General features: G+C 70.6%; 62 protein-coding genes and 1 pseudogene. 32 read left to right on the forward strand and 31 right to left on the reverse strand.

Annotated features, from left to right (window positions below):
• The 4 genes from ABZX61_RS45005 to ABZX61_RS45020 all read left to right on the forward strand — a co-directional run.
• The coding region (locus ABZX61_RS45005) for an aldehyde dehydrogenase family protein (RefSeq protein ID WP_355199946.1) at positions 1–147 on the forward strand (147 nt) is incomplete at its 5' end.
• Positions 137–334 (forward strand): hypothetical protein, encoded by a 198-nt coding sequence (locus ABZX61_RS45010; protein ID WP_185070165.1) that lies wholly within the window; start codon positions 137–139, stop codon positions 332–334. The genes ABZX61_RS45005 and ABZX61_RS45010, both read left to right, overlap by 11 nt.
• Positions 327–1172, forward strand: a complete 846-nt coding sequence (locus ABZX61_RS45015; protein WP_350741827.1) for an aldehyde dehydrogenase family protein — start codon at positions 327–329, stop codon at positions 1170–1172. Before ABZX61_RS45010 ends, ABZX61_RS45015 begins: the two co-directional genes overlap by 8 nt.
• A 13-nt stretch (positions 1173–1185) precedes the next feature.
• Complete coding sequence (locus tag ABZX61_RS45020; protein ID WP_355203998.1) at positions 1186–2004, forward strand: helix-turn-helix transcriptional regulator; 819 nt, start codon at positions 1186–1188, stop codon at positions 2002–2004.
• On the opposite strand, the gene ABZX61_RS45025 is transcribed toward ABZX61_RS45020, so the two are convergent.
• A complete protein-coding gene (locus ABZX61_RS45025) occupies positions 1979–3316 on the reverse strand; it encodes an MFS transporter (protein WP_355204001.1) in 1338 nt (445 codons plus the stop codon). The genes ABZX61_RS45020 and ABZX61_RS45025 overlap by 26 nt on opposite strands.
• 144 nt (positions 3317–3460) lie before the next feature.
• The gene (locus tag ABZX61_RS45030; protein WP_355204004.1) at positions 3461–4903 is read right to left on the reverse strand and encodes an amidase; all 1443 of its coding nucleotides are present in this window, start codon (positions 4901–4903) and stop codon (positions 3461–3463) included.
• A gap of 47 nt (positions 4904–4950) precedes the next feature.
• On the opposite strand from ABZX61_RS45030, the gene ABZX61_RS45035 reads away from it, so the two are divergent.
• Complete coding sequence (locus ABZX61_RS45035) at positions 4951–6144, forward strand: pyridoxal-phosphate dependent enzyme (RefSeq protein ID WP_355204007.1); 1194 nt, start codon at positions 4951–4953, stop codon at positions 6142–6144.
• Here the strand turns inward: ABZX61_RS45035 and ABZX61_RS45040 are convergent.
• From ABZX61_RS45040 to ABZX61_RS45050, 3 genes are read right to left on the reverse strand one after another with little or no spacing between them, the layout of a single operon-like run.
• Positions 6118–6771 carry a hypothetical protein gene (locus ABZX61_RS45040; RefSeq protein ID WP_355204010.1) on the reverse strand — a complete coding sequence of 218 codons (654 nt, stop codon included), beginning with the start codon at positions 6769–6771 and terminating at the stop codon, positions 6118–6120. The genes ABZX61_RS45035 and ABZX61_RS45040 overlap by 27 nt on opposite strands.
• Positions 6768–9152: an ATP-dependent helicase HrpB gene (hrpB, locus tag ABZX61_RS45045; RefSeq protein ID WP_355204013.1), complete on the reverse strand. Its 2385-nt coding sequence runs from the start codon at positions 9150–9152 to the stop codon at positions 6768–6770. Before hrpB ends, ABZX61_RS45040 begins: the two co-directional genes overlap by 4 nt.
• Entirely contained in the window at positions 9152–9508 is a 357-nt protein-coding gene (locus tag ABZX61_RS45050; protein WP_350741841.1) for a helix-turn-helix transcriptional regulator, read from the reverse strand. Before ABZX61_RS45050 ends, hrpB begins: the two co-directional genes overlap by 1 nt.
• A gap of 87 nt (positions 9509–9595) precedes the next feature.
• Here ABZX61_RS45050 and ABZX61_RS45055 point away from each other — a divergent pair, with 87 nt between their 5' ends.
• From ABZX61_RS45055 to ABZX61_RS45065, 3 genes are all read left to right on the forward strand, one after another.
• Positions 9596–10744 (forward strand): MFS transporter, encoded by a 1149-nt coding sequence (locus tag ABZX61_RS45055; protein WP_355204017.1) that lies wholly within the window; start codon positions 9596–9598, stop codon positions 10742–10744.
• Between the two features lie 25 nt (positions 10745–10769).
• Entirely contained in the window at positions 10770–11147 is a 378-nt protein-coding gene (locus ABZX61_RS45060; protein WP_355204020.1) for a hypothetical protein, read from the forward strand.
• Between the two features lie 80 nt (positions 11148–11227).
• Positions 11228–11902 carry a hypothetical protein gene (locus ABZX61_RS45065; protein ID WP_350741847.1) on the forward strand — a complete coding sequence of 225 codons (675 nt, stop codon included), beginning with the start codon at positions 11228–11230 and terminating at the stop codon, positions 11900–11902.
• On the opposite strand, the gene ABZX61_RS45070 is transcribed toward ABZX61_RS45065, so the two are convergent.
• On the reverse strand, positions 11894–12724 hold the full coding sequence (locus ABZX61_RS45070; protein ID WP_350741849.1) for an undecaprenyl-diphosphate phosphatase: 831 nt from the start codon (positions 12722–12724) through the stop codon (positions 11894–11896). The genes ABZX61_RS45065 and ABZX61_RS45070 overlap by 9 nt on opposite strands.
• Positions 12725–12848: 124 nt before the next feature.
• Positions 12849–13652, reverse strand: coding sequence for an NmrA family transcriptional regulator (locus ABZX61_RS45075; protein ID WP_355204023.1), 804 nt, complete (start codon positions 13650–13652; stop codon positions 12849–12851).
• A 75-nt stretch (positions 13653–13727) separates the two neighbouring features.
• On the opposite strand from ABZX61_RS45075, the gene ABZX61_RS45080 reads away from it, so the two are divergent.
• The 3 genes from ABZX61_RS45080 (at position 13728) to ABZX61_RS45090 (ending at position 15405) form a co-directional block, all read left to right on the forward strand.
• Positions 13728–14645: an AraC family transcriptional regulator gene (locus ABZX61_RS45080; protein ID WP_355204026.1), complete on the forward strand. Its 918-nt coding sequence runs from the start codon at positions 13728–13730 to the stop codon at positions 14643–14645.
• Entirely contained in the window at positions 14642–15148 is a 507-nt protein-coding gene (locus ABZX61_RS45085; protein ID WP_355204029.1) for an HAD domain-containing protein, read from the forward strand. Before ABZX61_RS45080 ends, ABZX61_RS45085 begins: the two co-directional genes overlap by 4 nt.
• Positions 15149–15210: 62 nt before the next feature.
• Positions 15211–15405, forward strand: a complete 195-nt coding sequence (locus tag ABZX61_RS45090) for a PspC domain-containing protein (RefSeq protein ID WP_350741857.1) — start codon at positions 15211–15213, stop codon at positions 15403–15405.
• Between the two features lie 64 nt (positions 15406–15469).
• Here the strand turns inward: ABZX61_RS45090 and ABZX61_RS45095 are convergent, their stop codons facing one another.
• Both ABZX61_RS45095 and ABZX61_RS45100 read right to left on the reverse strand, forming a co-directional pair.
• Positions 15470–16045, reverse strand: coding sequence for a hypothetical protein (locus ABZX61_RS45095; RefSeq protein WP_355204032.1), 576 nt, complete (start codon positions 16043–16045; stop codon positions 15470–15472).
• Entirely contained in the window at positions 16042–16593 is a 552-nt protein-coding gene (locus tag ABZX61_RS45100) for a sigma-70 family RNA polymerase sigma factor (protein ID WP_355204035.1), read from the reverse strand. Before ABZX61_RS45100 ends, ABZX61_RS45095 begins: the two co-directional genes overlap by 4 nt.
• 127 nt (positions 16594–16720) lie before the next feature.
• Here ABZX61_RS45100 and lipB point away from each other — a divergent pair, with 127 nt between their 5' ends.
• A complete protein-coding gene (lipB, locus tag ABZX61_RS45105) occupies positions 16721–17356 on the forward strand; it encodes a lipoyl(octanoyl) transferase LipB (RefSeq protein ID WP_355204038.1) in 636 nt (211 codons plus the stop codon).
• An 8-nt stretch (positions 17357–17364) separates the two neighbouring features.
• On the opposite strand, the gene ABZX61_RS45110 is transcribed toward lipB, so the two are convergent.
• The 4 genes from ABZX61_RS45110 to ABZX61_RS45125 form a co-directional block, all read right to left on the reverse strand.
• On the reverse strand, positions 17365–17754 hold the full coding sequence (locus ABZX61_RS45110) for a type II toxin-antitoxin system VapC family toxin (protein ID WP_350741865.1): 390 nt from the start codon (positions 17752–17754) through the stop codon (positions 17365–17367).
• A complete protein-coding gene (locus ABZX61_RS45115) occupies positions 17751–17978 on the reverse strand; it encodes an antitoxin (protein WP_185070191.1) in 228 nt (75 codons plus the stop codon). Before ABZX61_RS45115 ends, ABZX61_RS45110 begins: the two co-directional genes overlap by 4 nt.
• A 64-nt stretch (positions 17979–18042) precedes the next feature.
• The gene (locus ABZX61_RS45120; protein WP_355204042.1) at positions 18043–19572 is read right to left on the reverse strand and encodes an amino acid permease; all 1530 of its coding nucleotides are present in this window, start codon (positions 19570–19572) and stop codon (positions 18043–18045) included.
• A 98-nt stretch (positions 19573–19670) separates the two neighbouring features.
• Positions 19671–20585, reverse strand: coding sequence for a zinc-binding dehydrogenase (locus ABZX61_RS45125; protein WP_355204045.1), 915 nt, complete (start codon positions 20583–20585; stop codon positions 19671–19673).
• A 99-nt stretch (positions 20586–20684) separates the two neighbouring features.
• On the opposite strand from ABZX61_RS45125, the gene ABZX61_RS45130 reads away from it, so the two are divergent.
• Positions 20685–21269 carry a helix-turn-helix domain-containing protein gene (locus tag ABZX61_RS45130; RefSeq protein ID WP_355204048.1) on the forward strand — a complete coding sequence of 195 codons (585 nt, stop codon included), beginning with the start codon at positions 20685–20687 and terminating at the stop codon, positions 21267–21269.
• Here ABZX61_RS45130 and ABZX61_RS45135 read toward each other — a convergent pair.
• Entirely contained in the window at positions 21247–21792 is a 546-nt protein-coding gene (locus tag ABZX61_RS45135) for a type 1 glutamine amidotransferase domain-containing protein (RefSeq protein WP_350741872.1), read from the reverse strand. The genes ABZX61_RS45130 and ABZX61_RS45135 overlap by 23 nt on opposite strands.
• Positions 21793–21911: 119 nt before the next feature.
• Here ABZX61_RS45135 and ABZX61_RS45140 point away from each other — a divergent pair.
• The 6 genes and pseudogenes from ABZX61_RS45140 to ABZX61_RS45165 all read left to right on the forward strand — a co-directional run.
• Positions 21912–22115 (forward strand): annotated as a pseudogene (locus tag ABZX61_RS45140) (copper ion binding protein); the annotation flags it as partial.
• A gap of 246 nt (positions 22116–22361) precedes the next feature.
• Positions 22362–24176, forward strand: a complete 1815-nt coding sequence (locus ABZX61_RS45145; protein WP_355204050.1) for an ABC transporter substrate-binding protein — start codon at positions 22362–22364, stop codon at positions 24174–24176.
• Positions 24173–25225 (forward strand): ABC transporter permease, encoded by a 1053-nt coding sequence (locus tag ABZX61_RS45150; RefSeq protein WP_350741876.1) that lies wholly within the window; start codon positions 24173–24175, stop codon positions 25223–25225. The genes ABZX61_RS45145 and ABZX61_RS45150 overlap by 4 nt, the downstream gene beginning before the upstream one ends.
• On the forward strand, positions 25222–26103 hold the full coding sequence (locus tag ABZX61_RS45155; protein WP_350741878.1) for an ABC transporter permease: 882 nt from the start codon (positions 25222–25224) through the stop codon (positions 26101–26103). Before ABZX61_RS45150 ends, ABZX61_RS45155 begins: the two co-directional genes overlap by 4 nt.
• Positions 26100–27074: an ABC transporter ATP-binding protein gene (locus ABZX61_RS45160; protein WP_350741880.1), complete on the forward strand. Its 975-nt coding sequence runs from the start codon at positions 26100–26102 to the stop codon at positions 27072–27074. The genes ABZX61_RS45155 and ABZX61_RS45160 overlap by 4 nt, the downstream gene beginning before the upstream one ends.
• On the forward strand, positions 27071–28078 hold the full coding sequence (locus tag ABZX61_RS45165; RefSeq protein ID WP_355204054.1) for an ABC transporter ATP-binding protein: 1008 nt from the start codon (positions 27071–27073) through the stop codon (positions 28076–28078). Before ABZX61_RS45160 ends, ABZX61_RS45165 begins: the two co-directional genes overlap by 4 nt.
• Here the strand turns inward: ABZX61_RS45165 and ABZX61_RS45170 are convergent.
• A complete protein-coding gene (locus tag ABZX61_RS45170) occupies positions 28075–28722 on the reverse strand; it encodes a response regulator transcription factor (protein ID WP_355204057.1) in 648 nt (215 codons plus the stop codon). The two genes, ABZX61_RS45165 and ABZX61_RS45170, sit on opposite strands and share 4 nt — an antisense overlap.
• On the reverse strand, positions 28719–29816 hold the full coding sequence (locus ABZX61_RS45175) for a histidine kinase (protein WP_350741886.1): 1098 nt from the start codon (positions 29814–29816) through the stop codon (positions 28719–28721). Before ABZX61_RS45175 ends, ABZX61_RS45170 begins: the two co-directional genes overlap by 4 nt.
• A gap of 109 nt (positions 29817–29925) precedes the next feature.
• Here ABZX61_RS45175 and ABZX61_RS45180 point away from each other — a divergent pair, with 109 nt between their 5' ends.
• A complete protein-coding gene (locus ABZX61_RS45180; RefSeq protein WP_355204060.1) occupies positions 29926–31002 on the forward strand; it encodes an alpha/beta hydrolase in 1077 nt (358 codons plus the stop codon).
• On the opposite strand, the gene ABZX61_RS45185 is transcribed toward ABZX61_RS45180, so the two are convergent.
• Positions 30963–31787 (reverse strand): NAD(P)H-binding protein, encoded by an 825-nt coding sequence (locus ABZX61_RS45185; protein ID WP_355204063.1) that lies wholly within the window; start codon positions 31785–31787, stop codon positions 30963–30965. The genes ABZX61_RS45180 and ABZX61_RS45185 overlap by 40 nt on opposite strands.
• Before the next feature lie 61 nt (positions 31788–31848).
• Positions 31849–33027: an FAD-dependent monooxygenase gene (locus ABZX61_RS45190; RefSeq protein ID WP_355204066.1), complete on the reverse strand. Its 1179-nt coding sequence runs from the start codon at positions 33025–33027 to the stop codon at positions 31849–31851.
• A gap of 73 nt (positions 33028–33100) precedes the next feature.
• Between ABZX61_RS45190 and ABZX61_RS45195 the strand changes: the two genes are divergently transcribed.
• Positions 33101–33667, forward strand: coding sequence for a TetR/AcrR family transcriptional regulator (locus ABZX61_RS45195; RefSeq protein WP_355204069.1), 567 nt, complete (start codon positions 33101–33103; stop codon positions 33665–33667).
• 8 nt (positions 33668–33675) lie between these two features.
• Here ABZX61_RS45195 and ABZX61_RS45200 read toward each other — a convergent pair whose 3' ends face one another.
• Genes ABZX61_RS45200 through ABZX61_RS45210 form a run of 3 tightly spaced genes read right to left on the reverse strand, consistent with a single transcriptional unit; the run spans position 33676 to position 35274 of the window.
• Positions 33676–34314 carry a maleylpyruvate isomerase N-terminal domain-containing protein gene (locus ABZX61_RS45200; RefSeq protein WP_355204072.1) on the reverse strand — a complete coding sequence of 213 codons (639 nt, stop codon included), beginning with the start codon at positions 34312–34314 and terminating at the stop codon, positions 33676–33678.
• A 19-nt stretch (positions 34315–34333) separates the two neighbouring features.
• Complete coding sequence (locus ABZX61_RS45205) at positions 34334–34648, reverse strand: multidrug efflux SMR transporter (RefSeq protein WP_355204075.1); 315 nt, start codon at positions 34646–34648, stop codon at positions 34334–34336.
• Positions 34645–35274 (reverse strand): NAD(P)H-dependent oxidoreductase, encoded by a 630-nt coding sequence (locus tag ABZX61_RS45210; RefSeq protein WP_355204078.1) that lies wholly within the window; start codon positions 35272–35274, stop codon positions 34645–34647. Before ABZX61_RS45210 ends, ABZX61_RS45205 begins: the two co-directional genes overlap by 4 nt.
• A gap of 72 nt (positions 35275–35346) precedes the next feature.
• Between ABZX61_RS45210 and ABZX61_RS45215 the strand changes: the two genes are divergently transcribed.
• The gene (locus ABZX61_RS45215; protein WP_350741902.1) at positions 35347–35907 is read left to right on the forward strand and encodes a helix-turn-helix domain-containing protein; all 561 of its coding nucleotides are present in this window, start codon (positions 35347–35349) and stop codon (positions 35905–35907) included.
• On the opposite strand, the gene ABZX61_RS45220 is transcribed toward ABZX61_RS45215, so the two are convergent.
• The 3 genes from ABZX61_RS45220 to ABZX61_RS45230 form a co-directional block, all read right to left on the reverse strand.
• Positions 35888–36616: a nucleotidyltransferase domain-containing protein gene (locus ABZX61_RS45220; RefSeq protein WP_355204081.1), complete on the reverse strand. Its 729-nt coding sequence runs from the start codon at positions 36614–36616 to the stop codon at positions 35888–35890. The two genes, ABZX61_RS45215 and ABZX61_RS45220, sit on opposite strands and share 20 nt — an antisense overlap.
• Positions 36617–36696: 80 nt before the next feature.
• The gene (locus ABZX61_RS45225; protein WP_355204084.1) at positions 36697–37635 is read right to left on the reverse strand and encodes a ribose-phosphate pyrophosphokinase; all 939 of its coding nucleotides are present in this window, start codon (positions 37633–37635) and stop codon (positions 36697–36699) included.
• Between the two features lie 58 nt (positions 37636–37693).
• Positions 37694–38323, reverse strand: coding sequence for an HAD family phosphatase (locus ABZX61_RS45230; protein ID WP_350741907.1), 630 nt, complete (start codon positions 38321–38323; stop codon positions 37694–37696).
• Between the two features lie 146 nt (positions 38324–38469).
• Between ABZX61_RS45230 and ABZX61_RS45235 the strand changes: the two genes are divergently transcribed.
• Positions 38470–40269, forward strand: a complete 1800-nt coding sequence (locus ABZX61_RS45235) for an alkyl sulfatase dimerization domain-containing protein (RefSeq protein ID WP_355204087.1) — start codon at positions 38470–38472, stop codon at positions 40267–40269.
• 51 nt (positions 40270–40320) lie between these two features.
• Here ABZX61_RS45235 and ABZX61_RS45240 read toward each other — a convergent pair whose 3' ends face one another.
• Both ABZX61_RS45240 and ABZX61_RS45245 read right to left on the reverse strand, forming a co-directional pair.
• Positions 40321–40806 (reverse strand): hypothetical protein, encoded by a 486-nt coding sequence (locus ABZX61_RS45240; RefSeq protein ID WP_350741911.1) that lies wholly within the window; start codon positions 40804–40806, stop codon positions 40321–40323.
• A 34-nt stretch (positions 40807–40840) separates the two neighbouring features.
• Positions 40841–42250 (reverse strand): cytosine permease, encoded by a 1410-nt coding sequence (locus tag ABZX61_RS45245; protein ID WP_355204090.1) that lies wholly within the window; start codon positions 42248–42250, stop codon positions 40841–40843.
• Between the two features lie 67 nt (positions 42251–42317).
• Here ABZX61_RS45245 and ABZX61_RS45250 point away from each other — a divergent pair, with 67 nt between their 5' ends.
• The 5 genes from ABZX61_RS45250 to ABZX61_RS45270 all read left to right on the forward strand — a co-directional run bounded on the left by ABZX61_RS45250 (position 42318) and on the right by ABZX61_RS45270 (position 46270).
• Positions 42318–43712, forward strand: a complete 1395-nt coding sequence (locus ABZX61_RS45250) for an MFS transporter (RefSeq protein ID WP_355204093.1) — start codon at positions 42318–42320, stop codon at positions 43710–43712.
• A 113-nt stretch (positions 43713–43825) separates the two neighbouring features.
• Complete coding sequence (locus tag ABZX61_RS45255; RefSeq protein WP_355204096.1) at positions 43826–44200, forward strand: hypothetical protein; 375 nt, start codon at positions 43826–43828, stop codon at positions 44198–44200.
• 64 nt (positions 44201–44264) lie between these two features.
• Complete coding sequence (locus ABZX61_RS45260; protein WP_355204099.1) at positions 44265–44669, forward strand: hypothetical protein; 405 nt, start codon at positions 44265–44267, stop codon at positions 44667–44669.
• A gap of 108 nt (positions 44670–44777) precedes the next feature.
• Complete coding sequence (locus ABZX61_RS45265) at positions 44778–45323, forward strand: RNA polymerase sigma factor (RefSeq protein ID WP_355204102.1); 546 nt, start codon at positions 44778–44780, stop codon at positions 45321–45323.
• The gene (locus ABZX61_RS45270) at positions 45320–46270 is read left to right on the forward strand and encodes a hypothetical protein (RefSeq protein ID WP_355204105.1); all 951 of its coding nucleotides are present in this window, start codon (positions 45320–45322) and stop codon (positions 46268–46270) included. Before ABZX61_RS45265 ends, ABZX61_RS45270 begins: the two co-directional genes overlap by 4 nt.
• 87 nt (positions 46271–46357) lie before the next feature.
• Here ABZX61_RS45270 and ABZX61_RS45275 read toward each other — a convergent pair whose 3' ends face one another.
• Both ABZX61_RS45275 and ABZX61_RS45280 read right to left on the reverse strand, forming a co-directional pair.
• On the reverse strand, positions 46358–46894 hold the full coding sequence (locus ABZX61_RS45275; protein WP_355204107.1) for a GNAT family N-acetyltransferase: 537 nt from the start codon (positions 46892–46894) through the stop codon (positions 46358–46360).
• 290 nt (positions 46895–47184) lie between these two features.
• Positions 47185–47445, reverse strand: a complete 261-nt coding sequence (locus ABZX61_RS45280; protein WP_350741926.1) for a hypothetical protein — start codon at positions 47443–47445, stop codon at positions 47185–47187.
• Between the two features lie 110 nt (positions 47446–47555).
• Here ABZX61_RS45280 and ABZX61_RS45285 point away from each other — a divergent pair, with 110 nt between their 5' ends.
• Positions 47556–48062, forward strand: a complete 507-nt coding sequence (locus ABZX61_RS45285) for an NUDIX domain-containing protein (protein WP_355204111.1) — start codon at positions 47556–47558, stop codon at positions 48060–48062.
• Here the strand turns inward: ABZX61_RS45285 and ABZX61_RS45290 are convergent.
• Both ABZX61_RS45290 and ABZX61_RS45295 read right to left on the reverse strand, forming a co-directional pair.
• Complete coding sequence (locus tag ABZX61_RS45290) at positions 48041–48880, reverse strand: PHP domain-containing protein (RefSeq protein ID WP_355204114.1); 840 nt, start codon at positions 48878–48880, stop codon at positions 48041–48043. The two genes, ABZX61_RS45285 and ABZX61_RS45290, sit on opposite strands and share 22 nt — an antisense overlap.
• A 24-nt stretch (positions 48881–48904) precedes the next feature.
• Positions 48905–49867 carry an MBL fold metallo-hydrolase gene (locus ABZX61_RS45295; RefSeq protein WP_355204117.1) on the reverse strand — a complete coding sequence of 321 codons (963 nt, stop codon included), beginning with the start codon at positions 49865–49867 and terminating at the stop codon, positions 48905–48907.
• A gap of 140 nt (positions 49868–50007) precedes the next feature.
• On the opposite strand from ABZX61_RS45295, the gene ABZX61_RS45300 reads away from it, so the two are divergent.
• Positions 50008–51531 (forward strand): beta-N-acetylhexosaminidase, encoded by a 1524-nt coding sequence (locus tag ABZX61_RS45300; protein ID WP_355204119.1) that lies wholly within the window; start codon positions 50008–50010, stop codon positions 51529–51531.
• A 124-nt stretch (positions 51532–51655) separates the two neighbouring features.
• Here ABZX61_RS45300 and ABZX61_RS45305 read toward each other — a convergent pair whose 3' ends face one another.
• Positions 51656–52195: a DUF6461 domain-containing protein gene (locus tag ABZX61_RS45305; RefSeq protein WP_355204122.1), complete on the reverse strand. Its 540-nt coding sequence runs from the start codon at positions 52193–52195 to the stop codon at positions 51656–51658.
• A gap of 225 nt (positions 52196–52420) precedes the next feature.
• Here ABZX61_RS45305 and ABZX61_RS45310 point away from each other — a divergent pair, with 225 nt between their 5' ends.
• The gene (locus ABZX61_RS45310) at positions 52421–52822 is read left to right on the forward strand and encodes a hypothetical protein (RefSeq protein WP_355204125.1); all 402 of its coding nucleotides are present in this window, start codon (positions 52421–52423) and stop codon (positions 52820–52822) included.
• Between the two features lie 486 nt (positions 52823–53308).
• Entirely contained in the window at positions 53309–53836 is a 528-nt protein-coding gene (locus ABZX61_RS45315; RefSeq protein WP_355204128.1) for an EF-hand domain-containing protein, read from the forward strand.
• Positions 53837–54095 lie beyond the last annotated feature (259 nt).

The following is a 54095-nucleotide window of genomic DNA, read 5'->3' on the forward strand; positions in this document are numbered from 1 at the left end:
TGGATGGCTGACCGGTTGCGGGCGGGGGTGGTGTGGGCCAACACGTTCAACAAGTTCGATCCGGCCTCGCCGTTCGGCGGTTACAAGGAGTCCGGTTACGGCCGCGAAGGCGGTCTGCACGGATTGGAGGCCTACCTTGACGTGTGAGCATCGCCGTCCCCGCCGCGCCAGGCGGCGGGCACAGGCCACCAGGGGTCACGCCTTCGCCAGGGCCGGGCGGCCCGTACGCACCGGCTGGTACGCCCACCGCTGCGGCGTGAGCCGGTGCGGCCAGGTCTTCGTGCCGGTCCAGATGTCGCAGGAGTCCACGTGGAGGGGGCGGGGCGATGAGTAGGTTGTCCGTCAGAAAGACCTACAAGCTGTTCATCGGAGGGGCGTTCCCGCGCTCGGAGAGTGGGAGGTCCTACCCCGTGACCTCGGCCAAGGGCGAATTCCTCGGCAACGCGTCCCGCGCCTCGCGCAAGGACGCCCGCGACGCCGTGGTGGCCGCCCGCAAGGCGTTCCCCGGCTGGTCGGGCGCCACCGCCTACAACCGGGGGCAGATCCTCTACCGGGTCGCCGAGATGCTGGAGGGGCGGCGCGCGCAGTTCGCCGAGGAGGTCGGCGGCGGCAAGAAGGCGGCGCTGGAGCAGGTGGACGCCGCGATCGACCGGCTCGTCTGGTACGCGGGGTGGTCCGACAAGATCGCCGCCGTGCACGGCGCGGCCAACCCGGTCGCGGGCCCGTACTTCAACCTGTCCTCGCCCGAGCCGACCGGCGTGGTGGCCGTGATCGCGCCCGCCGATCCGCTGCTCGGGCTGGTGTCGGTGGTCGCGCCCGTGATCGTGACCGGCAACACGTGCGTCGTCGTGGCGTCCGAGCGCACGCCGCTCGCGTCGATCACGCTGGCGGAGGTCCTGGCCACGTCCGACCTGCCCGGGGGCGTGGTGAACGTCCTCACCGGGCACCAGGCCGAGCTGGCGCCCTGGCTGGCGGCGCACATGGACGTCAACGGGCTCGACCTGACCGGGGTCGAGGACGCCGACCTGGCGCTGAGCTGCGAGCAGGCGGCGGCGGAGAACCTCAAGCGCGTCCTGCGACCCTCCCGGCAGGACTGGGCGGCCGACCCGGGGACCGGCCGGATGACGCGGTTCCTGGAGACCAAGACCGTCTGGCATCCGGTCGGGATCTGAGCATGGCACATCGATGAGTCTCGGTGAATTCCTCCGGGCCCGGCGCGCGCGGCTCAAGCCGCAGGACGTCGGGCTCGGGCCGGGGGTGCGGCACCGGCGCGTGGCCGGGCTGCGCAGGGAGGAGCTGGCGCCGCTGGCGGGCCTGAGCGTCGGCTACTACACCCGGCTGGAGCAGGGACAGAGCCCGAACGTCTCCGACGAGGTGCTCGACGCGCTCGCCCGCGCGCTGCGGCTGGACGACGACGAGCGGGCCCACCTGCACCGCCTGGCCCGCGCCGTCCGGTCCCGCCCGCCGGTCGGGCCTGAGCTGCTCAGGCCCGGGATCAGGCGCATGGTCGAGTCGTTCACGGAGGTGCCGGCCTGGGCGGTGGGCCGGCGCGCCGACGTGCTGGCCTGGAACCGGCTCGCGCACGCGCTGTTCACCCCGCACCTGGACTTCGACGCGCCGGAGCGCGAGCCGCGCCCCAACTTCGCCCGCATGGACTTCCTCGACCCCCGCTCCCGCGAGTTCTACGTCGACTGGGAGAGCAAGGCCCTGGACGACATCGCGTACCTGCAGGTGTCGCTCGGCAAGTTCCCCGGCGACGAGGGGCTGCGCGCGCTGGTGGACGAGCTGACGGCCGGGAGCGCCGAGTTCAGGGCCATGTGGACGCGGCATCCGGTGAGCAACTGCGCCTCCATCTCGCGCGGCTACCGCCACCCCGAGCTCGGCGTCGTCACGCTCACCGCCGAGCTGCTGCGTACGCCCGACGACGAGGGGCAGGGCGTGGTGCTCTTCCAGCCGGAGCCCGGCTCGGAGGAGCCGCTCAGACGCCTGCTGTGGCAGGGGTAGCGCGGCGCAGCAGCAGGGCGCCCCCGGCCGCCCCGAGCAGGGCGACCGCCCCCGCCACCGCGAACGCCGCGTGCAGGCCCGTCAGCAGCTCGGCGTACGCCGACGCGACGGCGGTCAGCCCGGCCACCCCGATCGCCCCGACGAACGTGGGCATCTGCGCGAGGCTGCCCGCCACCCCCTGGTCGGCCGGGTCGAGCCCGGACGTGATCGTCGTGATCGCGGCCACCACGGTCAGCACGTGACCGAACCCCATCGCCGCCGAGGTGGCCAGCAGCACCCCCAGCCCTCCCGAGGCGGGCAGGAACACCATCGTCGCCGTCCCCACGGCCTGCGCGGTCAGGCCGGCCGCCACGGTCGCGGGGGCGCCGTACGCGCCGATCAGCCGGGCCGCCAGACCGCCCGCGACCAGGGCGGCCACGCCCTCGCCGAGGAACCCGAGCCCCGTCCGCAGCGCGGACCAGCCGAGCACGTCCTGCATGTAGATGCTCAGCAGCAGCGTCGCCCCGCCGCACATGCCGAACGTCACCAGCGCCACCGCCATCCCCCACTTCACCGTGGGCCGGCGCAGCAGCCGTAGTGGCACCAGCGGGGCGGCGTGCCTGGCCTCGACCGCGAGGAACGCCCCCAGCAGCAGCACGGCCGCCGCTACGCCGACCCACGTGAGCGTAGAAATACCGTAGACCAGGGCGAACAGCCCGCCGCTCGCCAGCACGGCCCCCGGCACGTCCAGCCGGACGGCGCTCCCGCCGGAGTCGCCGGGGAGCACGGTGAGCGCGCCCACCAGCACGACCACGCCGATCCCCACCAGGATGAGCATGGTCCAGCGCCAGCTCAGCCCGCTGGTGACCAGGCCGCCGCCGATGGTCCCGGCCACGAAGCCGAGCGAGAGCAGCGCCCCGTTGACGCCCATCGCCCTCGTACGCTTCGGGCCCTCGGCGAAGGCCGTGGTCATGAGGGCCAGCGCGGTCGGGCCGATCATGGCCGCCGCCACGCCCTGCCCGGCCCTGGCGCCGACCAGCACCCCGGGCACCGGGGCCAGGGCCGCCAGCAGGGAGAACCCGGTGAACGCCGTCACGCCGGCCGCGAACAGCCTGCGCCGCCCCACCACGTCCGACACCCGCCCGAACAGCGGCATCAACGCGGCCGTCGGCAGCAGGCAGGCCGTCACCACCCACTGCAGGTCGCCCCGCGTGGCGAAACCCAGATCGCGGCCGAGCTCGGGGAGCGCGACCGTGATGATCGAATAATCCAGACCTGTCATGAACGTCGCGCCGCACAGCGTGACGAGCACGAGCCATTCACGTGTGTTCATGCGGACCAGGCTGCGGCACGGCCCGCACGCCGGCCAGCGCCCCGCTGGAGGTACACCTGTCAGGTGCACCCTCAGCGGCTCGAAACATCGGCTCGAAACAGCGGCTCGAAACGGCGGCTCGAAACAGCGGCTCGAAACAGTGGCTCAGAACGCGAAGCCGGGCGGCCTGACCGGGGGATGGGCGGCCTGGAGCTGGGCGGCCAGGCCGAGCAGGTGGGGTTCGCCGCCGGGTGGGGCGACGATCTGGACGCCGATGGGCAGCGCGGTGGAGTGCGTGGCCAGGGGGACCGTGATGGCGGGCCAGCCGCACATGTTCCAGGGGCCGGTGGCGGGGGCGTACCTGATGTTGGCCAGCGCGTTGCGGACGAAGCCGCGCTCGCCCCAGCGCTCGGCCTTCGGCGGGACGGTGGCCAGTGCGGGCGTGATCAGCACGTCGGCGTCCCCGAACCACTGGTCGGCCCCGTAGCCGCTCCAGCGCTCCCGGCCGCGCACGCCGTCGAGCTTGAGCGCGCCGAGCACCCGGCCCGCGCGGGCCAGCCCGCGGGTGCGGCGTTCGAGCCGGCGCCGGTCCAGGCCGTCGGCCGACGCGGCGGCCCTGGTGAGCCAGGTGGCGATCGTGGCGGGGCCGAGCCAGGCGGGCAGCTTGGCGCGGTGCTCGACCACCGTGTGCCCGGCCTGGCGCAGCGTCTCCGCCGCCCCGCGCACCGCGGCCTGGAACTCCCTGTCGACAGGCAGGCCGACGGGGAGCGGCTGGGGCGCGTACGCCACCCGCAGGTCGAACGGCTCGGGGCTGTCCTGGGGCGGCTGCGGCTCCCAGATCTCGTCGTCGTCCGCCCAGACCGAGCGCAGCATGGGTGGCCGTGGCTCGATCCGGCGGCCGCCGCGCCAGGACTCGGCCAGCGCCGGGTCGGCGGCCAGTACGGACAGCGCCAGCGCCAGGTCGGACGCGGTCGTCGCCAGGGGGCCGTTCTCCGTCAGCCCGTCCCAGCGGTCGGTCGGCGGGGGCACGAGCCCGGTGCCGGGCTTGACGGCCAGCACGCCGCAGCAGGCGGCCGGGATGCGCAGCGAACCCATGCCGTCGTTGCCCAGCGCCAGCGGCACCATGCCCGCCGCCACGGCCGCCGCGCTGCCCGCCGACGACCCGCCGGCCGTCCTGGCCGGGTTCCAGGGATTGCGGACGATGCCGTACGCGCTGTCGCCGAGCGCGACGAGCCCCAGCTCGGGCAGGTTCGTCAGGCCGACGACCACCGCCCCCGCGGCCCGCAGGCGCGCCACCGTCACGTGGTCCTCCGGCGCGGGCGCGTCCGCCGTGACCGCGGACCCGCCGCGGGTGGCCTCGCCCGCGACCTCCAGGTTGTCCTTGATCGCCACGGGCACGCCGGCCAGCGGCAGGTCCGCCAGGTCGCGCCGTTTCTGCACGGCCTGCGCCTCCTCCACGGCCCGCTCTCTGATCCGCCGGAACGCCCCTACTTTGGAATCCCGCTCCGAGATGGCGTGAAGGTGCTCCTCGACGACGGTCGTGGCCGTGACGTCCCCACGCCGGACGGCCGTCGCGATCTCTACAGCGGACCTGCCTGCCCACAACATGACTAGAGTCTGCATCCTGGCCGCGCGGCTCGATAGGGTCGATGCACGTGAACGGACCCTCCCTTGCCCTCCGCCAGCGCTCGCTGGGTGACCCCGCGACCGAGTTCCCGCTGTTCCCGCCGCTGACGCGGGGCTGTCCCAGGACCAGCACGGACGAGATCGCCTATCCGCTGGAGATCACGTACGACTACGGGCGGGTGGATCCGCGCCTGTTCGAGCAGGAGCCGGGCACGGACCTCGCGCGCTGGTCGCCACTGCTGCCGCCGCTGGAGGCGCCCACGCTGGGAGAGGGCGGGACGCCGCTGGTGGAGTTCGACGGGATCTACGTCAAGGACGAGTCCCGCAACCCGACCTGGTCGCACAAGGACCGCCTCAACCGGGTCGCGGTCAGCGCCGCCGTCGCCTCGGGCGCGCCCGGCGTGGTCGTGGCCTCGTCCGGCAACCACGGGGCCTCGGCCGCCGCCTACGCCGCCCGAGCAGGGCTGCCCGCCATCGTGCTGACCTCGGCGGACTCGCCGCCCGCCGTGCAGGCGTTCGTGCGCGCGTACGGGGCCAAGGTCGTCTCCGTGCCCGCCGAGGCACGCTGGCCGCTGCTGCGCGCGGTCGTCGACCGGCTCGGCTACCACCCGGTCAGCAACCAGACGGTGACGCACACCGGGCACCCGTTCGGGCCCGAGGGCTACAAGACGATCGCCTACGAGTTGTTCCTGCAGCTTGGAGGCGTGCCCGCGGCCGTCTTCACCCCCACCGGGTACGCCGAGCTGCTCTACGGGATGTGGAAGGGGTTCGTGGAGCTGCGGCTGCTGGGGCTGACCGAGGCCGTGCCGCGGATGTTCTCCTGCGAGACGGCGGCCGGCGGGCCCCACGCGCGGGCGCTGGCCACCGGCGCTCCGGCCGCGATCGTCGAGCTCCGCGAGCTGGGGGCCAGCGACGCGTACGGCATCGCCGGGCCGGTCGGCGGGCACCGCGGGGTGGTGGCCGTGCGCGACAGCGGCGGCGAGGCCCTGCTCGTGACCGACGAGGAGCTGCGGGCGGCACAGCGGGACCTGGCCGGGCAGGGGCTGTGGCAGGAGCTGTCGGGCGCGGCCGGGCTCGCGGGACACCGGAAGCTGCGGCGGGACTTCGACGGGCCCGTCGTGTGCGTGGCCACGTCGAGCGGGTTCAAGGACGTGGGGGTGGGGGCCGAGCGGTTCCCGGTGCTGGAGAACCCGACCCTAGACGATCTTGCTCCAGACGCGTAGGGGGCCGATCGCGGTGAAGCCGTGCCGCAGGGCGTCCGTCGGGTCGATCTCCCAGCCGACCATAGGCCGGCCGGGGAACAGGTCGGCCGCCACGGCCAGGGTGCCCTCCCACGCGGCGTCGCCGAACACGTTGGAGACGCCCACGACCCGCTCGCGCGGGGTGAGCACGGAGCCGCAGACGACGGCACCCTCTCTCGTGCCGCTCAGGATCGTGACCTCGTCGAGGAGCGCGGGCAGGAAGAGGCCGTCGATCTCGCCGTCGAAGCACGCCCGCTCCCAGTCGCGCAGCGCGGCGGCGTCGCTCACCGCCTCCAGGGCGATCGCGGGCTCGCGCCGCCCGGGTGGCTCACGGTAGATCCATTGCCCCTCGAACAGCACCTCGAAGCCCGGCAGGTCGAGCGTGGCGAAGCTGTCCTTGACCGACGCCCCCGGGCCCGCGTCGATGCGGCCGAGCACGTCGGCCGCCGTCGCGTCGGGCGAGAGCGTCACCGCGTCCGGGTAGAAGGGCGGGGTCCTGGCGGGGTTGGTCCAGGCCCGGTCCGCGAACGCGCCGGGCGTGCCGTGCGCGCGGCACATCGCGTCGCACCACTCGGCGTTGTCGCGGGCGGCGGCTGCCACGCTGGTCATGCTCGTCTCTCCTTGGCGCGGCGGGTGGGAGGCGCGGTCAGCGGGTCCTCCGGCCAGGGGTGCCTGGGGTAACGACCGCGGAGCTCCGCGCGTACCGAACGGTAGCCCTCGCGCCAGAACGACGCCAGGTCCGCGGTGACGGCCACCGGGCGGCCCGCCGGGGAGAGCAGGTGCACCAGGACGGGCACGCCGGAGATCTCGGGCGTCTTCTGCCAGCCGAACAGCTCCTGCAGCTTCACCGCCAGCACCGGCCGGTCGCCCGAGTAGTCGACGCGGATGTGGGAGCCGCTGGGGACCTCGATGCGTTCGGGAGCCGCCCGCTCCAGGCGCTCGCTCCAGGGGATCAGGCGTTTCAGCGCCGCGGCCACGTCGATGCGCTCCAGGTCGGTCCGGCGGCGGGCCCTGGACAGCTCGGGTTCCAGCCACTGGTCGGCCAGGTCGATGAGCGCGTCCGTGGAGGGCCAGGGGGCGCCGATGGCGCGGTGGCAGAAGGCCAGGCGATCCCGTAGGTCCTTGGCCTGTTTCGTCCAGGTCAGGACGTCGGGCTCCGTGCGCAGGCCGTACAGGACGGCCTCGCGGACGTCGGCGTCCTTGAGCGGGGCGGCGGACAGCTCGATCGCGCCCAGACGCTCGACCCTGCGGGCGAGCACGTCGCCGCGACGCTCGCCCGGAGGGACGTGCCAGGCGATCTCGTCCTGGGTGGTGGTGGGGTGAGCCAGCCTGGCGGTCGCCTCGTCGATCTCCACGGCCTGCCTGATGCGGGCCGAGGCCGAGCCCGACTGCCGGTCGGCGACGGCGATGGCCAGCCACTCGGCGGTGTGCAGCCTGGACCCCTCCGGGAGCTGGGCCTGCGTGCCGGAGGCCATGAGGTAGCCGCCGCCCCGCCTGCGCGCCACCCGCTCGGGGAACGCCAGCGCCACCGCCGTCCCGGCCGGCGCATCGCCGGGCAGGTCCGGGCGGCCCGTGCCGGCGGTCCGCTGGAGGCGCCTGGTCTCCTGGCGCCAGCGGGCGGCGAAGCCGGTGCCGCCCCGGCGGGCCGCGCGCCAGACCTCCACCAGGTCGTCGCCGGCGTCGCGCGGCAGCTGCTCCGACAGCAGGGCCACCACCTCGGCCGCGCTCGGGCCGAGGTCGAGCAGGGCCCTGGCCAGGCGGGGATGCACGCCCGCGAGCGCCATCCGGCGCCCGCGCTCCGTCACCCGCGAGGCCGGGTCAAGCGCGCCCAGCGCCTCCAGGGTGCGGCCGGCGGCGGACATCGCGGCGGGCGGCGGCGGGTCCAGCAGCGCCAGGCCCGACGCGTCGGGCGCGCCCCAGCAGGCCGCCTGCAACGCGAACCCCGTCAGGTCCGCGAGCGCGATCTCCGGCCGCGCGTGGTCGGCGAGGCGGTCGTGGTCGGCCGCCGACCAGCAGCGGTAGACCGTGCCTTGCGCCTCGCGCCCCGCCCGGCCCGCGCGCTGGCCGGCCGACGCCTTCGAGACCCTGACCGTGGTGAGGGAGCCCAGGCCGCGGGCGTGGTCGGTACGGGGCTCGCGGGCCAGGCCGGAGTCGACCACCACCCGGACGCCGGGGACGGTCAGGCTCGACTCGGCGACCGACGTGGCCAGCACCACCCGGCGGGCCGGGCCCGGCGCGAGCACGGCGTCCTGGACGTGGGCCGGGGCCTGCCCGTGCACCTGGAGCACCGCCACGCCGTCCAGCATCCCGGCGACCCTGGCGATCTCGGCCACGCCGGGCAGGAAGCACAGCACGTCGCCGTCCCGCTCCGCCAGCGCCCTGCGGACCACCGAGGCCACGTGGGACAGCAGCGCGGGGTCGACGCGGAGGCCGTGCGGCGGGGCGACCGGGCGGGCAGGCGGGGCCCACACCGTTTCGACGGGGTACGCGGCGCCGGTGGCCGCGACGATCGGGCCGCCGATCAGCCGGGACCACGGCTCGGCGTCGGCGGTCGCCGAGGTGGCCAGCAGGCGCAGGTCGGGCCGGAGCGTGTCGCGTACGTCCAGGAGGAACGCCAGGGAGGTGTCAGCGTCCAGGTGCCGCTCGTGGCACTCGTCGAGCACGACCGCGTCCACCCCGGCGAGCTCCTGGTCCCGCTGGAGGCGCTGGAGCAGGACGCCGGTGGTGACGACCTCGACCATCGGGTTCGCGCCCGTGTGGCGCTCGCCCCTGATCGTGTAGCTCACGCCCATCCGCCTGGCCGCCGCGCGCACGGCCAGCCGCCGCGGCTCGGCGACCAGCACCCGCATGCCCGCCTCGGCCAGGGCCAGGGGCACGACCGTCGTCTTGCCCGTGCCGGGCGGGGCCGTGAGCACCGCGCTGCCGTGCCGGTCGAGCGCGGCGAGCAGGTCGGGCAGGACGTGCCGGATGGGCAGCGAGTCGTGGCGCATCAACGCGGGGCGGGGACGTCGGCGCTCGGGATCAGGGCAGGGCTCGGGATCCCGGCGGCGGAGAGGACGGAGTCGAGCAGGCCGGGGAAGCGGGACTCGAGGTCGTCGCGGCGCAGGCTCATGAACTTCAGCCGTCCCTCCTGCTTGGTGATGACCACGCCCGCCTCGCGCAGCGTCCGGTAGTGGTGCGAGGCCGTCGACTTGTGCACGCCCAGGTCGTCGCCCGCCTCGCCGCAGTTCATCACGCCGCTGAGGGCGAGCCGGACGACGATCTCCAGGCGGACGGGGTCGGACAGCGCCCGCAGGACCTCCGTGAGCTCGATGTCCTCCGTTGCCGGGTGAGGTAGCAGGCGCATGGTCAAACCCTACCTTCGTTCTATTGTTTGACAACAATCCAACTATAGGTCAGTTTGATGCATGTCCAACTTTCTTCTGGAGGCCCCATGACTTCGCGGCTCTACCCGCTTGCTGCCGGAAATTTCGCCATCGGTACGGGCATGTTCGTGACCGCCGGGCTCTTACCGCCCATCTCGAAGGAACTGGGGATCTCGTCCTCCGCGGCGGGGCAGCTCATGACCGTCTTCGCATTGGCGTACGCGGTGCTGTCGCCCGTCCTCGCCGCCCTGACCGCCCGGCTGTCGCGTAGGACCGTGCTGCTGGTGGCCCTCGGCGTGTTCGTGCTGGGCAACGTCCTGACCGCGCTGGCTCCGACGTACCCGCTGGTCATGGCCACCCGGGTGGTCGCGGCGGCGGGGGCGGCGATGTTCACGCCGACCGCGTCCGGCGTGGCGAACGCGCTGACCGAGCCCGAGCGGCGCGGCCGGGCGCTCGCGCTGGTGATGGGTGGGATGACGGTCGCGAACGCGATCGGCGTGCCCCTGGGCACCTGGCTGGGCTCGGTCTCGGGCTGGCGGTCCACGCTGTGGATGGTGGCGGGGCTGGGCGTGATCGGGTTCGCCTGGGTCGCGACGGTGGTGCCGGTGGTCAGGATCCCGACGTCGGGGCGGCTGCGGGAGCGTCTCGCGCCGCTGGGTGACCGGCAGGTGCTGGCGGTGCTGGTGACGCAGCTGCTGATGTTCGCGGCGGCGTTCACCGCGTACACCTACATCGGGTCGCTGATCGACCTGCCGCTGCCCGCCGTGCTGTGGGCGTGGGGGATCGGCGGCATCGTGGGCAACCAGCTCGGCGGGCGCTTCACCGACCTGTACGGGCCGCGCAGGATGGTGCTGCTCGCCCTGGGCGCGAGCACCCTGTTCCTGGCCCTCATCCCCGTCGCGAACCTGGCCCTGCCCGTCGCCCTCGTATGGGCGTTCCTGTGGGGCGCGCTCGGGTGGCTGGTGGCCCCCGCCCAGCAGTTCAGGACCGTCTCCGTGGTGCCCGGCAACGTGCCGATCGGCCTGGGGCTGCTGTCGTCGGCCCAGTACGTGGGCCTGTTCCTGGCCGGGCTGGCCGGCGGCGCGACGCTCGACTGGTACGGCAGGACGGGCGTGACCGTGCTGGCCACCGCGTTCGGGCTGGTGGCGCTGCTGTTCACGCTGGCCACCTACCGCCCGCAGGCGGTCTCCCCGAAGGAGGGCGTGTCCGTCGGGTAGCGCGCCGTCGGCCAGAATGGTGATCATGTCCGAAGACATCGACCCCCGGAACGAGCCCGCGCCCTTCGGGGCCGTGGTGCTCCTGACGGCCGCCTCGGCGGTGGCGGTCATGGGGCTCACCGCGTTGCTGTCCCAGCCGCCCGGGCTGAAGTTCCTGCTGTTCGGCCCGATCGCCCTCGTCGTGTTCGAGGTGGTGGTCCACGAGGTGTGGTGGCAGCGGTGGTGGGGTGCGATCCCCGGCGCGGTGGCGGGCCTGGCGCTCTACTTCGAGGGCCGCGCCGCGCTGGGCGACCTCGTCGGCGACGCCTGGGCCCACCCCGTCGCGTACGTCGCCGCCTGGACCCTCTTCGCCGTCGTCTTCGCCCTCTGCAGCCGCTACCCCCGGACCCTCCGGCCGACGTGATCTTCTCCACCGCGTAGGGGACGCCGGATCGGTCCGCAGGCGGACGACGGGCGGCGGGCGCGGCGCCTACCGTCGGCGGCATGTTGAACGACCAGGTGACCTTTCGGCGCATCGCGGCGGGCGTACTGCTCATCGTGGCCCCGCTGCTCCAGGCCGTCGCCGTCGTCGTCGATCCAGGCACCTGGGGCGACGACCGGGAGGCGGTCAGCTACGGCGCGAACCCCGCGCTGGCCCAGACCGAGTCCGCGCTCTACCACTGGAGCTGGATGCTCATGGCCGTGGCCGCGCTCGGCCTGGCCCATCTCACCCGGCGCAAGGCCACGCGGCTCGGCCACGTGGCGGCGGGTATGACGGTGATCGGCTATCTCTCGACGTCCGCGCTGCTCATGATGGACCCCGTGGAGTGGTGGCTGGGGCAGCACCACCCGCCGGAGGAGGCCCAGCGGATCCTCGACGAGATGCTGAACCTGCCCGGGGTCATCATCGGCTTCCAGATGCCGTGGATCTTCTTCGCCGTCCTCGGCCTGCCGCTGCTGACCGCGGCCGTGTGGCGGGCGGGCTTCGTCGGCTGGTGGGTGCCGCTGCTCGTCTTCGTCGGCTACGTCGTCTCGTTCCCCGTCCCGTACGGGCCCCTGACCGTGGTGTTCTGGATCCTGCCCGTCGTCGCCCTCGGCTGGACCGGGTTGAAGATCCTGCGCATGGGCGACGAGGCGTGGGCGGCGTACTATCCGGCTCCGGCCCTCGTGTCAGCCTAGGGCCGGGATCCAGCCCGCGGTGACCGCGAGGATGAGGAAGAAGCCCAGGACGATCCGGTAGATCACGAAGCCGGTGAAGCGGTGGGTGCTGATGTAACGCAGGAACCAGGCCACGGCCAGGTATCCGACGACGAACGAGATGACCGTGGCGAGGATCGTCGGCCCCCACTCGGGGGCCGGGCCCTTGCCGATCTCGCGCAGCTCGAAGACGCCCGAGCCCAGCACGGCGGGGATGGCCAGCAGGAACGAGTATTTGGCGGCGTCCTCGCGGCGGTAGTCGAGCAGCAGGCCGGCGGTCGTGGTGCCGCCCGAGCGGGACACGCCGGGGATCAGGGCGAGCGCCTGGGCGAAGCCGTACACGATGGCGTGGGGGAAGCTGAGGTGCTTCTCCAGCGTGAGCTTGTTGCGGGCGGTGCGGTCGGCGAACCAGAGGAGGAGGGCGAAGACGATCAGCGTGGTGCCCACCAGGCGCAGGTCGCGGAAGACGGTCTCGATCTGGTCCTTGAACGTCACGCCGAGCACCACGATCGGCAGCGAGCCGACGATGATGTACCACCCCATGCGGGCGGCCCAGTGACCGCGCAGGTCCTTGTTGAACAGGGATCTGGTCCAGGTGGAGATGATCTCCCAGATCTCCTTGCGGAAATAGATCAGCACGGCCAGCTCGGTGCCGATCTGGATGACGGCGGTGAACGCCGCCCCTGGGTCCTGCCAGCCGGCGATGGCGGAGACCACCCGGATGTGGGCGCTGGAGGAGATCGGCAGGAACTCCGTGAGCCCCTGGACCAACCCCAGAACCACCGCTTCTAGCCAGCCGATCACGACGACAACCTTCCGAGAACGCGGGAGTGACGAGGGTGAGGCTAGCGGATGCCGGGGCCGGTGGGTTGCTCGCGTCGCGTACAGAGTCCCGTACGGACACGAGGAGCACCGGCCCCGTGAGATCTCAGAGGCGCTGCCACATCGCGGCGGCGGCCTCGGCGTAGTCGGTGAAGTCGCGGGCCGGGCGGCCGAGCGCCTGCCGCACGCCGTCCGCCACCGAGGCGTTGCGGCCGTCCAGGATGCCGGTGAACAGCGCGGCCAGGCCCGCGGCCTCCTCCTCGGGCACGCCGTTCTTGACGGCCGCGGTCACGTACTCCTCCGGCGTCACCCGCGCGAACGAGATCTCCCTGCCGGTGGCCCTGGACAGTTCCTCGGTCGCCTGCGCGAACGTCAGCAGCCGCGGCCCGGTGAGCTCGTAGAGCCGGCCCGCGTGGCCGTCCCGGCTGAGCGCGGCGGCGGCCACGTCCGCGATGTCGTTCACGTCCACGAACGGCTCGGGGACGTCGGCGACCGGCAGCGCGATGACGCCTTCGAGCACCTGGTCGTAGAAGAAGCCCTCGCTGAAGTTCTGCATGAACCAGCTGCAGCGGACGATCGTCCACTCGGCCCCGGACTCCCGCACGGTCCGCTCGCTGGCCTCCGCCTCCGGCTCGCCGCGCCCGGACAGCAGGACCAGCCGCCGCACGCCGCCGCTCACGGCCAGCTCCGTGAATGCCTTGACGTCCTCGTACGCGCCGGGGAAGGCCAGATCGGGGACATAGGCGAGATAGACGGCCGTCGCGCCGTCGAGGGCCGTCGGCCACGTGGAGCGGTCCTGCCAGTCGAAGAGGGGGCGGGACCCGATCCGCACGGGCAGGCCGAGAGCGTTGAGGCGGTCAACCACACGGCGGCCGGTCTTGCCCGTGCCGCCCAGAACCAGAATCGTCATATATCTAGTAAGCCGCCATACCCATAAGACTCTCCATGGTTGAGAAGCGCAATGGCATATGCGATCGTCTAACCCATGGACCAGCTGGCGGCGCTACTGGACGGCCCGCGGGCCCGTGGCGCCTTCCTGCTCCGCTCGATCCTGGATCCGCCCTGGTCGATGCGCATCCAGGACGAGGCCCCGCTGTCGTTGATCGCGCAGGTGCGCGGGGAGTCGTGGATCGCGTTCGACTCGGGCGAGCCCGTGCGCCTGTCGCCGGGGGAGGTCGCGATCGCCCGGGGGCCGCGGCCGTACACGGTGGCCTCGGAGCCCGGCCTCAAGCCGCAGGTCGTCATCCTCCCCGGCCAGGAGTGCCGCACGATCGACGGCGAGTCGCCCTACGACACCATGTCCATGGGCGTGCGCACGTGGGGGAACGACCCGTCAGGGGGCACCGTGCTGCTCACCGGCACGTACAACCTGGAGGGCGAGGTCAGCAGGCGGCTGCTGGACGCGCTGCCGCAGCTGCTCGTCCAGCCGGGAGACCCGATCATCTCGCTGCTCGGCGCCGAGATCGTCAAGGACGAGCCGGGCCAGGAGGCGGTCCTCGACCGGCTGCTCGACCTGCTGCTCATCGCGGTGCTGCGCTCGTGGTTCGCCACTCACGCGAACGAGGCGCCCGCCTGGTACCGCGCGATGGGCGACGCGGTGGTGGGCCGGGCCATGCGCCTGCTGCAGAACAACCCGGCGCACCCGTGGACGGTCGCCGCGCTGGCCACCGAGGTGGGCGTGTCCAGAGCGTCGCTGGCCAGGCGCTTCACCGAGCTGGTCGGCGAGCCGCCGATGTCCTTCCTCACGGACTGGCGCCTGGCGCTGGCCGCCGACCTGCTGCGGGAGCCGAACGCGACGATCGGCTCGGTGGCCAGGAAGGTGGGGTACGGGAGCCCGTTCGCGCTCAGCGCGGCCTTCAAGCGGGTACGCGGCGTCAGCCCGCAGGAGTACCGGGCCGGATGAAACCACTGCTGCTGCTGGACGTGGACGGCGTGCTCAACCTGATGGGCCGGCCCACTCCGGACTTCCGGCGCTACCGGTGCACGATCGACGGCGAGGTCTACACCGTGCACCTCAACCCGCGCCACGGCCGCAGGCTCCTCGACCTGGCCCTGGCGACCGGCTCCGAGCTGGTCTGGGCGACGACGTGGGAGCACCACGCCAACGACTGGATCGCTCCCAGGATCGGCCTGCCCTCGCTGCCCGTGATCCCCGTGGACCCGAACGTGGTCTCGGAGCGCGGGGAGATGTTCAAGACGCAGCACGTGGCCCGCTATGTGGGCCGGCGGCCGTTCGTCTGGTTCGACGACCAGGTGTGGGCGGAGGACGAGGAGTATCTCAGGGTGCATCAGGGTCTGGCTGACTTCCTGCTCATCCACGTGGACCCGGCACGGGGACTGACCAGCCGACATCTGGGCATGGCACATGAGTGGCTGACCCTTACAGGGTTTTCTCAGGGTTCCTGACGGGAGTCCGTCGGCCTGTCCGTCCGTTGAACAGGTAGGTCGTCACACACGGAGGAAACATCATGTACCGCTCACGAGAGCACAGGATTCTGGCCGGCGTCTGCGGCGGTCTCGCCGACAAGATGGGCCTGCCGCCCACTCTCGTCCGGATCCTGTGGCTCCTGCTGTCGCTCATCCCCGGGCCGCTGTGGGTCGTCTACGTCGTCATGTGGATCCTCATCCCGGAGGAGCCGAGGGGCTACCGTTCGGCGGCGTGACGTCCGCGACAGGCGCCGGTGGGCCGCCCGCCGTGGATCGGCGGACGGCCGGCTCGACCGGTCGCTAGTCACCCATGGGCGGCTGCCCCGCTGAGGAGCCGCCCGGGTCGTCGATCACCGTGCAGGGCTTGACCTGGCCGGTGATCACCTGAGCCTTGAGCTTCCAGTACGGCTTCTCGGCGAACTCCAGCACCAGGGTCTGGCCCGCGCCGACGTACTGGGGACTGATGTCCACCCCGGAGGTCCGGGGGCGGGCGGCTTTGTAGGAGACGGACCGGCGCCACTCCTCAGGGGTGGTGGCCTCGCCTCCGACCGGTTCGCCTCTGCCCGGGGCGCACGTCGTCCTGGGCTTGAGATAGGTGACGTCGGCGGTCACGCCCGCCGCCTTCAGGTCCTGCTCCAGCTTGCCGGCGTCGCCGAACTCCTTGATCTCGACCCGGATCGTGCCGTCGTCCTGCTTGGTCACGGCGTACGCGGGCGTCTCCGCCCCGGCCAGCAGGGGTACCGTGATCGCCGCCGCGGCGGCCAGCCCGGCCACCGCGCCCCCGGCGAGCAGCCGGCGGGTGACGCGGCGACGCCGTTCGGTCCGCGCGCCGATCTCCGCTTTCAGATCCATCAGCAGTTGCTCCTCGAATCTCATCGTGGTGCTCCATCCATGACGAAGGGCAGGTTCCGGAGCGTCCGGCGTGCGCGGTGCAGGCGTACCTTGGCGGTCCCGGGCCGGATGCCGAGGGCGTGCGCCGCTTCGGTGACCGTGAGCTGGTCGATGGCGACCAGCTCCAGTACGGCGCGTTCCCCCTCGGGCAGGCCGGCCATGGCCTCGAAGGCCCGCCGGGCGTGCCGCTCCGCGTCGATGCGCTCTTCGAGCCGGGCGACGTCGTCGGTGTCCAACGGCCTCCGCCCGCTCACCCGGTCGGTCAGCCGGTACTGCTTGTACGCCCGCCGCCGCTCGGCCGAGATCGTCTTGCGCGCCACGCCGTACAGCCAGGCGATCTCGGTGCCGAGGTCGGCGCGGTAGGTGTGGGCCGAGTCCAGCACCGCCACGAAGACCTCGGCGACCAGATCCGCGACGGTGTGCGGATCCTCGACGCGGCGGGCGAGGAACCGGGTGACCGCGTCGACGTGCCGCCGGTAGAAGGCCTCGAATGCCACGGGGTCCGTGGCGATCTTCGCCTGTTTGAGACGCACCGGCCAAGCTCCCTTCGTCGGTTCACGCCCCTGCTTGGTGAGAAACCGGAAAAGGGTTACAAGACCACACCTTCTGGCGGTCCGGGCCGCGTGCGCCGATGCCCGGGATGCCGCTTATCCTCGAAGGATGAGGGCAAGGCCGCTGACACTCGTCCAGGACGATCTCGTCGACTACGACGCCGCGATGGAGCGTATGACCGACCTCGTCGGGCAGCGCCAGCGGGACGAGCGGCCGGACGCGCTGTGGCTGCTCAGCCACCCGTCGGTCTACACGATCGGGCGCCGCACGCCGATGGCCCACCTACCGGCCCCCGAGCGCGGCATCCCCGTCATGGAGACCGGGCGCGGCGGCCAGCTCACCTACCACGGGCCGGGCCAGCTCGTCGGCTACCTGATCGTCAAGCTCGCCGAGGACCAGGGCATCGTCGACTACGTGCGCGAGGTGGAGCTGCGGCTGGTGGAGGCGCTGGGCAAGCTCGGGCTGCCCGCCGAGCGCCGCGACACGCCGCCGGGCTCGGAGCTGCTGACCGGCGTCTGGACCGCCGAGACCGGCCGCAAGATCATCTCGATCGGGATGCGGCAGAGCCGGGGCGTCACGAGCCACGGGTTCGCGCTCAACGTCGACGGCGACCTGGAGCCGTGGAACTGGGCGGTCGCCTGCGGCATGCCCGACGTGGACATGACCTCGCTCAAGCGCGAGCTCGGCACGGCCTCGATGGCCGAGGTCCGCGCGGCCGTGGCCACCGCCTTCGAAGCCTCCTGAGCGCTCCTTCAGCCGCGCGGAAAGACCCGCACGTCGGCATCATGTCCGCCACCGTCGAGTTTGCCGTCGCAGGTGTAGAGCGGGGCCTCGAGCGCTTCGGCGAGTGCGAGATAGGAAGCGTCGTAGGACGTGTAGTTGTGCCGCAGCTCCCAGATGCGCTCCGCGATGCCCTTGATCTCGTAGCGGGCGATCTTCAGCGCGAGATAATCGGCTCGCGCCTGCTCCGCCGCGGCCGTGCCGAGCTTGCCGCCGAGCGAGAGACCCCGCAGGGTCGAGAGAACCTCGACATCGAGCAGGTGAGGGGCGTGGATACTCGCCTGGAGGGCGTCGATGAGCTCGGCATCCGCCGCACGTCCCGCCAATGCCTCGACCATCGCGGACGAGTCGATGACGATCATCGTCTGCCCTCGTGGACGGCGTCGAGGATGTCGGCGGTGGACGGCCCTTGGGATCGATCCCGAGACTTGAGCCGCTTGACGATTTCGGCATTGGTCGGCCTGGCGGCGATGTCTGCCAACTCCCTCGCGACGTAAGCCGAAAGAGACATGCCTGCCTCGGCCGCGCGCTCCTTCAACGACTCGGCTACGGGTTCGGGGACATCGCGAATGTAGAGCGTTGCCATAGAGGAATGCTAGCAGTTTGCAAGCAGGCGGGTACGGCCGCGGTGGCCGTACCCGCGGGCCGGGTCAGGAGATCGGGACCTCGTCGACCGTGCGGCGGGGGCCGGTGAACCAGTGCTTGGCCGACAGCGCCCACCACAGGGCGATGCCGACCAGCACCACCCCGACCGCGATCGGGGCGTAGTTGACCGAGGTCCAGTCGAAGGCCTTGTTGCCGGGCACCCCGGCGGGCGAGATCGGCATGATGAAGTAGATCGACACGACGACGATCTCGACGCAGGCGATCCAGCAGAGCACCTTGTACTTGCGGCCGAGCGTCCACGGGCCCGGCTTGAAGGCGTCGCCCGCGCGGAGCCGGAGCCAGATCGGGATGAGGAAGGCCAGGTAGAGGCCGACGACCGCGATCGACACGACGGCCAGGAACGCGACCGGCGTGGTCAGCCCGGGAGGCGCGTAGAGGGCGGGCAGGGTGATCAGGGCGGCCACGACGCAGCCTCCGATGATCGCGTTGACCGGGGTGCGGTTGCGGTCCACCTTCGACCACAGCCGCCAGCCGGGCACGCCGCGGTCCCGGGAGAACGCGTACGTCATGCGCGACATCGACGTCACGCAGCTCATCCCGCAGAAGAACTGGCCGATCGTGGAGATCGCGAACACCACGGTGGCCAGCGGAGCTGAGAGCGCGGTCTCGAAGATGGCTCCCACGAAGCCGGACTGCTTGTTGATCTCGTCCACGTTCGTGGCCGCGAACAGGAACGACAGCAGCAGGATCCAGCCGCCGATCGCCGAGTAGAAGATCGACTGCCACAGGCCGCGGGCGGCGGTCCTGGCCGCGCCCTGGGTCTCCTCCGACACGTGCGCGCAGGCGTCGAAGCCGGTGATCGTGTACTGGGTGAGCAGGAAGCCGAGCGGCAGCACGTAGAACCAGAACGACAGCCCGTCGGAGCCGGCGCCGAAGCCGGAGTTGTTGTTCGTGCCGCCGAAGACGAAGCCGAGCGACTGGTGGTGGTCGGGCGCGAAGATCAGGATCCCGACGACGATCGCGGCGCCCGCGACGTGCCACCAGACCGAGATGTTCTGCAGCAGCGAGATGAGCTTGTGGCTGTAGATGTTGATCAGCGCGTGGGCCACGAGGATGATCACGAACAGCAGGAACGCCTGTGGCAGCGTGGCCTCCCACGCGCCGTCGGTGAGCAGCTTGAGCGTCATGTTGAGGAACGTGGCGCAGCCGTAGTCCACCGACGCGGTGACGGCGATGAGGCCGATCAGGTTGAGCCAGCCGGTGAACCAGCCGTGGATCGGCTTGCCCAGCGTGGCGGCCCACCAGTAGATGCCGCCCGCCGTCGGGTACGCCGACACCAGCTCCGACATGCAGAAACCGATGATCAGGATGAACGCGGAGATCAGCGGCCAGCCCCAGGAGATGGCGATCGGGCCACCGTAGTTCCAGGCCTGTCCGAAGGTGGTGAAGCAGCCGGCGAGGATGGAGATGATCGAGAAGGAGATGGCGAAGTTGGAGAAACCGCTCCAGGTGCGGGCCAGCTCCTGCTTGTAGCCGAGCTCGGCGAGTCGCCTGGAATCCTCTTCAGTGGTCATTGAGGTCTCCCTGGGGGGCGTGGAGGACGCTCCATTTGGACTACATCTAGACCATTTCTTTGGCGACGACAAGGCGTTACAGGTGGGTTTCGGGCCCGTCAGGGCGTTCGGCCAACCGCCAGGACGATCTTCCCGGTGAGGGAACCACCGAGCTGGGCGGCCTTCGCGTCGTCCAGGTCCTCCCACGAGCCGGCCAGGCCGATTTCGAGGGAGATGTCGTCCGCGGCCACGAGGGCGAGCAGGTGGGCGAGGTCGTCGGCGGGGGCCGTCACGTCGCCGAAGGAGTTGAGCGACCTGGCCCGGCCCAGGGAGAAGGTCGAGTTCGGAGGGAAGACGGCGGGCTGCCCGGAGGCCCAGCCGACGCTCTGGAGGTTGCCACCGGGCTTCAGCAGGGCCCAGGCGGCGACGAGTGCCGGGCCGCCGACCGTCTCGATCACGACGTCGACCGGCTCGACCCCGTCCAGGCCCACCACGATGTCGACGGGAGCTCCGAGGCCGGCCGCGAGTTGCTCGGCGCGTTCCGGTCTGCTGACGGAGGCGATGACGTGGGCTCCGGCGCGCCCGGCCAGCTGCACGGCCAGCCGTCCCACGGCCCCCGACGCCCCGGTCACCAGGACGCGCGAGCCCGGCGCGGGTCCGGCGGCCCGCAGCGAACGCAGCGCCGTGAGGCCGGCCATCGGGAGCGCGGCGGCCCGTACCAGGTCCACCCCGTCGGGGACCACCGCGAGCGAGCCGGTGTCGAACGCCGCCCGCTCGGCCCACGCGCCCGCCCCGAACGCCGCCACCCGCGCCCCCTCGCGCGGTCCCGTGCCGTCCTCGGCGGTGCGCAGGACGACTCCGGCGGCGTCGTAGCCGAGCACGGTGCCCTCCGGCAGGCGGCCCATGTGCCGCAGGTCGCTGAAGTTGACGGACGCGTGACGGACCTCGACGAGCGCCTGCCCGGGCCCCGGCTCGGGTTCCGGCACCTCCGCGAAGCGTCCCTCGGCTCCCGGGCCCGCGACCAACGCACGCATGCTCATTCTCCCCGCTGTCAGGATGCGGACTGTCGGTCCGCTTCGATGGCAGGGATAGTATGAGGACCGACGGTCCGTTTGCAAGAGGAGGTAAGGCCGGTGCGGTCAGACGCGACCCGTAATCGGGAGGCGATCCTGCGGGCCACGGAGGAGCTGCTCGCCGCCCACGGTGCCGAGCACATCTCCCTCGACCGGGTGGCCGCGGCGGCGGGGGTCGGCAAGGGCACGCTGTTCCGGCGCTTCGGCAGCCGTACCGGGCTGTTCCAGGAGCTGCTCGCCGAGCGGGCCGCCGCGCTGGCGCTGGCCATCGAGACGCCCGGCTCCGCGCTCGGGCCCGGCGCGGAGCCCGAGGGCCGGCTGACGGCCTTCCTGGACGAGCTGTGCGAGCTGGCCGAGCGCAACCTGGCGCTCTTCGCCGCGCACGAGCGGGCCTGCGCCGAGGACAAGTACCGCGATCCGACCTACCTGCGCTGGCACGCGCACGTGACGGCCCTGATCGCCGCGGCCCGGCCGGAAGGTGGCCTGGACGCGGAGTTCGCCGCCCACGCGCTGCTGGGCTCCTTCGACGCCGATCTGGCCCGGCACGTCATGGCGGACGGCGGGGTGGCGCGGCTCAAGTCCGCGGTCAGGGGCCTGGCCGAGACCCTGCTCCAGGGTGCGGCTACTCCGCGAACGCGTCGGTAGCGGCCTGGCAGAAGGCCTTGAGGTCGTCCGGCTTGCGGCTGCTGACCAGGGTGTTGGGCCCTGACGTGCAGATCACGACCTCCTGGTCCGCCCACGTCGCCCCCGCGTTGCGCAGGTCGGTCCGCAGGCTCGGCCAGGACGTGATCGTACGGCCGCGCACGACGTCCGCCTCGATCAGCGTCCAGGGCGCGTGGCAGATGGCGGCCACGGGCTTGCCCAGGTCGAAGAAGGCGCGGGCGAACCGGACGGCCCGCGGGTCCATCCGCAGGTAGTCGGGGTTCGCGACGCCGCCAGGGAGCACGAGACCGTCGAACGAGGCCGGGTCGGCGTCCTCCACCGTGTCGTCCACGGCGAACCGGTCGCCTTTGTCCAGATGGTGGAACGCCTGGATCTGGCCCCGCTTGGTGGAGACGAGCCTGGGCGTGCCGCCCGCCTGCTTGACCGCCTTCCACGGCTCCGTGAGCTCCACCTGCTCCACTCCCTCGGGAGCGACGAGGAACGCGATGGTCTTGCCGTCCAACATGGGATCTCCCCCTTGGGTTGAGTGCTTCCCTCTCCCCTTTCCGGGCGCGGCCGTAGTATGCACCTTTACCCCTAGGGGGTATAGTGGCGGCCAAGGATCAAGGAGTGGAGGAGCGAGGCATGACCGTCACGACGTACCAGGTTGAGGGCATGACCTGCGGTCACTGCGTGAGCGCCGTGACCGAGGAGGTCGGTAAGGTCGCGGGCGTGAGCGGGGTCCAGGTGGACCTGGCGGCCAAGGCCGTGACCGTCACGAGCGAGGCGCCGATCGACCGCGTGCTGATCGACGCGGCGGTGGTGGAGGCCGGTTACGAGCTTGCGGGGGCGATCGAGCTGCTGCCGCAGGCGGGGGGTTCGTGCTGCGGCTCCGGCGGCTGCCACTGATCGCCCCGTAGGATGCCTCATCGTCCCCTTGGGGGTGCCGCATCACGGCAGTCCCAAGGGGACTGAAAATTTACACCGCAAAAGGAAACGAGAATGAAACAATTTTCCGCAGCGCGTTGACACGCGGACTCTCTATGGTGTGCCTTCTTCTACACAGGAAAACCCCCGCCTGAAGGTGAGGCACATATGAGGAAATGGATCGCGCGCCTGGCAGCGCTGGGTGTCGCGCTGTTAGTGGCGGGTCAGGGTGCGACAGCCGCCCATGCCCAGGAGCCGGCGGCGGGGAAGAAGGTACTGCGCGTCGGGGCCACCCAGTCGATGGACTCGATGAACCCGTTCCTGGCGGTCCGCCTGGTCTCGACCTCGATCCACCGCTGGATGTACGGCTTCCTCACGGTGCCCGACTCCAAGACGCTGCAGCCCAGCCCGGACCTGGCCGAGTCGTGGACCACGACGCCCGACGGGCTCACGTGGACGTTCAAGATCCGTGCGGCCAAGTGGTCGGACGGCAAGCCCGTCACGGCCGATGACGCGGCCTGGACGTTCAACAAGATCATGACGGACGAGGCCGCCAAGACGGCCAACGGCCCGGCGGTCGAGAACTTCGAGAGCGTCACCGCCAGCGGCCAGGACCTGACGATCAAGCTCAAGTCGCCGCAGGCGTCCATGCTGGACAACCCGATCCCGATCATGCCCAAGCATGTCTGGGAGTCGGTCACCGACATGGCCAACTACGACGCCGAGAAGTACCCGGCCGTCACCAGCGGCCCGTACATCGCGATCGAGCACAAGAAGGACCAGTACGTCAAGCTGCAGGCCAACCCCAACTACTGGCGGGGCAAGCCCAAGATCGACGAGCTGCAGGTCATCTTCTACGACAACCCGCAGGCCGCCGTCGCCGGCCTCAAGAACGGCGACATCGACCTGCTCGGCCGCATGTCCCCGGCCGAGTTCGAGGCCATCCAGAACGACCAGAACATCGAGGCCTGGAACACCCAGGGCCGCCGCGCGGCGTACCTGCAGATCAACCACGGCGCCACCACCACCGACAACAAGCCCGTCGGTGACGGTCACCCGGCTCTGAAGGACGTCAAGGTCCGCCAGGCTCTGCACTACGCCATCGACAAGCAGAAGCTGGTCGACGAGGTCCAGAACGGCCTGGCCAAGCCCGCCGACGGCTCGATCGTGCCGCCGATGTTCAAGGACTTCTTCTGGGAGGCCACGGGCGACGAGAAGGTCAGCTACGACCCCGCCAAGGCCAACAAGATCCTCGACGACGCCGGCTACAAGAAGGGCTCCGACGGCATCCGCACGATGCCCGACGGCAAGCGCAAGCTGGAGTTCCGCTTCAGCATCCACACCGACACCCCGGTCGAGGACAAGCTCGCCGAATACCTGACGGGCTTCTTCAAGGAGATCGGCATCACGCTGACCACCAAGAAGGTCGACTCCAGCAAGTTCTCCGAGGAGACGGGCGTCACCGCTCTGTTCGACATCGCGATCAGCGGCTGGTCGGTCAACCCCGACCCCGAGGAGGTCCTGGCCACGCACCTGTGCAGCCGCAGGCCGGCCCCGGGCGGCGAGGGCGGCGGCACCGAGTCGTTCTTCTGCGACGAGACCTTCGAGAAGCTCTACCAGGAGCAGCTGAAGGAGCTCGACCGGCCCAAGCGCGCCGAGACCATCAAGAAGATGGAGGAGCGGCTCTACACCGAGGCCCCGGTCATCGCGATCTACTACCCGAACGACCTTGAGGGCTACCGCAAGGACCGGGTCACCAGCATCACCCCGATCCCCGAGGACAAGGGCCTCCTGTACGGCGGCAGCGGCTACTGGCCGTTCTACACCGTGGACGTCAAGGCCGCGGCGGCGAGCGGCGGCAGCGGCGGCGGCGGCTCCAACACCGGCCTCATCGCCGGCATCGTGGGCGGCGTCGTGGTCCTCGGACTGGCCGGCTTCTTCCTGAGCAGGCGGCGTAAGAGCGTCGCAGACGAGCGCGAATGACCACTCCGCTAGAAGCAGCAGAGCCCGCCGTCCAGGCGGCGGGCCCTGGTGATGAGCGCTCCACCGGCCGCGGCACGCTGCAGTACGCGCTGTCCAAGGCCGGTGGGGCGCTGTTCAGCATCGCCATGGTGATCGTCGGGACGTTCTTCGTGTTCCGGCTGCTGCCCGGCGACCCGGTGCGCAACCTGGCGCAGGGCCGCAACATGACGCCGGACCAGCTCAACCTCGAACGCCACCGGCTCGGCCTGGACAAGCCGGTGCTCCAGCAGTTCTTCGACTTCGTGGGCAACACGCTCAGGCTCGACCTGGGCACGTCCTACGAGTACAAGCGGCCGGTCCTGGACCTGATCGGCGAGCGCATCGGCCCGACGCTGCTCCTCGCGGGCACGGGTCTGGTCATCGCCGTCAGCCTCGGGATCTGGCAGGGCACGCGGTCCGGATGGCGGCCGGGCACCAAGTTCGACCGCTTCTCCACCAGCGTGTCGCTGGTGCTCTGGTCGGTGCCCACGTTCTGGCTGGGACTGCTGCTGATGATGGTGCTCGGCGTCGGCATCGGGCCCATTCCCGGCCTCTTCCCGTTCAGGGGCATCGAGAGCGTGGACGCGCCCGACGGCTTCGCGTACGTGCTGGACGTGGCCTCGCACATGGTCCTGCCGTGCCTGACCCTGGTGGGCGTGGTCTACGCCCAGTACCTGCTGATCATGCGCTCGTCGCTGCTGGAGGAGGTCAGCCAGGACTACGTGACCGTGGCCAGGGCCAAGGGACTCCGGGACGACGAGGTCCGGCGGCGCCACGCGGTGCCCAACGCGCTGCTGCCCACGGTGACGCTGGTGTTCATGCGCATCGGCTTCGTGGTCGGCGGCGCGGTCACCGTGGAGACGATCTACACCTGGCCCGGACTGGGGCAGCTGTTCTACCGCGCGATCAAGGTGCCTGACTTCACGCTCATGCAAGGGACGTTCCTGCTGATCACCGTGGCCGTGATCCTCATGAACACGCTGGCCGACGTGGTCTATCACATGCTCGACCCGAGAGTGAGGTCGGCATGACCAGCGTCGCCGCGGCCCGCAGACGGCTCGTCCTGAGCCGGTTCTGGGCCGAGTTCCGCACCCACCGAGCAGGCCTCGCCGGGATGGTGGTCCTGCTCATCGCCGTGGTGTTCGCACTGATCGCGCCGCTGTTCATCGACGAGGGCGTGACCAGCGTCGTCGATGCCACCGGGGGCAAGTTCGCCGCGCCGAGCCTCGGCTTCCCCTTCGGGACCGACGAGTCCGGCCGCTCGATCCTGCTGATGATCTGGTGGGGCTCGCGCACGTCGTTGCTCATCGGCTTCCTGGCCGCCCTGCTCAGCATCGTGATCGGCACGGTCATCGGCATCGCCGCGGGGCACTTCCGCGGTTGGGCCGGCGGCACGCTCATGCGGGTCACGGACTGGTTCCTGGTGCTGCCCTCGCTGGTGACCGCGCTGGTGCTGGCGGCCATCCTGGGCGGCACCACGTTCACGGTGATCATGGCGATCGCGGTCACCTCCTGGCCGTCGACCGCCCGCCTGATCAGGGCGCAGACGCTCGCCGTGGAGGCCCGGCCGTACATCGAGCGGTCGAAGGCGCTCGGCGGCGGGCACTGGCACATCACCACCCGGCACGTGCTCCCCAACGTGGCGCCGCTGCTGCTGGCCAGCACCACGCTGGAGGTGGCCAGTGCGATCGTCACCGAGTCCACGCTGGCCTTCCTGGGCGCCAGCGCGAACAAGACGTCATGGGGGACCATGCTGCGCTCCTCCTACGACTACGGCGCGGCCACGCAGGGCGCGTGGTGGTACATCCTCATCCCCGGTCTCGCCATCCTGGCCGTCGTCATGGCGTTCACCCTCGTCGGGCGGGCGCTGGAGGCCGTGCTGAACCCGCGGCTCAGGAGGGCGGCATGACCCTGCTCGAACTCGATGATGTGTCGGTGACGTACCGCATCGCCTCGGGCGAGGTGCCCGCCGTGCGCGGTGTGTCGCTGACGCTCGACTCCGGGGCGGCACTCGGAGTCGCCGGCGAGTCGGGATCCGGCAAATCGACGTTGGCCATGGCGCTGATGCGGCTCCTGCCCCGCGACGCGCGCGTCGGTGGCCGGATCCTGCTCGACGGCGAGGACGTGCTCACCATGAAGTGGGGCCGCATGCGCGCCGTACGGTGGGCCGAGGCCTCGATCGTGTTCCAGGGCGCGCAGCACGGGCTCAACCCGGTGCGCAGGATCGGCGACCAGATCGCCGAGCCGCTGCTCGTCCACGGCCTGGCCAAGCCGGAGGCCGCCCGCAAGCGCGTGGCCGAGCTGCTCGAACAGGTCGGCCTGCCCACCTGGCGGGCCCGCAGCTACCCGCACGAGCTGTCCGGCGGGCAGCGGCAGCGCGTGATGATCGCGATGGCGCTGGCCTGCTCGCCCCGGCTGATCATCGCCGACGAGCCGACCACCGCGCTCGACGTGATGGTGCAGGCCCAGGTCCTGACGCTGATCAAGGAGCTGGTCGCCGAGCACGGCATCTCACTGATCATGATCTCGCACGACCTGTCGGTGCTGGCGGACGTGTGCGGGCAGCTCGCGGTCATGTACGCGGGCCGCGTCGTCGAGTACGGGCCGTCCGCCGAGGTGTTCCACGACGCCAAGCACCCCTACAGCCGGGCGCTGGCGGCGGCGTTCCCCACGGTCGGTGACCCGGCCTCGCGGCTGGCCCCGAAGGGCCTCGGAGGCGACCCGCCCGATCCGATGCAGCTCCCGGGCGGCTGCTCGTTCCACCCGCGCTGCCCGGTCGCGCTGGACGAATGCGCCACGCTGGACGTGGAGCTGTGGCCCGCGGGTGAGCGCCGTACCGCCGCTTGCGTGCACGTACGCGAGAAGGAGGGGGCCTCATGACCGAGACGCAGACCACCGCCGAGGCGGTCTCGACGGCCCGGCCGAGCCTGCTGGAGGCCCGCGACCTGCGCGTGGAGTTCTCCTCGCGCGGCCGCCGCGCCAAGGCCGTGGACGGCGTGAACCTGGCCGTCGGCGAGGGCGAGATCGTGGCCCTGGTCGGCGAGTCGGGCTGCGGCAAGACCACGCTGGCGCGCACGCTGCTCGGCCTCGAACGCCCCACCTCGGGCGAGGTCCGCTACGGCGGCACCGCCCTGGACTACGGCTCCAGGGCGCTCAAGGCGTACCGCAGGCAGGTGCAACTCGTCCTGCAGGACCCGACCGGCTCGCTCAACCCCAGGCACACCGTGTACGAGGCGGTCGCCGAGGGGCCGCGCATCCACGGCCTGCCGGACGAGCGGGAGGTCGTGGCCGAAGCCCTGTCCAGGGCTGGGCTGCGGCCGCCGGACCGGTTCTTCCTGCGCTACCCGCACGAGCTGTCCGGCGGGCAGCGGCAGCGCGTGGTGATCGCCGGGGCGCTGGCGCTGAACCCGAAGGTGCTGATCGCCGACGAGCCGGTGGCCTCGCTGGACGCCTCCGTACGCGGCGAGATCCTGGCCCTGATGCTGCGGTTGCGCGACGAGCTGGGGCTGTCGGCGCTGGTCGTCACCCACGACCTGGGCCTGGCCTGGAACATCGCCGACCGGGTGGCGGTCATGTACCTGGGCCGGATCGTCGAGTCGGGGCCGGTGGAGCAGGTGCTGACCGCGCCGCGGCACCCGTACACGCAGGCCCTGATGTCGGTGCTGCCGGAGTCTCCCGAGCGGGTGGTGCTGACCGGCGAGCCGCCGGACCCGACCCGGATCCCGGGCGGGTGCCGCTTCCACGCCCGCTGCCAGGTGCTCGCCTCCGGGAAGGCGGCCGAGGCGGGGGTGGACGCCAGGTGCCGTTCGGAACTGCTGGACATCCTGCCGGCCGTGCCCGAGGCCCAGGCGGCCTGCTACTACGCGGACGCCCTCGACGCTTAGCCCAGGTCGGCGTCGTGGACCAGGATGGCGGCCTGCACGCGGTTGGCCAGGCCCAGCTTGGCCAGCACGCGGCTGACGTGCGCCTTCACCGTCGCCTCCGTCAGGCGCAGCTCGCGGCCGATCTCGGCGTTGGACAGGCCGCGGGCGACGGCCCTGATCACGTCCTCCTCCCGCCCGGTGAGCCGGTCGAGCTGCCTGCGTGCCACCTCGGCGCGGGAGGGGGCGCGGTTGGCGTACGACGCGATCAGGCGCTTGGTGACCGAGGGCGAGAGCATGGCCTGGCCGCCGGCGACCGTGCGGACGGCGGCGGCCAGCTCTCTCGGCGGGGTGTCCTTGAGCAGGAACCCGACCGCGCCCAGGCGTAGCGCCTCGTGCACGTACTCGTCCAGGTCGAACGTGGTCAGCATGATCAACTTGGGCGCGTCCGGCTCGGACAGGAGTTGCGCGGCGGCGGTCAGGCCGTCCATGCCCGGCATGCGGACGTCCATCAGCACGACCTCGGGCCGCAGCCGCCGCACGGCAGAGACGGCCTCGGCGCCGTCGCGGGCCTCGCCGGCGACCGCGATGTCGCCCGCCGCCTCCAGGATCAGCCGCAGCCCCGAACGGACGAGCTCCTCGTCGTCCACGACGAGCACCCTGATCATGCCGGGATCCTGGCGCTCACGAGGAAACCGCCGCCGTCCTGCGCGCTGGTACGCAGCGTGCCGCCGAGCAGCTCCACCCGTTCCCGCAGGCCCACCAGGCCCCAGCCCGCGCCGGGCAGCTCCCCGGGCGGCTCCTTGGGCGCCTCGTTGCGCACCTCCACCTCCAGCTCCTCGGGCCCGTAGCGGATGAGCACGTCCGTGGCGGCGTCGCCCGCGTGCTTGTGCACGTTGGTCAGCGCCTCCTGGACCACCCGGTACGCCGTCCGCTCCACGGTCGGCTCGACCGGCCGCGCCTCGCCCTCGTCGTGCCTGGTCACCGCGATGCCCAGGGCACGGGACTGGTCGAGCAGCCGGTCGAGGTCCCCCAGGGCGGGCGGTGGCCGGAGCGGAGGGTTCTCGGGCGTGCGCAGGACGCCGAGCACGTCGCGCAGGTTCGCCAGGGCCTCGCGCCCGATCCCGCCGATCAGGGCGGCGGCCCGCTCGGTCTCCTCGTCGGACGCCCGCATCTCCAGCGCGCCCGCGTGCAGCACCATGAGCGAGACCCGGTGCGCGACCACGTCGTGCATCTCCCTGGCGATCCTGGCCCGCTCCTGCGCCCTGGCCTGCTCGGCCCGCATGACCTGCTCGTGCTCGCGGCGTTCCGCACGCTCCCTGGCCGCGTCCCGGCGGGTGCGTACCAGGAGGCCGAGTGCCAGCGGCAGCCCGATCACGGCCAGCGCCAGGATCAGCGCGTTGCCCGTGGTGGCGGTCATCAGCTCGTACGGGCCGCTCCGCCCCGCGCCCGCGAGCGCGGCGACCCCGCACACGGCCAGGCAGCCGCCGAGGTAGGCGGCCAGGCGGCGCCCGCTCAGGGTCAGGCCCGCGAAGTAGGAGGCCACCAGCAGCGGCGGCCACATCACCAGCCACACGTAGCCGACGGCGCCCACCGCGGCCAGCGGCCACCAGGACCGCCGCGCCTGCCAGGCGGCCAGGCCCGCGACCGCGGCGACCGCGACGAGCACCGGGAACGGCAGGCTCGACGGCACCCCGATCTGCCCCTTCACCACGAGCAGCGAGGCCGCGAACACACCTGCGCCGAGCAGCACGAACCGCATGCCTCACAGCGTATGGGCCACCCGGAAAGGGACATTACGACGAAAGTAGTAAGAGCCGATCGACGATCGGGGCGTCCCGGGCGGCGGCCTCCGGCACCAGCCTGGGCCCATGCGTAAAACCCTCGCGACAGTCGCGATGTCCTTCGCCGTCCTCGCCGGAGCCGCTCCGGCGCAGGCGGCCGACCTCGCCCTTCCGAAGCCGACCGGGCCGCGGCCCGTCGGCACGACCAGCCTGCACCTCGTGGATTCGAGCCGCCCCGACCCCTGGAACCCCGAGGCGTCCCGGCGGGAGCTGATGGTCTCGCTCTGGTACCCGGCCAGGAGGGCCGTGGGGCGGCCCGCGCCGTACGTGACGCCCCAGGAGTCGGCCGCCATCGTGAAGGGCTTCCCGGGAGTCTCCCCGGACGCGCTCACGAAGACCAGGACGTACGCCAGGCTCGACGCCCCCGTGAGAGGGGGCAGGCTGCCCCTGGTCGTCATGTCGCCGGGCTTCTCCTTCCCGCGCGCCACCCTGACCTCGCTGGCCGAGGAGCTGGCGAGCAGGGGATACCTGGTGGCGGCGGTGGAGCACACGTACGAGTCGGTCGCGACCACGTTCCCCGACGGCCGGACCACCACCTGCCTGGCCTGCGTGAAGGGCCAGGACAACGTCAAGGTGGCCGCGAGCCGGGTCAAGGACGTGCGGTTCGTGCTCGGCGAGCTGGTCAAGGGCCGGTGGGGCAAGGCGATCGACCGGTCGAGGATCGCCATGGTCGGCCACTCCATGGGCGGGTACGCCACCGCCCAGACCATGCTGGCCGACACCCGGATCAAGGCCGGCGTCAACCTGGACGGCACGTTCGCGCTGGACGAGCCGCTCGACCGGCCGTTCATGCTGGTCGGGGTGCCGGGGCACGCCCCCGGCTACGGCTCCTGGGACAAGGCCTGGGTCAACTTGAAGGGCTGGAAGCGCTGGATCACGGTGGCGGGGACCGACCACTCGGCGTTCGTCGACTACGCGGTGCTCAGGCCGGCGCTCGGTCTGCCCGCGCAGGAGCTGGACGGCGCGCGGGCGCTGCGGATCACCCGCGCTCATCTGGTCAGCTTCCTCGACCTGCACCTGCTCGGTAAGCGGACTCCGGCCGAGGGCTATCCCGAGGTCACCGATCACACCCGGAACGCGTCGGCGTTCTCCGAGGCCCACTGAGCGAAGCCGCGCGCGTCCCGGCCGGTGATCTCGCGCACGGTCGGGACCACCGTGTAGCCCTCCTCCGGGGTGTTGCCCAGGGCCTGGACGAGGAACTCGATGGTCTGCTCGCCCATCCCGTCGGCGGCCCACTTGGCCCGCGCCTCGTCCACGGTCAGCTCGACGTACTCGACGTGGCTGCCGATCGTCGTCCCCAGGATCTCGACCTTCTGCCTGAGCGTGATCGCCTCGGGCCCCGTCAGCACGTACGTCCTGCCGCCGTGGCCGCCCTCGACCAGCACCGTCGCGGCCACGGCGGCGATGTCGCGCTCGTGCACGAGGGCGCTCAGCCGGTCGCCGAACGGCTCCTTGATGACGCCTTCCGTCTTCACCGTCTGCGCCCACCAGCGCAGCGTGTTGGACATGAACTCGACCGGGTGCAGCAGCGTCCACTCCAGGTCGGTCGCGGCCAGCGCCTGCTCGAGCGGGCCGTCCTCGCGGCCGCCCAGGACGGTGACCCGTCGCACGCCCGCCTTGACGGCCAGCTCCACGATCGCGGCGCCGTCCGGCAGGGGCGCGTAGTCGTCGCCCGCGAAGTTGATGAAGTGCGCGCCGGTGACGCCCTCGAAGGCGTCCTTCAGCGTCTCGGGCCGGGCGAGGTCACCGGCGACGACCTCGACGTTCTCGGGGAGTCCGGCCTTGGCGGGGTTCCTGGTCAGGGCGCGTACGTGCTGCCCGGCCGCGAGGAGCTCCTCGACGACGAGACGGCCGACGGTCCCGGTGGCTCCGGTGACGAGGATGGTCATGGCGAACCCCTTTTTCTTCGGAACGGAATGTTCTGCTCTTACTATAGCAGAACGGAACGCTTCATTCCGAATAATTCTTGAGCGAGATGGCGTTCGCGGCGCGGTGGATGGGGCCGGCGATCCTGTCGATCATCCGGTCGCGGCCGGGCAGGTGCGGGAGCAGCCTGATCATCCTGGTCTGGAGCCAGGCGGCCAGGGACGAGCCGATCACCATGCCCTTGACGTTGGCCGGCCCGAGCGCCTGGTTGGCCTCGACGAACTCGCGCATCTCGCGCTCGTAGCCCTCCGTCCCGCCGCCGCCGGCCAGCTCGCCGGCCAGCACGTACGCGCCCACGAGCGCCAGGCTCGTGCCCTGCCCGGCAGCCGGCGAGGCGCAGTACGCCGCGTCGCCCACCAGCACGACGCGCCCCGTGGACCAGCGGTCCATGTGGATCTGGGTGACCGAGTCGAAGTAGAAGTCCTTGGCGTCGCGTACGGACTCCAGCAGCGCGGGCACCTCCCAGCCGACCCCCGCCATGGCCTTCACCAGCAGCTCCTTCTGGCCCTCGACATCGCGGTGGTCGTAGGCCAGCGGCTCGGACGACCACATGAACAGCGCCTTGGCGCGGGTGTCCTGGCGGGTGCTGTAGACGTTCGCGGTCCGGCCGGGGGCCACGTGCACGGCCTCCTCGCGGTCCAGGCCCAGGGTGTTGGGGACGGTGCAGATGGAGATGTAGTAGCCGAGGTCGCGGGCGTACCGGGACTCCTCGCCGAAGGCGATCCTCCTGGTGTTGGAGTGCGCGCCGTCGGCCCCGACGACCAGGTCGAACCTGCGGGGCGCCGAGCGCTCGAACGTCACCGTGCCGTCCGCCGCGATGCCCGTGACGGAGTCGTCGAAGACGTACTCGACGTCGTGGCGGGTGAGGTCGTACAGGAGCTCGTTGAGGTCGCCGCGCATGATCTCGGCGTCGTCGCCCGTGCGCCCGCCGAACAGGTCGGCGTCCATGGTCGCGATCTTCCTGCCCCTGGCGTCGTAGTGGGTGGCGATCCGCATGTCCGTGCGCGCCGCGCGGACCGCCTCCATGAGGCCCATGCGCTCGATGACCTGGAGGGCCACGCCCCGGATGTCCACCTTGTAGCCGCCCTCGCGGATCGCGGGGGCCCGCTCGACCACGGTCACGTCGAAGCCGTGCCGCCTGAGCCAGTACGCGGTCGCGGTGCCGGCGATGCTTGCGCCTGAGATGAGGATGCTCTTCGTCATAGCCCTGACGGTACACATGTCTCAGACGCTTGTCTAGGACGAATTTTCAAGACATTTGTGCTAGGCTGCGAGCATGGGAAACAGGGAAGATCTGCTGGCCGGGGCCAAGCGATGCTTGATCGAGAAGGGCTACTCGCGTACGACGGCGCGCGACATCGCCAACGCGTCCGGGGTGAGCCTGGCGGGCATCGGCTACCACTTCAAGTCGAAGGAGGCGCTGATGAACGAGGCGCTCTTCGAGGCGATGCGGGAGTGGGGAGACGACCTGGCGCAGACCCTGACGGCCGACGTCAAACCGGATGCCACGCCGCTGGAGCGGTTCGAGACGGCCTGGGACCGGGTGGTGGAGTCGTTCACCCGCCTGCGGCCGCTGTGGCTGACGCAGTTCGAGCTGCTGGGGCAGATCGACCACCTGCCGGAGGTGCGCGAGCAACTGGTGCAGGCCACCGGGGAGGCACGGCTGGGGCTGGCCGAGCTGTTCGAGGGGGTGGAGCCGGGGGGTGATCCGGAGCGTGAGCGGCTGGCGGGGACGCTCTACCAGGCGCTGCTGACGGGCTTCCTGTCGCAGTGGCTCCTCGACCCGGGCAGCGCCCTGTCGGGCCGCGAGGTCGTCACGGCCCTGCGCTCATTCGCTTCCTGACGAGACGGTCAGAAGGCGCTGATGGTGGCGGGGGCGCGTTCGGTGCGGCTGAGCGTGCGGATGACCGCCGTGGCCCCGTGCCGGTGGACGGCCAGCCGGGCCAGGAGCTCGACCACGGGATCGATGATCGAGGACGGCAGCTCCGGCGTGTCCAGCCCCACGCTCGCCGCCAGGTCGTCCGAGTGCACGACCAGCTCCACGAGCCGCGTGAGCAGGAAGTCGTCGAGCCTCAGTGACCAGCCCGTCCACGGCAGGTCCACGACCCGGTCGTCGGGTTCGGCGGGCAGGGCGGCGGTCAGCAGGTCGAGCAGCTCCTGCGTCCGGTCCACCAGCGCCCCGGGCCCGTCCGCGGCGGCGGCCTGGCCGCCGCGCCTGACGCTCACGTTGCTCTCGTGGTCGAGCCCCGCCTGCACCCACGGCGACCTCGAATAGTGCTCCAGGAGCCCGACCGGCTCGCCGGCCACCCCGTCGGGGGCGAGCACGTCACGGGCGCGGACGAGCTGGTGGGCCAGGTGTCCCGCCAGCCCCGCGACGCTGAACTCGGTCAGCGCGCTCGGCTTGTCCCAGGCCGCCGCCACGGCGGGATCGCGCAGCAGCGAGACCGCCGACGTCGCGGCCACCAGATAGGACTGCCTGATTTCCCCCATTTGCCGCCCTTCCCCTGGTTTAGGTGGTAACTCGCGCCAAGACTATCCCTCCGACAATCAGGCCGAGCGCCGCCATCCGGCCGACCGAGACGGGGTCGCCGTTGAGCGCGATGCCCAGGGTGATCGCGCCGACCGCGCCGATGCCCGTGAAGACGGCGTACGCGGTGCCGACGGGAAGCGTGTTCATCGCCCGGGACAGCAGCCAGACGGCGGCGGCCATCAGGACGAGGGACACGAGCGTGGGCACCGGCCGGGTGAAGTTCTGCGTCGGTTTGATGCTCTGCGACCACGCCACCTCGACGAGTCCGGCGAGGAACAGGACGATCCAGTTCACCGGGCCGCCTCCTTGAGCGCCGCCGCCAGGGACTGCTCGTGGCTGTCGCGCAGGTGCGCCAGGGCCGGGTCGAGCCGCGCGTTGACCAGCTCCGCGTGGATGAACGTCACGTCCTCGACCCTGAAGTGCCCCTTGAAGAAGTCGCGCAGGTAGCGCTCCTGGTGGTCGTAGGGCTCGCGGGGCGTGCCCGGCCCGTACGCGCCGCCCCGCGCGCTCGTCACCACGAACGAGCGGCCTTCGAGCGACATCTTCGGGAACGTGATCTGGTCGAGCCAGGCCTTGAGCGAGGAGGGGATCGAGTAGTTGTACATCGGCGTGCCGATCAGGATCACCTCGGCCGCCACCACCTCGTCGAGCAGCGGCTCCACGACGGCCCACGCCTGCTGCCGGGCAGGCGTCCGCACCGCCTCCCGATAGCGCGAAATGTCGGTGATCTCGTGTTCGAGGATGTGGTCGCAGAGCTCGGTCCACGCCTCGCCGATGTGCGGCACGGGCTGCGCGGCCAGGTCCCGGTACGCGTACCCGCGATCGGGATGCGCGGCCCGCCACGTGTCGGCGTACACGGCGGACAGTCTGCGCGAGAACGACGACGCCCGGCGCGCGCTCGCGTCCAAATGCAGCAACATGGTCTCTCCTTGAAGTGGACACGCTGTCCACTTCAATATAACCGGACGCCGTGTCCAGATACAATCGGACACATGGAGAGAGCCGACGCCGCGCGGAACCGCGCGCGCATCCTGGAGGCGGCCGCGCAGCTCTTCGCGGAGCGGCTCCCGCAGGACGTGACGATGGACGACATCGCCAAGAAGGCCGGGGTGGGCCGGGGCACGCTCTACCGCCGCTACCCCGACCGGGCGTCGATCGCCGTCGCGCTCCTCGACGAGCATGAGCGGGCGCTGCAGGAACGGCTGCTGCGCGGCGACCCGCCGCTCGGCCCGGGAGCGCCGCCCGCCGAGCGGCTCGCCGCCTTCTACGCCGCGATGGTGCGCCTGCTGGAGGACCACCGGCACCTGGTCCTCGGCTCGGAGGTGGGCCGCTCGCGCTTCGAGACGGGCGCGTACGGTTTCTGGCGGGCGCACGTGCGCGCGCTCCTGGTCGCGGCCCGCACTCCGGATCCCGACGCGCTGGTGGACGTCCTGCTCGCGCCCCTGGCCCCCGAGGTGTACGGCTACCAGCGCTCGGTGCTCGGCCTGACCCCGGAGCAGATCACGCGGGCGCTGGCCGAGCTCACGGCGACCCTCAGGTCAGGGCCTTCCTGATGGCGGACCTGAGGAACGCGCGGGCCAGCCTCCCCCTCCTGAACCGGCTCAGCACCGGCCGCGCCGTGCCGTACCTGCGTGCCCGGATGTCGGCCACCACGTTCTCCGGCGCCCCGAGCTCGGCGAGCACGTCGAGGGCCTCCCGCTTGCTGATCATCCGCCCTTCCCGCAGCGTGACCGTGGCCCGGGCGACCGTGAGCAGGCCCAGGTCCACCCAGATGTCGCGCAGCCAGCGCCGCCGGGCCCGCGTCTTGACGAGCCAGTAGTCGCGCAGGTCACCGCGTACGAAGTCGGTCAGCTCCTCGTCCGACACCGGCGGCAGCAGCCCGGCGGGCGGCGGGCCGTACAGCTCCAGGGCCCCTTCGTGCAGCTCGCGGCGGGTGACCGCGTTGACGGGACGGCGGAAGATGCGCTCGTGCGCCCAGGTCACGTGCTCGACCGAGGGGTCGGCCAGCTCTTCCCTGGCCAGGTACGAGCAGTGCAGGTGCGCGGACAGCGGCCCGTCGAGCGCCCGGTGGACGGCCTTGATCCGGCGCCACTGCTCCATCGTCACCGGGGCGTCGATGACCGCGATCAGATCCAGATCGCTGCGGCCGGGCTGATAGTCATCGGTGGCGAGCGAACCGTGTGCCCATAAGGCGACCAAGGGCACGGCCGGCTCGACGCCCCGGAGAAAGTCGCTCAGCAGTCGTTCGGTGGCCGCGTGCATACTGGTCACTATGATCGATAAACCGCCGAGTGGGAAAGCCGCGCAGATCACAGCGGTTCCGCGCGGCTCCGGTCAGATCGTCACGACGCGTTGAACAGCGCGCTCACCGACTCCCCGTCGTGGATGCGGCGCATGGCCTCGGCCAGCGCGGGCGCGATCGACAGCACGGTGAGCTTGTCGCTGGGCTTGGGCGACGGCACGGTGTTGGTGCAGACGATCTCCTCGACCTCCGGCAGCGCGCTCAGCCGCTCCACCGCCCCGCCCGCGAACAGCCCGTGCGTGCAGGCCACCCGCACCGAGCGGGCCCTCCGCTCGCGCAGCCGGTCGAGCAGCTCGATGACCGTGCTGCCCTTGGCGATCTCGTCGTCCAGGATGATCACGTCCTTGCCCGTGACGTCGCCGATCACGGAGCTGATCACCACGCGGTCGTCGCTGAAGCGCTGCTTGGCGCCCATGGCGACGCCGGTGCCGAGCAGTCGGGCGAAGTGGGCGGCCTCCTTGGCGTTGCCGAGGTCGGGGGAGACGACGACCGTGTTCGACAGGTCGTACTGGCGGAAGTGCGCGGCCAGCTCGCGCAGCGCGTGCAGGTGGTCGACGGGGACGCTGAAGAAGCCGTGCACCTGCGGAGAGTGCAGCGTCATGGCCAGCACCCGGCTGGCGCCCGCGGCCACCATCAGGTCGGCGACCAGCCGCGCGCCGATCGAGATGCGCGGGGCGTCTTTCTTGTCCGACCTGGCATAGGCGTAATGCGGCAGGACCACAGTGGTCCGCGCCGCGGACGCGCCCCGCGCCGCGTCCAGCATCAGCAGCAGCTCGACCAGATGCTCCTGTACGGGCGGCACGAGCGGCTGGATGAGGAACACGTCGCGTTCACGGCAGTTGGCCTGGAGCTGTACTTCGAGGACGTCGTTGGCGAAGCGCTCGATGCGCACCGGGTGGAGTGGCGTACCCAGATGCCTGCAGATCTCTTCAGCCAGCTCAGGGTGGGCGCTTCCAGAGAAAACCGTGATGTCTCGCACGATTCCGTAAGCATAGCCACCCGGCCTCGGCGTTCGCGTGAGCGACCCGGGGGTGCGGTCAAACGAGCAGCAGATCGGCGGTCAGCTCGTCGAGGCCGGGCAGGACGCGCCAGGCCAGGGCCAGCGCGTCGGGAGCGGGCGGGTAGTGCGGGTGCGGCACGGCGATCACGCGCATGCCCGCCGCGTGCGCCGAACGCAGCCCGTTGCTCGAATCCTCCACCGCCACGCACTTGCGCGGGTCCGCCCCGATCCGCCGGGCGGCCTCGAGGTATCCGTCGGGCGCCGGCTTGCCGCGGGCGACCTCCTCGGTCGAGACCGTGGCCGCGAAGCACTCCTCGAGCTCGGCCGCGTCCAGCACCACGTCGATCAGCCTGCGCGGGGACGAGCTGGCCAGCCCCAGCGTGACGGCATCGGACAGCCGCCGCACCGTCTCCACCGCCCCGGGCATCAGCGGCACCCCGTCGCGGTAGCGGGCGGCCATCTGGTCCACCACACCCCGCGCGATCTCGTCAGGAGGCATCGACACCCCCAGCGAGTGCAGGTACGCGGCCCACTCCCCGGTGCTCATGCCCATGAGCCTGGACTGCGTGTCGGGCTGCCAGGTGCCGCCGTGTTCGGCGACGAACGCCCGGCGCACCTCCTCCCACACGGGCTCGGAGTCCACCAGCACGCCATCGAGGTCGAACACGCACGCTTCCACCCGACCAGCCAACCACACGGCCCCATCACTCGGCGCCGAGGAGCCGGGCCAGGCCTGTCCGTATTGCCCTAGATTCATGCTATTAGGGGTGTTTATTGAGCTATCTGGAGTGATTCCCGGGCACTCGGTTAGACATGGCAGACCTTCCATTTCACGACAAGGACGACTTCGCGGACGCCGACCGCGGCTTCATCGCGAAGCTGAGTCCGGCAGTGATCCAAGCGGCCGACGGCCGGGTCATCTGGGACAACGACTCCTACGACTTCCTCCAGGGGGAGTGCCCGGCGACGGCCCATCCCAGCCTCTGGCGGCAGGGCCAGCTGTGCGCCAGGCAAGGTCTGTACGAGGTCGCAGAGGGCGTCTACCAGGTACGCGGCCTGGACCTGTCGAACATGACCCTGGTCGAGGGCGAGCGCGGCGTCCTCGTGATCGACCCGCTGATCTCCACGGAGTGCGCCGCCGCCGCGCTCCGGCTCTACCGCGAGCACCGCGGCGACCGCCCGGTCACCGGCGTGGTCTACACGCACTCGCACGTCGACCACTTCGGCGGCGTACGCGGCGTCACCGGGGGAGGCGTGCCGATCCTGGCCCCGGAGGGGTTCATGGAGCACGCGGTGTCGGAGAACGTCTACGCGGGCCCCGCCATGACCCGCCGGGCCGTCTACATGTACGGCCCCGCCCTGCCCCGCTCGCCCGAGGGCCAGATCGGCTGCGGCCTCGGCATGACCAACTCGACGGGCACCGTGTCGCTCATCCCGCCCACGACGGACATCACCCGTACCGGCCAGGAGGAGACCGTCGACGGGATCCGGATGCTCTTCCAGCTCACGCCCGGCACCGAGGCCCCCGCCGAGATGAACTTCCTCTTCCCCGACCGCCGCGTCCTGTGCCTGGCCGAGAACGCCACGCACAACCAGCACAACGTCATCACCCTGCGCGGCGCCATGGTCCGCGACGCCCGCGCCTGGGCGCGCTACCTGAACGAGGCCGTCACGCTGTTCGCCGACCGGGTCGACGTCGCCTTCGCCTCGCACCACTGGCCCACCTGGGGCCGCGACGGCATCGTCCGCTTCCTCGAACAGCAGCGGGACATGTACGCGTACCTGCACGACCAGACGCTGCGGCTGCTCAACAAGGGCCTGACCGGGCCCGAGATCGCCGAGGCCATGCACATGCCGCCCGAGCTGGAGCAGGCCTGGCACACGCACGGCTACTACGGCTCGGTCAGCCACAACGTCAAGGCCGTCTACCAGCGCTACCTGGGATGGTTCGACGGGAACCCGGCACATCTGTGGGAGCACCCGCCGCGGGAGAGCGCCGTCCGGTACGTCGACTGCCTGGGCGGCGGCTCGGCCGTGGTCGCGTTCGCCAGGCGCTACATCGACGAGAACGACCTGCGCTTCGCCGCCCAGCTGCTCAACCACGCCGTCTTCGCCGACGAGGGCAACAAGGAGGCCCGCGACCTGCTCGCCGAGGTCTACACCCGGCTCGGCCACGGCGCCGAGAACGCCGTGTGGCGCAACTTCTACCTCATGGGAGCCCTGGAGCTGTCGGACGGCATCGTGCCCGCCACCGTGGACGCCGGCTCGCTCGACCTGCTCGCCGCGCTGTCCGTGGAGCAGATCTTCGACTCGCTCGCCATCCGCGTGGACGGGCCGCGCGCCTGGCACGAGCGGCTGTCGATCGACTGGTACCTGACCGACCTGGGGGAGCGGTACCGTACGACGCTCTCGAACGGCGCGCTCATCCAGCAGCGGGAGCCCGCGGACGAGAGCGCCGACCTGACGCTGCGGCTGACGAAGGACCAGCTCGTGGGGCTGCTGGCGGGCAAGGGAGTCGGGGGCGTGGAGCGCGAGGGGGACACGGGGGCGCTGCAACGGCTGGTCGCCGTCCTCGACCACGCGACACCCGACTTCGCCATCGTCACGGCCTGAGCCTCTGTCCTCGCTCGGGCCGTCACGACACGAGCCTTCGCCGGGCTGCCGTCACGGCCTGAGCGAGGGCTCTTGCTCGGGCCGTTCGACCTCGTGGCGCAGCGCTTTGCAGGCCAGCGCCAGCAGCGTCACCACCGCGGCCCCGATGCCCGGCCCGAGCACCAGCGGCAGGGTCAGCTCACCGGCGTGCCACACCGCCGCCAGGATCGCCGCCGAGGTCAGCACCGCCACCCCGAACATTGCCCCCCACAGCGGCAGCACGTCCAGGTACGCGAACAGCAGCGGGAACGCCAGCCACACGAAGGGCGGCGCCGCCACCGCCAGCACCACCCATCCGGCCGTCACGAGCCCGAGCCACACGACCCGCAGCCCTCCGGACGTCAGCGGACCGGCGGCATAGGCGAAGCCGAGCACCAGCCCCCCGACGGCCACGGCCACCTGGTCCTCGCGCAGCGAGCCCACCACCGCGGGCACCAGAAGCCCGCAGGCCGTGGCATGCACCGCCCACCGCAGCAACCGCGACGGAATGTCCATCATTACTCACCAAGAGTAACCTCAGGACTCGGCGCCGTCACGCCTCGCGGCGCCGCCCGGTGAAGATGGTGATCAGGAAGTACAGCAGCCCGGCCAGCACGAGGGCGATGACCACGCCGATGTTCGCCCCCCCGAACGTGCCCGTCTTCATCTCGTCGCTCATCAGGAAGCCGACGATCCTGGCGATGTTCGGGTCGCCCGAGGTGATCAGCCCGAGGCCCACGGCCGACGCCACGACCAGCGAGACCAGCCCGGCCCAGTTGAGCGCGGGCGCGCCCGGCCGCAGCAGCCGCTCGTCGTACGCCCTGCCGCCCGCGCGCAGCCGCCACATGTCCACCAGGAAGATCGCCACCCAGGCCGCCATCACCACCCCGATGATCGCCAGGAACGCCTGGAAGGTGCCGAGGAAGCTGCTGGACACGAACAGCAGGTAGTAGCCGCCGAGCACCATGAGCACGCCGTCGATCAGCACCGCGTAGTGCCGCCTGACCGGCACGCCGAGCGCCAGCATCGACAGCCCGGACGAGTAGATGTCCATGATCGCCCCGGCCAGGAAGCCGCCGATGGCGGTCAGCAGGTACGGCAGCAGGAACCACGTCGGCAGCGCCTGGGCCAGCGCGCCCACCGGGTCGCCCCCGGCGGCCTCGGCCAGCTTCGGATCGCCGCCCGCCAGCAGCACGCCGAACACGAGCAGCACCATGGGTGGCACCGCGCCACCCAGCGTGGTCCACAGCGCCACCGACCTGGCCCGGGAGTTCGAGGGCAGGTAGCGGGAGTAGTCGGCGCCGCAGTTGACCCAGCCCAGGCCCAGCAGCGTCATGGCGAAGACGACCCCGCCGACCCACTCGCCGGGACCCGCGTCGCTCTTCAGCGCCCCGCCGAGCTTCGGCACCATGAGGGCCATGTAGACGATGGTCAGCACGACGAACGCGTACGTCAGGTAGCGCTGGACCGCCATGATCAGGGCGTGGCCGTACACGCCGACCGCGATCACCACGACGGCCGCGACGGCGAAGCACACGGCGGTGGCCGTGGTGGCGGGGACGCCGGGCGCGAGCCGCGCGAGGATCGCCGCGCCGCTCTGCGCGGAGAGCGTGACGAGCACGATCTCCCAGCCGACGTTCGAGATGTAGGAGAAAACGGCGGGCAGCTTGTTCCCCTGGTACCCGAACGGCGCCCGTCCCAGCGTCATCGTCGGCACGCCCGACCGCGTCCCCGCGACCGCGACCAGGCCCACCAGCAGGAACGACAGCGCGTACCCGACCGCCCCGGTGATGATCGCGGGGATCACGCCCAGACCGAGACCGACCATGTACACGCCGAAGGCGACACCGAACAGGGAGAGGTTGGAGCCGGCCCACGGCCAGAAGAGGTCTCCCGGCCGGCCGTGCCGCTCGGCCTCGGGGACCGCGTTGATGCCGTTCTGCTCGACGGTCATCGTGTCCATGATCGGACGTTACTCGCCCCATACCCGGTAAGAGAACCCTTGGACGGTCGGTGAGAGTCTGGACGGCATGAGCGCGGAGACCACCGGGTTCGACAGGCGGCGGCATGCACTGGCCGTGTGCCTGGTGTCGGCGTTCATGACCGGACTGGACGTGAGCATCGTCAACGTGGCGCTGCCGTCGATCCGCGCCGGCCTGCACGCGACGGCGGACGGCCTGCAGTGGACGGTCTCCGGCTACGCGCTGACGTTCGGCCTGCTGCTGGTCCCGGCCGGGCGCATGGGGGACGCCAGGAGCCGCAGGACGCTGTTCATGTGGGGTGTGGCGCTGTTCACGCTCGCCAGCGCGGCGTGCGGCTTCGCCTGGGACATGAAGGTGCTGATCGCGGCCAGGCTCGTGCAGGGCATGGCCGCCGGAACGGTGAACCCGCAGGTGTCGGGGCTGATCCAGCAGATGTTCGCGCGGCACGAGCGGGGCCGGGCGTTCGGCGCGCTGGGCGCCACCATCGGCCTCTCCACGGCCGCCGGGCCGCTGATCGGCGGCGCACTGGTCACCCTGTCCGGGCCCGAGCTGGGGTGGCGGTGGGTGTTCCTGGTGAACGTGCCGATCGGGCTGGCCCTGCTGCCCCTGGCCTGGCACGTCCTGCCGGCCCCGCGCCAGGACGTGCCGCGGCGGCGGGAGAGCATGGACCCGGTGGGCGTGCTCCTCCTGGGCGTCGGGGTGGCGGGCCTGCTGCTGCCCTTCATCCAGCGCCACCAGTGGGAGGGGAACGCCAAATGGCTGATCATCCCCGCCTCGCTCCTGATCCTGGGCGGCTTCGTGACATGGGAACGGTTCTACCGCCGCGAGCCTCTCGTGGACCTGGCGCTGTTCAGGAAAGGCTCCTATCGCCTCGGCACGGCCATTGGGCTGTTCTACTTCGCCGGATTCACCGGCATTTTCTTCATCTTCACCCTGTACCTGCAGAGCGGCCTCCATTACAGCCCCCTGCTGGCGGGCCTGTCGATCACGCCGTTCGCCCTCGGCTCGGCGTCGTCCAGCGTGGTGGGCGGGCGGCTGGTGTCCCGCGCGGGACGCCGCGTGGTGGTCATCGGCCTGCTCACGGTGATCGCCGGCCTGGCGGCGACCATGGCCGCCACCGTGCTGGTGCCGGGGCCCGGCGCGGGCCTGGCCACTGCCCTGCCGCTGCTGGTCGCGGGCATCGGCAGCGGCCTGGTCATCTCGCCCAACCAGGCCATCACCCTGTCGGAGGTGCCGCCCGAGGGCGGCGGGAGCGCGGCGGGGGTCCTGCAGACGGGCCAGCGGCTGGGCTCGGCGATCGGCATCGCGACGGCCGGCTCCACGTTCTTCGGCGCGCTCGGCGCGGACTGGGCGACCGCCTTCCGTCACGGCCTGGCGGTGGTCCTGCTGTTCATCTTCCTCTCCCTGGTGGCCGCCGTGTACGACCTCGCCCGCCCGCGTTAGCGCCTCCGCTCGGGACCCCTCCCGGCGCATGCCTTGTAGAAAGGCCTCACCCCCTGCGGCCGGGCCACGCGAGCACGGCTTACCGGGCCGCAACAGCCGACGAAAGGGAGACCATGCACCCCCGGAAGGCCATCACCGCCCTGACCCTCGCCTGCGCGCTGGTCGCGACGCCGGCCCTCACCGCGACCCCGGCCGCCGCCTCCGCCCCGAACCTGCGGGCCTGTTACGACGGGAAGTGTAAGTTCACGTTCACGAGGGCCGTGAGCTTCCGCGTCTCCAGCGCGTACGGCCTAGGCAGAGTGCGCGTCTCCAAGGAGTTCATGGGCGGCCTCTTCAACCAGGACATGGTCGTCGTGCGGGCCCCCGGCCTCACCTCGTCACTGGGGGAGGGTGCCAGGGGGGAGTTCCGGTACGGGAACAAGCGCACGCTCAACTTCCGCGTGCTGTCGATCACCGACCGGGGGGCGACGATCCGCTTCGAAGGATGACCAGGCGTCCCGTTCGCCGGGTCGGCTAGGCTTCGCCGCGGGGGTGGGCACCATACGAACGAGATTGCGCAAGCTCCGCGCGGGTGGGCGGGAGTTCGTGTGGAAGGGCGAGATCCACCACGTGTCCGGCGGGCGCGACTGCCACAGATGTGTCCGCCTGCGGGTCTGGGGCGCGGGGAAGAACAGCCGCGTGCTCCAGGCGGACCTGCTGTCGAAGGCGGTCCTGCCGTGGGGCTGCGCGAGCGACAACTCCTACCCGACCCCGAAGGACGTGCGGGAGGTCATCGACCATGCGCTGACGCATGGCTGGGACCCCGACACCGCCGGCGGGGTCTTCGTCCTGAGCGAGGACGAGCACGCCGCCGCGTTCGAGCTGACCGATTTCCTCCTCACCGACCGCCTCAGAGACGAGGGGGCGCCGGACCCGACCACCCGCGTGCTCAGCGCCTTCGAACGCGCGACTGACTGAGCTCCCTCGAACTTTCTCCGCTCTGACGCGAAATGATGGCCCGCCTCCCTACATAGGCACAGATGTCCGTACATCGCACTATGAAGGAGCCAGGCATGGGGATGCCTCGTGGATGAGGAACGGGCCAGGTTCGAGTCCGTCTACCAGGAAACGTACGGCCTGATCACGGCGTACGCGGCGCGCCGTTGCGACTCCCCGCAGGATGCGGCGGACGTGGTGGCAGAGACCTTCGCCGTCGCCTGGCGGCGGATACACGACCTCCCGGACGGGGAGGAAGCCACGCTGTGGCTGTACGGCACGGCACGCAAGGTGCTGGCCAACCACTATCGCGGCGAGGTCCGCCGTCAGGCGCGCAGCGTGGAGCTCGACACCGAGATGGCCGATCTGTACGGAGCCTCGCCCGACAGCGGGGTCGAGTTGTCCGCGATCGCGCACGTCTTCCGGAACCTGTCCGACGACGACCGCGAGCTGTTGGCGCTGGTCGCGTGGGAGGGCCTGGACCGGCAGGAGATCGCCGGCGTGCTCGGCCTGTCGCGCAACGCCGTACGCATCAGACTGCACCGCGCCCGCAAGCGCTTCGCCCGCGCGCTGGCCGAGGCGGACGTCCGTTTCACGTCGGAGAGCCGGCTGATCCCGGCGGAGAGGCAGCTGTGAAGAACACCGACGACATCGACACGATCACCCGCTCACTGGCCCGAGTGGAGCCGGGCCGGCCAGGGGGGCAGGCGTCCGACGCGGGGGCGCGGACGCTGCTGGCCTCGATCACCGCCACCGAACCCGGCCCGCCCGCGGCTCGCCCACGCCCGTACCGGGCCCGGCGCCTGTTCCTGGGGCTGGCCGTGGCGGCCACACTCGCCGCGGGCATCGTGGTGGGGCAGGGCTTGCTGCGGACCGGCGTGCCGCCTTCGTACGCGGTCACCAAGGACTCCGACGGCGTCGCGTACGTCAAGCTGCGGGATTTCCGTGACGCCGCGGGGCTGACGAGGCAACTGCAGGAGCTCAACGTCCCCGCCATCGTCGACTACGTGCCTCCGGGCAAGATGTGCCGGGAGCCGCGCGGGACCCACGTCGAGGACATCCCCCGGGGCCTGTACTCCGTGCCGGAGAACATTCCCGGAGAAGAGGGGCGCGGCTGGCAGATGCGGATCGACACCAAGCTGTTCAAGCCCGGCCAGACCTTCGTCTGGACGATTGGAGAAACGCTCACCACCACCATCCTGATGACCGGCCCGGTCGGGCCGTGCGTCCTGGAGGACAGGCCTGTTCAAAAGGAGGTCAAGCCCGACTACCGGCGGGCAACCGTGAAGGGCCGCTCGCTCGCCGGGCTCCGGGTGGACGAGAAGACCGTCGGCGAGGTCCTGCCCGAGCTCAGGAAGCGCGGACTGAAGGTCACCTTCCTGATCATGGAGATCGCGCCGGGTAACCCTGGCGGCTTCGGCGAGGGCCCCACGCGGACCACTCCCGTGGGCGACGACTGGGTCGTCTGGGAGGCGGAGGAGTCCATCCGCGAGCCCGGGCTGATCCGCCTGCTCGTCACCGACAAGCGTTACGACCGCAACCCTGTCTACGGCGGTCCACGCGACGACGTCATCAAGGAATAACGCTTCTTGATCGGCCAGGAGAAGTCGGGGATCGTGGCGGCCTCCGCCGAACTGGTCAACATCGGATTCTCCTGGTTGAACCCCTGATCAGCCGGCCAGGGCCTTGACGCTTTCGGGCGTCCAGGCGTACTCGATCACGGGCAGTTCGACCCCTCCGGGCACGCTCTCCCAGAAGTCCCGCGTGGCGCTGCCGCCGCATCGCTCGTAGAAGGCGATAGCCGGGGCGTTGTCCCTGAGCACCTCCAGGTAGACCGCCTTGCCTGGGTGGTTGGCGGCTGCCCAGCCGAAGGCGCGGCTCATGAGCAGGCGTCCGACGCCGGAGCGTTTGCGGGCGGGGCGGACGTGGAGGTTGTCGAGCAGGACCCGGCCGTCGGGCTGCGCGATCAGGTAGGTGAAACCCTGCAGCGCGTCGTCCTGCTCGGCGAGCAGCAGGTGGGAGGCGTTCTCGACGCTGCCCGGCTCACGGTCCGCGAGCCGGGCGGCCCAGAGCGCCTTGCGGTCCTCCAGGAGCGGGCCGTCGAGGAAGGAGGCGGGCATGATCCCGGCGTAGGCCGTCTGCCAGCTCTCGGCGTGCAACGCCGCGATGAGGTCGGCGTCGCGCGGCATGCCCGTTCTGAGTTGCATGGGTCAGAGCGTGCCATAACCGACGAACAACCCGAACCGCCCTCGGACCCCCGCTCCTCACGACAGATGCCGGCCGGGTAATCACCTGGCCGGCATCCAAGAGCGCCTTGGCCTCCGAACCCCCGAAGGCCAAGGCGCCGGCTGGAGGTGACGCTCCACGCCACCGGCTTCTTCGACGGGCTCGCACTGGTGAAGCCCGTCGTTGTGCACTTCTTGGACGAGCCGCATCCCTGGCCCCTCGCCCCCTGGGAGGAGCCCCTGCTCAGCGGAGTCGCCAGGATGCCGGAGCGCTACTTGAGGATCTCGAGGTGGTAGTCCGACTTCTTGTGCGACCAGTGCTCACCCGTCAGTTTGCGGCACCGCCAGCTCCCCTGCCACTGCTTGCCGTCGACCATGCACTTGTTGTAACCCGCGGTGGTGAGCGGATAGGCCGCGACGTAGTCCCAGACATCGGCGCCGGCCGGAGCCGGTACGAACGCGCCGACGGCCCCCGCCGCCGCCACCGTGACCGCCACGTTCCTGACCTTGTTCCACAGCATGAAGCCACTCATCCTTTTCTCGATTGCGCAGAGCCTGGCAGCCGGGGCTTCCGTGTCTCTTCTCCATCGCTTCCTTCTTGCGACCGTCGGCTGTTTTCGGTCACGGCGTTAGCCTCGTGATCGTGACGACCAGAAACTCACATTGCTCCTTCTGCGGCACGGCCTACGTCCCGGATCAGCCATGGCCGCGGACCTGCGCCGACTGCGGCAACACCAGCTACCTCAACCCGCTGCCCGTCGCCGTGATGGTGCTTCCGGTGGACGAAGGACTGCTGGTGATCCGCCGTGACGTCGAGCCGCGCCGCGGCGAGCTCGCCCTGCCCGGTGGCTTCATCGACCTGGGCGAATCCTGGCAGCAGGCGGCCGCCCGAGAGCTTCGGGAAGAGACGGGCATCCTCGTCGAGGCGGACGACGTCCGGCTGTTCGACGTGCTCAGCGCCCCCGACGGCACGGTGCTGATCTTCGGCTTGGGGCCGCGTACGAGCTCGGCCGCCCTTCCACCGGTGACGGCCACGGCCGAAACGACGGAGTGGCTGGTGATCGACCGGCCGCAGGAGCTGGCGTTCCCGCTGCACACGTGGATGGCGGGGAAGTACTTCACCGGCGGTCAGCCCGTACGCGTCCAGTAGTCATGGGGGTGACGGCCGGGCCGGAACCCCTGGGCCTCGACCATGGCCGTCGCCTCGGCGAAGCGGTACGCGACTCCGGTCGGGTCGTGGGCATCGCTGCCGAAGGTGACCGCGTCTCCGCCTTCGTCACGCCACCAGCGAACGATCTCGGGATGGAGCGGCCCCCGCGTGTTGACCTCCAGAGCCCGGCCGCTGTCGGCGAGCACGCGCAAGGCATGACGGAACTCCTCCTGGAACGCGTTCGGATCGAACGGCCCGGCCTGCGCAGGCCAGTAGCGAAGCGGGTAGTCGATGTGGGCGAGCACCCCGAAGGCGTCCGAGCTCTTGATCAGGCGAGGTATCTCGGCCAGGTATTCCCGGATCACCTCCGCGGCCGGTCGCTGACGGTACAGGTACGGCGGCTCGGAGAACTGCCGCCCCACCGGCAGGCAGTGCAGCGAACCGAGCACCCGGTCGAACTGCCCGGCGTCGAGCAGCCTCGCGACCTCGTCGCCGTACCAATGCGGTTCGCCTAATTCCACCCCGGTGATGATGCGCAGGCTCGGAAACCGATCGCGGCAGCGCCGCACGCACTCCAGATATCCGCCGGGATCGAATCTCGGTGGAACCAGCGTTCCGGCCGGCGTGACGAACGGCTTGAGATGCGCGTATTCGTCCAGGTCGTCGGCAAGGACCACCCAGGCCGTGAAATCCACGTGCTCGGTGAACGCGACCGCGGGCAGCCCTGACTCCACCGCCCGCGCGCAGGTCCGCTCCATCGAGCCGCCCGGCGCATCCCACGACCATTCGCTGTGAACATGACTGTCCGCGGGCAGCATGACCTCATCCTCTCCTTCGATCGTCTACTGGTCTATGTGCCCGGACTGGTGCTGCTCGGGCAGATGGCTTTCCGAATGCGCCCACACCAGGACGTTGTCATGCCGTTCCCGCCGAAAGAAATCGACCACTTCCTGATCGGAATGGCGCAGGCTGAAGTGGGTCAGCACGAACAGCGTGTCCGGGTGCGCCTCGACCACGGGTTCGAGCCGGCTCCACACCGTGTGCCCGACCCGGTCCGCGCGAGGCAGCTCGCTGTCGTGGAGAAAGGTGCACTCGGTGATGATGACCGGATAGGTGAACAGCCAGGGGTTCCGCTCGAACACCGACACATGCGTATCGCCGAGGAAGGCGAAAAGGGGGCGGCGTGCCTGCCGGTCGACCTCCACGCCTTCTCGCCGTTTCCGCGCCATGATCCGGCCGAACTCCGCGCCGCGTCCGTCCCGGACGAGTTCGTCCCGCAGGTCCTGGAATTCGGGCAGCAGTTCTTTGACGGTCTCACTGAACGCGTAGCCCACGCAGGGCACCTTGTGCTCGCATCCCACCACGCGCACGTGGTGGCCACGGGAGCCGAAAGCGAATTCGTCGTCCTGCCGTACGCCGTGAAGACGATAGGCCGGGGCCAGCGCCGGATCGTACGGCGCCGCGTGATTCAGCTCCGCGGACGCACGCAGGAAAGCCTCCACATAGGGCAGCGCCTCGGCCGGCAGGTAGATGTCGGCGCCGGATGGCCTGGAGGCGAGGAAGTCGAGATCCTTGGCGTGGTCGTGGTGCGTGTGCGTCAAGAAGACCGTCTCGGGCTGCCGCCCTTCGCACAACCCGGCGTCCAGGGCGCATCGCAGCTCCGGTATGTGGAAAAAGGTCTTGTCGTTCGCCCGGGAGTAACCGGTGAGGGTGAACGCGGTGCCGGGGATCCGCCACGTCTTCCACTGCCGGAAAGGATGCCCCTTCACCAGCAGGTCCGGATGCTCTTGGGAGGTCTGCGTCATCGGGTACGCCTTCCAGATGTTCGAACACTGGCCTTGATGGATGCTCGCCAGGTTCGCGGCCCGGCGGCGAAATTTCCAGTGGATATCTCTGCCGGGCCGGCTGCCTTTCCCATGCCGCCGGCCGAGCGCAGAATAGGCCGGTGGCGATCGAACCGGGCTTGATTCCCGCACCGGTCCGGCTCGAATGGGCCGGAGGTTCCGGGCCGTTCACAGGGGTCGTGCGTACCCGCGTCGATCCGTTGCTCCGGCCTGAGGCATATCGACTGACCGTGTCGGCCGACGGCGCCGAGATCGCGGGCGGAGACGAGGCCGGTGTCTTCTGGGGGCGTCAGACCTTACGGCAGATCCAGGGCTTGGACGCCTTTCGCCGTGCCCCCATCGCCCGAGAGCCGGTCATGGTGCCGTACGTGACCGTACACGACGCGCCGCGTTTCGCCTGGCGGGGATTCATGCTCGACGTCGCACGCCATTTCCTGCCCAAGGAAGACCTGATGCGATACGTCGACTTGCTGGCCGCGCACAAACTCAACGTCTTCCATCTGCATCTCACCGATGACCAGGGCTGGCGCGTCCAGATCGAGCGTTATCCCAAGCTGACCGAGGTCGGCGCGTGGCGACCGCGTACCCGCATGGGCTGGGGCGACCCGGCGATCTGGGAGGAACGGCCGCACGGCGGGTTCTACACCAAGGACGACTTACGCGAGATCGTCGCGTACGCCGGGGAGCGGCACATCACGGTCGTCCCGGAGATCGATATCCCAGGTCATTCGCAGGCGGCCATCGCCGCCTATCCCGAACTGGGGAACACCGACGTCATCGACACCACCGCGCTGGAGGTGTGGACCGAATGGGGAAAGAGCCCAAACGTGCTCGCGCCGACCGACGCCGTACTGCGTTTCTATGAGGGCGTTCTGGAAGAGGTGCTGGAGGTTTTCCCCAGCCTGTTCATCCACATCGGCGGCGACGAGTGTCTCAAAGGCCAATGGCGCGAGTCACCCACGGCGCAGGCACGCATCAGGGAATTGGGGCTCAAGGACGAAGATGGGCTCCAGTCCTGGATGATCAGCCACTTCGGCCGCTGGCTAGCCGAGCGTGGCCGTCGTCTCATCGGCTGGGACGAGATCTTGGAGGGCGGCCTGGCGGAGGGCGCCGCCGTCGCGTGCTGGCGCTGGTACACGGGCGGCATCGCCGCTGCCGAGGCCGGTCACGATGTGGTGATGTGCCCTCAACAGGAGGTCTACCTCGATCACGTCCAGTCCCAGGATGCCCGGGAGCCCGTGCCGTTCGGTTGGGTGCACACGCTGGAGGACATCTACCGGTTCGAGCCCGTACCGCCCCGGCTGGCGGGCACGGCTCACGCGGCCCGCGTCATCGGCACCCAGGCCAACCTGTGGACGGAAGTCGCCGAAAATCGCGGCCGAGTGGACTACCAGGCGTTTCCCCGGCTGGTCGCGTTCGCCGAAGTGGCCTGGTCGGACCTGCCGGCTCCCCACGAGCGCGACTTCGACGGCTTCGAGCGCCGGATGAACGCGGCACACTACGCCCGCCTGGAGGCGCTGGGCGTCGCCTACCGCCCGCCCGACGGACCCCGCCCATGGCAGCAACGCCCCGGCATCCCCGGACGCCCACACAACAAACCTCGACGAACCTGGCGAATGGCCTGACCTGCCACACGACCGGTAATGCGGCAACCAACCACTCTCCGGACCTCTGGGCGTCTGGGCGGCGATCCATCGCTCGACCAACGCCAGCAAGACCGACAAGGACGCATGGCAAACAGTACAGGTCTCACTGAAGGTGATCGCTTGCACCGGTCAGGGCGTCCTGGGCGAAGTGCCTGCGCGAGAAGCGCACACCGGTGGCTCGGGAGGCGAAGGCGAGAGCCCTGGGGACGGGATTCTCGGTGAGGCCATCACGGTCGAGACCCAATTCCTGAAGGTGGGGAAGGAGGTGCTCCGGGACTTCTCCGTGGCGATAGGAGTAGCCGTACAGGCCGAATTTGATGATCAAGTCCCCATCGACGAGGAGGCTGAAGTTGTCGCTCTTGATATTGGCGAACACCGTCGCCACGGTCGTGCCCGACGACAGGAGTTCTGGCGCTGCGTCCAGTGATGTGCCCCAACCGTAGTCGATCAGGACTGTTCCGCCATCGGCCGCATAGGCTTCGACTCCGAATTCGCCGATGGTCCCGGGGACGACATCGATCCGACGCAGAACCTCGCGAGGAAGTAGGCTTTGCACGAAGCTGATGCAGAGCCACGTATCGCCGGCATCGTCAGTGAACTCCTGGTAGAGCCATGCGTACTCTTCCACCGTGGCGTCGCTCATCTACTCGCCTTTCCTGAAGGATCAAACTTGGGCTGATCCTCGCAGGAGCAACTGACAACTTTCCGATCTGGAATTTGCCGTTCTCACACTGTCAGCTTGGTAACAGCATCGATCACTCCCGATAAGGCGTTGAACTGGGCGGAAAGTCGATCCTGAGTGACCGTGGCTGACTCTCGTCACCCTCTTAACTGCCGGCTAATGACACAGGGCTCTAGCGTATGCGCCGTGAGAGTCGAACACAGCGCAACGCTTCGGATCGTGAGCGATGTGCATGGTCCCACCGAAATCTCCGAGGCATTAGGGGTACGGCCTTCAGCAGCCACCCATACTGGCGATTGGCGGCTCGAAGCATCTGCTCACGGCAGCGAGGCCTCACTGGAGGAACTCGTCAGGGCGGTAACTGGTCCCCTCTTTGGGGTTGCGGACAAAGTCGCCTCGCTGGTCAGTCAGGGGGCGACGATCGAACTGCACCTTACGCGTGACCTGCTCGGACCCGGAGTTGGTGCTTTGTGCTTCATGTTGGATGCCTCCGTGATCAAGTTTCTGGGAGGAGTCGGCGCCGAAGTGTGGGTCGACGAATACGACGAGGTCGACTGGGAGCGCAACGCGCATGTGCCGTCCGCCTGATCACCTGTCCGCCCTCGACCCGTCCGCAGGGGGAGCGGGCCCCGGTCTGCTCGGCTTGCCCCAGGTCGATGGTGGGCGGGATGATCAGGTCTCTGCCTCGGCCGCTGACGGACTTGCGATGATGAGCGCGTGCTCGGCGACCATCCCGGAGCCGTAGCGCCTTCGCCAGAGGTAATCAGGGCTTCCACTCGCACCTGCGCAGGGTGACCAGGACCGGTCTGTTCCCTTCCCACTAGAAACTGGCGTCACCATTTGGCGCTGGTCCCACGGCCGCAAGCAAGGTGGCTGTGGCGCGATCGACCGCACGTGCTCTCGGGGCGGCCGGGACAATTCTCTGGTCCTCGTTGACCCTGTCCTTCGGATGACGATTTCCTACATCACTAACCAGGACGTCTACGCTAAGTAATATGTTCATCACTCAAATGACTATGGTCACGATTAGTGATCTTTCGAAAACATTGAGTCTCCCGAAGAGTGGAGGCGGATGTGGCCAGTGAGTTCCAGCGTAGAAAGGTCGGCAGAGTCTTCCGGGCGATGGATGTGGACGGCGACGGCCGACTGACCCAGGCTGACTTCCAGGCGCTCGCCCACCGTTGGACGGCCGTCGGAGGGTCCGTCGACCCAGAGCGACTGGCCTCCATCATGACCGGTTGGTGGCCCGTGCTCCGAGCCGCCTCCGGCCCCGGCGGCGGCGACGCCGTCTCCCTCGACGAGGTGCTTCGCGTCGTGGAAAAACTCGGTGACATGACCGACGCGGTCTCCGGCACTGCGGACGCGATGTTCGAGGCCATCGACCTCAACGGCGACGGCCTCATCTCCTGTTCGGAATACGGCGCGCTCATCGAGACGTGGAACGGGGCGCCCTCAGCGACCGATGAGATCTTCCCGCGCCTCGACCTGGATGGTGACGGTCACCTCACCCGCGACGAGTTCCGCACCCACTGGACAGAGTTCTGGGCCGGCGACGACCCGGACGCTCCCGGAACCTACGTATTCGGCACGCTGGTGGAATAGCCGAAGGTGGCGTCATCGGTGCGGCCGTAGAGCGCACCGAACGCCGGGGCGTTCCGCTATGGCAGGACAGTGTCACAGGTGGAGGGTACGGCCCTGCGCAGGGTCAGCTCCGGCCGTTGTTCCACGCCGGAGGATGACGCGCTCGTCTTCGCGGGGGTCAAGGGCGGTCCGATGTGGCGGAGTGGGTTCAACAAGTGAGCGGTTGGACGCATGCCGTACAGACCATCGGGGTGCGGGGGCTCCATCTGCACGACCTTCA

Origin of the sequence: Nonomuraea sp. NPDC003709 (genome assembly GCF_040610775.1) — a bacterium.
GTDB lineage: Bacteria > Actinomycetota > Actinomycetes > Streptosporangiales > Streptosporangiaceae > Nonomuraea > Nonomuraea angiospora_A.

Coding starts and splice junctions, on each gene's coding strand:
- ABZX61_RS45015 (WP_350741827.1), top strand. CDS start 327: ATGAGTAGGTTGTCCGTCAGAAAGACCTACAAGCTGTTCATCGGAGGG.
- ABZX61_RS45020 (WP_355203998.1), top strand. CDS start 1,186: ATGAGTCTCGGTGAATTCCTCCGGGCCCGGCGCGCGCGGCTCAAGCCG.
- ABZX61_RS45025 (WP_355204001.1), bottom strand. CDS start 3,316: ATGAACACACGTGAATGGCTCGTGCTCGTCACGCTGTGCGGCGCGACG.
- ABZX61_RS45030 (WP_355204004.1), bottom strand. CDS start 4,903: ATGTTGTGGGCAGGCAGGTCCGCTGTAGAGATCGCGACGGCCGTCCGG.
- ABZX61_RS45040 (WP_355204010.1), bottom strand. CDS start 6,771: ATGACCAGCGTGGCAGCCGCCGCCCGCGACAACGCCGAGTGGTGCGAC.
- hrpB (WP_355204013.1), bottom strand. CDS start 9,152: ATGCGCCACGACTCGCTGCCCATCCGGCACGTCCTGCCCGACCTGCTC.
- ABZX61_RS45050 (WP_350741841.1), bottom strand. CDS start 9,508: ATGCGCCTGCTACCTCACCCGGCAACGGAGGACATCGAGCTCACGGAG.
- ABZX61_RS45055 (WP_355204017.1), top strand. CDS start 9,596: ATGACTTCGCGGCTCTACCCGCTTGCTGCCGGAAATTTCGCCATCGGT.
- ABZX61_RS45060 (WP_355204020.1), top strand. CDS start 10,770: ATGTCCGAAGACATCGACCCCCGGAACGAGCCCGCGCCCTTCGGGGCC.
- ABZX61_RS45065 (WP_350741847.1), top strand. CDS start 11,228: ATGTTGAACGACCAGGTGACCTTTCGGCGCATCGCGGCGGGCGTACTG.
- ABZX61_RS45075 (WP_355204023.1), bottom strand. CDS start 13,652: ATGACGATTCTGGTTCTGGGCGGCACGGGCAAGACCGGCCGCCGTGTG.
- ABZX61_RS45080 (WP_355204026.1), top strand. CDS start 13,728: ATGGACCAGCTGGCGGCGCTACTGGACGGCCCGCGGGCCCGTGGCGCC.
- ABZX61_RS45085 (WP_355204029.1), top strand. CDS start 14,642: ATGAAACCACTGCTGCTGCTGGACGTGGACGGCGTGCTCAACCTGATG.
- ABZX61_RS45090 (WP_350741857.1), top strand. CDS start 15,211: ATGTACCGCTCACGAGAGCACAGGATTCTGGCCGGCGTCTGCGGCGGT.
- ABZX61_RS45095 (WP_355204032.1), bottom strand. CDS start 16,045: ATGAGATTCGAGGAGCAACTGCTGATGGATCTGAAAGCGGAGATCGGC.
- lipB (WP_355204038.1), top strand. CDS start 16,721: ATGAGGGCAAGGCCGCTGACACTCGTCCAGGACGATCTCGTCGACTAC.
- ABZX61_RS45110 (WP_350741865.1), bottom strand. CDS start 17,754: ATGATCGTCATCGACTCGTCCGCGATGGTCGAGGCATTGGCGGGACGT.
- ABZX61_RS45115 (WP_185070191.1), bottom strand. CDS start 17,978: ATGGCAACGCTCTACATTCGCGATGTCCCCGAACCCGTAGCCGAGTCG.
- ABZX61_RS45120 (WP_355204042.1), bottom strand. CDS start 19,572: ATGACCACTGAAGAGGATTCCAGGCGACTCGCCGAGCTCGGCTACAAG.
- ABZX61_RS45125 (WP_355204045.1), bottom strand. CDS start 20,585: ATGCGTGCGTTGGTCGCGGGCCCGGGAGCCGAGGGACGCTTCGCGGAG.
- ABZX61_RS45135 (WP_350741872.1), bottom strand. CDS start 21,792: ATGTTGGACGGCAAGACCATCGCGTTCCTCGTCGCTCCCGAGGGAGTG.
- ABZX61_RS45145 (WP_355204050.1), top strand. CDS start 22,362: ATGAGGAAATGGATCGCGCGCCTGGCAGCGCTGGGTGTCGCGCTGTTA.
- ABZX61_RS45150 (WP_350741876.1), top strand. CDS start 24,173: ATGACCACTCCGCTAGAAGCAGCAGAGCCCGCCGTCCAGGCGGCGGGC.
- ABZX61_RS45155 (WP_350741878.1), top strand. CDS start 25,222: ATGACCAGCGTCGCCGCGGCCCGCAGACGGCTCGTCCTGAGCCGGTTC.
- ABZX61_RS45160 (WP_350741880.1), top strand. CDS start 26,100: ATGACCCTGCTCGAACTCGATGATGTGTCGGTGACGTACCGCATCGCC.
- ABZX61_RS45165 (WP_355204054.1), top strand. CDS start 27,071: ATGACCGAGACGCAGACCACCGCCGAGGCGGTCTCGACGGCCCGGCCG.
- ABZX61_RS45170 (WP_355204057.1), bottom strand. CDS start 28,722: ATGATCAGGGTGCTCGTCGTGGACGACGAGGAGCTCGTCCGTTCGGGG.
- ABZX61_RS45175 (WP_350741886.1), bottom strand. CDS start 29,816: ATGCGGTTCGTGCTGCTCGGCGCAGGTGTGTTCGCGGCCTCGCTGCTC.
- ABZX61_RS45180 (WP_355204060.1), top strand. CDS start 29,926: ATGCGTAAAACCCTCGCGACAGTCGCGATGTCCTTCGCCGTCCTCGCC.
- ABZX61_RS45185 (WP_355204063.1), bottom strand. CDS start 31,787: ATGACCATCCTCGTCACCGGAGCCACCGGGACCGTCGGCCGTCTCGTC.
- ABZX61_RS45190 (WP_355204066.1), bottom strand. CDS start 33,027: ATGACGAAGAGCATCCTCATCTCAGGCGCAAGCATCGCCGGCACCGCG.
- ABZX61_RS45195 (WP_355204069.1), top strand. CDS start 33,101: ATGGGAAACAGGGAAGATCTGCTGGCCGGGGCCAAGCGATGCTTGATC.
- ABZX61_RS45200 (WP_355204072.1), bottom strand. CDS start 34,314: ATGGGGGAAATCAGGCAGTCCTATCTGGTGGCCGCGACGTCGGCGGTC.
- ABZX61_RS45210 (WP_355204078.1), bottom strand. CDS start 35,274: ATGTTGCTGCATTTGGACGCGAGCGCGCGCCGGGCGTCGTCGTTCTCG.
- ABZX61_RS45215 (WP_350741902.1), top strand. CDS start 35,347: ATGGAGAGAGCCGACGCCGCGCGGAACCGCGCGCGCATCCTGGAGGCG.
- ABZX61_RS45220 (WP_355204081.1), bottom strand. CDS start 36,616: ATGCACGCGGCCACCGAACGACTGCTGAGCGACTTTCTCCGGGGCGTC.
- ABZX61_RS45235 (WP_355204087.1), top strand. CDS start 38,470: ATGGCAGACCTTCCATTTCACGACAAGGACGACTTCGCGGACGCCGAC.
- ABZX61_RS45240 (WP_350741911.1), bottom strand. CDS start 40,806: ATGATGGACATTCCGTCGCGGTTGCTGCGGTGGGCGGTGCATGCCACG.
- ABZX61_RS45245 (WP_355204090.1), bottom strand. CDS start 42,250: ATGGACACGATGACCGTCGAGCAGAACGGCATCAACGCGGTCCCCGAG.
- ABZX61_RS45250 (WP_355204093.1), top strand. CDS start 42,318: ATGAGCGCGGAGACCACCGGGTTCGACAGGCGGCGGCATGCACTGGCC.
- ABZX61_RS45255 (WP_355204096.1), top strand. CDS start 43,826: ATGCACCCCCGGAAGGCCATCACCGCCCTGACCCTCGCCTGCGCGCTG.
- ABZX61_RS45275 (WP_355204107.1), bottom strand. CDS start 46,894: ATGCAACTCAGAACGGGCATGCCGCGCGACGCCGACCTCATCGCGGCG.
- ABZX61_RS45280 (WP_350741926.1), bottom strand. CDS start 47,445: ATGAGTGGCTTCATGCTGTGGAACAAGGTCAGGAACGTGGCGGTCACG.
- ABZX61_RS45290 (WP_355204114.1), bottom strand. CDS start 48,880: ATGCTGCCCGCGGACAGTCATGTTCACAGCGAATGGTCGTGGGATGCG.
- ABZX61_RS45295 (WP_355204117.1), bottom strand. CDS start 49,867: ATGACGCAGACCTCCCAAGAGCATCCGGACCTGCTGGTGAAGGGGCAT.
- ABZX61_RS45305 (WP_355204122.1), bottom strand. CDS start 52,195: ATGAGCGACGCCACGGTGGAAGAGTACGCATGGCTCTACCAGGAGTTC.